A 57,671-nucleotide genomic window follows, 5' to 3' on the forward strand; every position below is an offset into this window, starting at 1 on the left:
CGCTGAGCATAATGCAGACATCTAACTTGGTAGAACTGACGTCTAAACCGACAAAACATTTCATGTGGAAGGTCTCCTTTCTGTTAGATTTGGAAGTTTCCTTGACTACTGTAAGGTTCCCCAGAAGTCCTTCATTCGACAGCCTCGCATAATAGAATTCTCATCACCTATTCACAAGCCGCCTACTCTCTACTAAGAGCAGAAGTGAAGAGGTGGAAACAGCTAGTGGGTTGGAGGTAAAATGAAGGGCTGGGTAACAGACTTTGTAATGAAGACTGAGCAACAAGGAGGATAAGAAACAACCATGAGTCCTTTCCATAACTCTATTGTTCTGGGAAACATTGCAATAGTCAAGCATTTATACAATTATTGTTCAAACTGGGTTTTAATAACCCTCTAAACTTATATTACGAGGAGGATCTTTAGATGAAGAATCGTGGAGACAAATTGCAAAACTTAATGGTGAAAAAACGTGATGGTCGATCGGTTCCTTTTGACTTTCAAAAGTTAACTCTAAGCCTCGAACGGAGTAATCATGACTTAGAGGACGCTCTATCTCAGAAGGATTTAACGAAAGTCCAGCAAGCTTTGGAAGAGCAGATATCACAGTTGAAGTTGGATTTTATTTCTGTAGGAGAGCTTCGACAATTGGTAGTAGAATTGCTCTTAAGGGAAAAACAAGAAGAACTTCTTGCTCTTTACCAAGCTTATGCTGAGAAAAAAGAGCAGGAGCGTTTAGCAGCCCTAGATATCAATCAGGCGATTCAGAAACTCTTAGTAAAAGATAGTCGTTTGGTGAATGAGAATGCCAACAAAGATGCGGATGTTTTTAATACTCAACGGGATTTGACTGCGGGGATTGTCGGAAAAGCAATTGGACTCAAGCTCTTACCCTCACATGTGGCAAATGCCCACCAAAAAGGGGACATCCATTTTCATGACTTGGATTATAACCCTTATACACCTATGACCAATTGTTGTTTAATTGATTTTGAAGGAATGTTGGCACAAGGGTTTAAAATTGGAAATGCAGAAGTTGAGAGTCCGAAATCGATTCAAACGGCGACGGCACAAATTTCCCAAATCATTGCCAATGTTTCTTCTAGTCAATATGGTGGCTGTTCTGCTGATCGGATAGATCAAATTCTGGCCCCCTATGCGGAACTGAATTATCAGAAGCATCTGAAAGAAGCCGAGGAATGGGTCAAAGAAGGAAAGGCAGAGGCTTATGCCCTGAAAAAAACGAAAAAGGACATTTACGATGCCATGCAGTCCCTGGAATATGAAATCAATACCCTCTTTACTTCTAATGGCCAGACTCCTTTTACCTCGCTTGGATTTGGCTTGGGGACATCTTGGTTTGAGCGAGAAATTCAAAAAGCTATTTTGCACATTCGCATACAAGGTTTGGGACGTGAGGGCCGCACCGCTATTTTTCCGAAGTTAATTTTTACCTTAAAGAGAGGCTTGAATCTTGAGCCAGGAAGCCCCAACTATGATATCAAAGAGTTGGCTCTTGAATGTGCTACAAAGCGTATGTATCCCGACATCCTCTCCTACGATAAGATTGTGGACCTAACCGGTTCCTTCAAAGTTCCTATGGGATGTCGGTCCTTTCTCCAAGGTTGGAAAGATGAACAGGGGAGAGAAGTGAATGCTGGACGGATGAACTTGGGAGTTGTGACTGTTAATCTTCCGAGAATTGCTTTAGAGACCCGAGGAGACAAGGAAGCCTTCTGGAAGCTCTTCGATGAGCGAATGGAACTTGCTAAAGATGCCCTCATTTATCGGATAGAGAGGGTTAAAGAGGCGAAGCCGGCAAATGCTCCCATCCTTTATCAATATGGTGCTTTCGGTCAACGCTTAAGACCAGAAGACTCGGTAGATCAGGTCTTTCGAAATCGTCGTGCTACTGTCTCTCTTGGCTATATTGGCCTCTACGAAGTAGCTAGTGTCTTTTATGGTGGGAACTGGGAAGGGAATGAGGAAGCCAAAACGTTCACACTGGACATTATTCGAAAGATGAAGTCATTGACCGAAACCTGGTCAGACGAGTTCGGTTATCATTTTTCAGTTTATTCAACCCCATCTGAAAGCTTAACCGATCGCTTTTGCCGTTTGGATACTGAAAAATTCGGTCTCATTGAGAATGTGACCGATAAAGAATACTACACCAATAGTTTCCATTACGATGTGCGAAAGAACCCAACTCCCTTTGAAAAATTAGAGTTTGAAAAAGATTATCCAGCAGCTGGGGCGACAGGCGGTTTCATTCATTATTGTGAATATCCCGTTCTTCAACAAAATCCTAAAGCACTAGAAGTTGTTTGGGATTACGCCTATGATCGTGTTGGGTATTTGGGAACCAATACCCCCATTGACCGGTGTTATGCCTGTGGTTTTGCTGGGGATTTTGAGCCAACTGAGAAGGGCTTCCGTTGTCCCGCCTGTGGGATGACCGATCCAAAAATGGTAGACGTTGTGAAGCGAACCTGCGGATATTTAGGGAATCCCCAGGCTAGACCAATGGTCAGAGGACGACACAAGGAAATAGCGGCCCGGGTGAAGCATATGAACAGCTCCAGTCTGTAAGAGGGGGAATCATATGAACAATCCAAAACCTCAGGAGTGGAAAAGTGAGGAACTTAGTCAAGGTCGTATCATGGATTACAAGGCTTTTAATTTTGTAGATGGAGAAGGTGTTCGCTGTTCCCTTTATGTGAGTGGCTGTCTCTTCCATTGTCCAGGTTGCTACAATGTAGCAACCTGGTCTTTCTCCGCTGGAGTTCCTTATACCCAGGAATTGGAAGAACAAATAATGCAGGACCTTTCCCAATCCTATGTTCAAGGACTAACCCTTTTAGGAGGGGAACCCTTCCTCAACACAGGAATCCTTTTACCTTTAGTCAAACGAATTCGAAAAGAACTTCCGACTAAGGATATCTGGTCTTGGACAGGCTTTACATGGGAAGAGCTAGCCCTTGAAACACCTGATAAGTTAGAACTCTTGGAGTCTATCGATATTTTAGTGGATGGCCGCTATGATGCCAGTAAACGTGATTTGACTCTCCAATTTAGAGGATCCTCAAATCAGCGAATTATTGATGTACCCAAATCGTTAAAGGCAAACACGGTTATTCTTTGGGAAAATTTGAAACAGTAAAAGAAGGCCCACGGGTAAACTGTGGGCCTTCTTTTACAAACAAAAAAAGAGGGTAACCCCCTCTAAAACTGACGGAAGACATGGGATTCGAACCCACGCACGCTGTTACACGCCTACCGCGTTTCCAACACGGCCTCTTAAGCCTCTTGAGTAATCTTCCAAATCACTGACCTAATAAGTATACCACATTTTCAAACAGGTGCAAGCTTTTTTTCAAAAAAATGCTGGATGAGATTAAAGTTTTTTCTAGCTTTTCAGATAAAAGAGTGATATACTTATCAAGTAATGTTAGGGGTCGTTACGGATTCGACAGGCATTATGAGGCATATTTTGCGACTCATCGGCAGATGTAAAAATGCCAGTTAAATATAACTGCAAAAAATAACACTTCTTACGCTCTAGCTGCTTAATAACCAGCAGGCGTGACCAAGGTTTGATTGCTTGTGTTGAACTACGGTCTTATTATTAGCAAGCTACGATGGAAGTCAGCCTAGTACTTTCATAAGAGATTGATAGGCTCGCAGTTGCTTCACTTGAGCTATGTGTGGGGGAACTGTTAAATCAAAACATAGCCTATGGTTGTAGACAAATATGTTGGCAGGTGTTTGGACGTGGGTTCGACTCCCACCGGCTCCATTATAGGTTTTTATAATTTTTAAAACTTTCTATATATTACTAGAAATCTTGATTTATCAAGGTTTTTATTTTTCTTTTCTAAAACATTCTTATTTGTTCTTGTATATTTTTGAAAAAGTCCGACCCAATTTCCGACCTAAAAACTAAAAATCTACGTAGGAAGAAAACATCTCTCCGATTTCATCTTTTGACTGCATGCTGATATGGGTAAAGTGGTTCCTATTGGTTTTCATATCAAAGTGTCCCAAAGGTGCTGGATTTGCTTTAGGGTTCAAAAGTAATTGTTCATCCTTTACTTTTAGGATATCGGAAATGAAAAGCAGGGATTTTCTTTTGTCCCTGCTTTTCATGTGTACTGTATGTTAGGAGAGATTGTTTTTCACGATGACTTTTAAGGCGTTTTCTCGGCTAGCGTTTTTAAAGGTATCATAGGCTTGGTCAAAGTCTGATAGGTTGTAGTGATGTGTTACTAGTAATTGAGGATCCATTTTCCCGGATTGAATGACTTTCAAGAGCATGTCAGTAGTGTTTGCACTTACTAAGCCAGTTGAAAGCGTAATATTTTTAATCCAGAGTTTCTCCAGTTCAAAATTGACGGGTTTGCCATGGACACCAGCATTCGCAATATGACCACCGATGGCTATAATTTTTTGACAAATATCAAATGTTTGAGGATAGCCAACACATTCGATGGCAACATCGACCCCACGTCCATCGGTTATCTCCAGAATTTGTTCTTGTATCTCTGTAATGTTACTGGATTGAATCGTAGTAGTGGCACCCATTTTCTGAGCTTGTTCTAGCCGATTGGTATCTAAGTCAATCATAATCAATTGAGCAGGTGAATAAAATTGGGCAGTGATTAGAGCAGCTAGTCCCACTGGGCCAGCACCGACAATTGCAACTGACTGTCCAGGTTTGATGTGGCCATCTAAGACTCCAATTTCAAAACCTGTTGGTAGAATGTCACTTAACATAACCAAAGCATCATCGGAAACTGTTTCTGGTGCATGGTAAAGGCTGTTATCGGCGTGAGGGATTCGAACATACTCTGCCTGTGTTCCATCAATGAGATGCCCTAGAATCCAGCCGCCATCTTCACAGTGAGCTTGAATGTTTTGTTTGCAGTAATGACATTTACCGCAAGAGGTGATACAGGAAATGAGGACTTTATCACCTACTTTAAAATTAGAGACTGCTGAACCAATTTCCTCTACAATACCGATTCCTTCATGTCCCAAAGTCGTACCTAAAGGAACTTCAGGAACATCTCCTCCGATAATATGTAAATCAGTCCCACAAATTGTAGTCTGAAGGATTTTAATAACTGCATCCGTAGCCTTTTGGACTTGTGGTACATCTTTTTCGATGAGAACGTTGTTGCCTTCTCCTTGATAAACCATTGCTTTCATAGGGAACCTCCAATTGATATTCTTAGTACCATTATATTGCAAACGCTATCATTTTTCAAAAGATATGAGGCTCTGACTTGTAATTTGTATAGTGAGCAAATATAGAAAAAGAGGCTGAGAATTCCAGCCTCTTTTGGATTAGTGGGATACGCGTTTGCGGGCAGCTTTTTTACGATTTTCTTCGATGAAAGCTGCTTTTTGTTCCTCAGGTTCAATGATGGTTTTGTGGACTGCGTAAACAGCTCCTGCAACAGCAGCTGCAGTTCCAAGGATTCCAGTCAAAAGACCTTTACCAAAATTGTTTGCCATAAGTCTATCTCCTTTTTCTGTGTTATAATATATGGTACAGAAAATGGAAGAATTTTTCAAGGAAAAAAATGAAAACCAAGTTAATTGTTATCATGGGGCCAACTGCGGTCGGAAAGTCTGCTCTGGGGATTGCGTTGGCTCAGAAATTTAATGGGGAGATTATCTCAGGGGATAGTCAACAGGTTTATCGTAGTCTGGATATCGGAACTGCCAAGGTTACTCGGGCTGAACAGGAATCGGTTCCCCATCATTTGTTGGATGTGAGAGAAGTCGATCAGGGGTATTCGGCTTTTGATTTTGTTCAAGAAGCTACAATCAAGATTGAAGAAATTGCCCAAAGAGGTGCCCTACCGATGATTGTAGGTGGGACAGGTCTCTATTTACAAAGTCTTCTGGAAGGGTACCATCTAGGAGGACAGTTGGATCAAGCGGCTCTCTTGGCCTATCGACAAGAACTTGAAGCTTTAGAAACGGAAGCTTTGTACGAGCTGGTAAATCAGAAGGGGATTTCGATTCGCGAAATCAATCGGCGTCGTGCCACCCGAGCGCTGGAGTTAGATAAGTTTGGTCAAGACTTGGTCAATCAGGAACAGGATTTTGAAGCCCTTTTGATTGCCTTGGATGATGATCGAGAGGTCCTGTACCAGCGGATTAACCAGCGGGTTGATGAAATGGTTGAGGATGGACTATTAGAGGAAGCTCGATGGCTTTATAACAACCATCCGCAAACTCAAGCAGCTCGTGGAATTGGCTACAAAGAGCTTTTTCCCTATTTTGAAGGAGAAACCAGCTTAGAATCTGCCCTTGATACTGTGAAGAAGAATACCCGTCATTTTGCCAAGCGGCAGTTGACTTGGTTTCGCAATCGCATGAAACCGAATTTCTTTCTGGTTTCGACACCAGACTTTAAAGATGAGATTCAGAAATTGGTCGAGGATTTTTTAAATGATTAATACGGAAAAAGAACAAGAACGGGTTCTCTTAATCGGTGTAGAATTACCTAAAATGGACCATTTTCTGATGTCCATGGAAGAGTTAGCTCGCCTTGCCCAAACGGCTGGTGCCAAGGTTGTACGAGAAATTGTTCAAAAACGGGAGCGAATTGATGCCAGGAGTCTGATTGGTAGTGGTAAGGTAGAAGAGATTAAGAACTGGCTTGAAGCAGAAGAAATAGATAGTGTGATTGTAAATAATCGTTTGACTCCTCGTCAAAACAGCTATCTGGAAACCCAATGGGGAGTGAAGGTCATTGACCGAATGCAGTTGATTCTAGATATTTTTGCCCTAAGAGCCAGATCTTATGAGGGCAAATTGCAGGTTCATCTGGCCCAACTTCAATACCTCTTGCCACGCTTAGTGGGACAGGGGATTATGCTCAGTCGACAGGGGGGAGGGATTGGCTCCAGAGGTCCTGGTGAAAGTCAACTCGAACTAAATCGTCGGGCTGTACGGAACCAAATTACGGATATTGAACGCCAATTAAAGGCCGTTGAAAAAAATCGGAGCCGAATTCGCCAAAAGCGTTTGAAAAGTTCGGATTTACAGATTGGTTTGATCGGTTACACCAATGCGGGCAAGTCCACCATTATGAATGTTCTTGGAGAGAGTCCCCAGTATGAGGCTGATGAGCTTTTTGCGACCTTGGATGCGACAACCAAAAAAATCCATCTTGATCAAAACTTACAGGCAACCCTGACAGATACAGTTGGTTTTATTCAGGATTTGCCAACTGAGTTAGTAGCCAGTTTTAAGTCAACATTGGAAGAAAGCAAACATGTGGACTTACTTATCCATGTTATTGATGCCAGTGATCCTTACCATGAGCAGGAAGAGGAGACTGTGCTTGCTTTGATACAGGAATTAGAGATGGATCAGATTCCACGGATTACTCTTTATAATAAGTTGGATCGAATTGACGATTTTGTACCGACCCTCAACCCTTCTAGAAGCATTTCAGCCTATTCCCCTTCCGCCAAAGAGGAACTTAAAGAAATCATTCTCAATAAATTGAAGGTTTTATGGCAGCCCTTTGAAATTCGTTTGCCGCTGTTAAAACAGTACAACTTACATGAATTAGAAGAACTAGCCTTGATTGGTAATCGTGAATATGATCAAGAGGGATTAACTGTCTCAGGTTGGATTGCGGAAAAAAATAAATGGAGATTAGAAGCCTTTTATGAATAAATGGATTGAACGTGCGATTAGTTTGGGAGGCTATACGTCTCTGGATCGCAACTATCTAGAACACGTTTTACAAGGGAAGACAGATAGCGAGATCCTAGCCTGGATTACTCCTCCCCCAAGTGTTTTGAATGCTTACTTTGCAGAGTTATATCAGAAGAAGGGTCCTAAAGAGGCTATGGATTACCTGTTAGAAATGAGTCGGGCCTTTGACCTCTTTCAAAAAGAGCCTACATTTGTGGAAACAAAGCCGTTTATTCGTTTGAATTTGTCTGGTAAGGCCTACGGATTGGCTCTGCTTGATGAAAGTGGTCTGGGACAGGTATTCCCTCAAATGGAAGCAGCTGTAACACCTGCATTGCTTTGGGAAATTGCGACTATTTTTCCAAACCACCTAGTTGGACATGTTGAAGGTCGTATCATCTTACGTCCACAGGTGACACTGGATATTATGAGTGAAGAGGCCTTGACGCCATTAACAGATCGGTTGATACTAAATGATGGCAGTCAGAAAATGGTTTCCTATAGCCAAGAAGATTTACTTGAACAATTAATGAAACAAGAAGTTGAAACTCTTCTCTGGTATGGTTCCAAGGAACGTCAGCTTACAGTAGTAATGGAGGAGAAAGAATGGAATTACAATTTTTAGGGACCAGTGCGGGTCAACCCTCAAAAGCCCGAAATGTTTCCAGTTTGGCCCTAAAACTTTTAGATGAAATCAATGAAGTTTGGCTTTTTGATTGTGGGGAAGGGACACAGAACCAGATTCTTCATACCAGCATTCGACCACGCAAGGTCAGCAAAATTTTTATTACGCACCTGCATGGCGATCACATATTCGGTCTGCCTGGTTTCTTGTCCAGTCGGGCTTTTCAAGCCAACGAAGAACAAACAGATCTGGATATCTATGGTCCGGTGGGGATTCGAAGCTATGTTTTAAATAGTCTTCGTCTTTCCGGCTCCCGTCTCCCTTATCGTATTCATTTTCATGAATTTGATGCCAAACAGCTCGGATTGATGATGGAAACAGACCAGTTTAAAGTCTATGCGGAGGCCCTTGATCACAGTATTTTCTGTGTGGGCTACCGGGTTATTCAAAAGGATTTAGAAGGAACGTTGGATGCCGAAGCTTTGAAGCAAGCAGGGGTTCCTTTCGGTCCCCTATTTGGAAAAATCAAAAAAGGGGAAGATATTACTTTGGAAGATGGTCGACTGATAAAAGCCAAGGACTATCTCTCACCACCTCGGCCTGGGAAAGTGATTACAATTCTCGGTGATACTCGCAAGACCAACGCGAGTGTCCGCCTAGGAGTCGGCGCTGATATCTTGGTTCATGAAGCTACTTACGGCAAAGGGGATGAAAAATTGGCACGCAACCATGGCCATTCCACCAATATGGACGCTGCTAAAGTCGCTAAGGAAGCCGGTGCGAAGCGCCTTTTATTGAACCACATTAGCCCACGCTTTTTGGCAAAAGACATTAGTCAAATGCGGGATGACGCTGCTAGCCTCTTTCCCAATGTCCATGTTGTCAAAGATTTAGAAGAAATTCCACTGTAGAGTAGGGGATCTAAATGATAGAAGCAAAATACGATTGGCAATTTCGGCCAAAAGTAGAAGATCAGGATTTTATCGCGGAAGCCAAAACGTTTGGTCTGGAAGAATCCGTTGCGGATCTCCTTTACCAACGTGGGGTTCAAAGCAAGGAGGCGCTTGAAGCTTTTCTAAAGCCAAATTTAGAAGATCTTGCCGATCCTTTCCTTTTTCACGATATGGAAAAAGCTGTGGCCCGAATAGAAGAGGCGATTCAGAATGGGGAAGCGATTCTGGTTTATGGGGATTACGATGCTGATGGCATGACCAGTGCTTCCATTATGAAGGAAGTTCTGGAGGAAATGGGAGCAGAGGTTGAAGTTTACCTCCCGAATCGATTTACGGATGGGTATGGTCCCAATAAGAGTGTCTATAAGTACTTCATCGAAAATCAGAAGATTTCTCTGATTATCACTGTCGATAATGGGGTGGCTGGTCACGAAGCCTTGGAGTTTGCGAATGAGGTTGGAGTAGATGTCATTGTAACGGACCACCACGCGCTGCCAGAGGTCTTGCCACCTGCCTACGCGATTATTCATCCGGAATTACCTGGAGATCCGTATCCTTTTCATCATTTGGCAGGCGTTGGAGTGGCTTTTAAACTAGCTTGTGCCCTGGTCGGGGATGTGGTGCAAGATTTCTTAGACCTAGTTGCCATCGGGACCATCGCAGATATGGTTCCCTTGGTCGGTGAAAATCGTATTCTAGTGTCTTACGGTCTGAAGATTTTGCAACAAACCCAGCGGATTGGCTTGCAGGAATTGGCTGCAGTCGCTTCGCTCAAGCTGGACGAAGCTAACGAGGAAACGGTTGGTTTTCAGATCGCTCCTCGCTTGAATGCTTTGGGACGTCTAGATGATCCAAATCCAGCCTTGGAGCTTCTAACGGGCTTTGATGATGAGGTGGCTCATGAGCTAGCCCAGATGATTGATGCCAAAAATACGGAACGCAAGGAGCTGGTACAAGCGATTTATGAAGAAGCGCGTGCGCAACTAGATCCTGAGGCCAAGGCACAAGTCCTAGTTCATGAAGGTTGGAACCCGGGAGTGTTAGGGATTGTCGCTGGTCGACTGTTGGAAGAGACGGGGCAACCTGTCATTGTTCTGAGTAGTGATGGTGAAAAGGCTAAGGGTTCTGCACGCAGTCCTGAACGCATCCATCTTTTTGAAGCTTTGGATCCACATAGAGAGTTATTTGTCGCCTTTGGGGGACATGCTGGTGCGGCAGGAATGACCTTGGAATTAGAGAAGGTACCAGCCTTAAAAGCGGTTTTGGAAGATTACATTGCCAACCTTGGCTTGGATCCAAAGGATAAACCTGCCTATCAAGTGGATGAAACCTTAGATTTACAGCATTTAAGTCTAAAAACGCTGGAGCAATTTCAGCAACTAGCTCCATTTGGAATGGAGAATCGGCAACCCGTTTTTTATATTTCTGATTTTCAAGTGGAAGCTAGCAAAAGCATGGGGCAAGGAAATGCCCATCTTAAACTAAAGATTTCCCAAGGGGAGTCTGCCTTTGAGGTTGTTGGTTTTGGCTATGGAAACTTGGCCTTAGAGTTCTCACAGGCTAAAAAGCTCCAACTTCTAGTAACCTTGGCTGTAAATCAGTGGAATGGACAGACTAGCCTTCAGCTCATGATGGTGGATGCCAGGATTAACGGTCTCCAACTCTACAATATTCGTTCAGCAAAATTGCCACTCCCTGATTCTGTTCCGGTTCTGGAGTTTACGGAGGATTTTCCAGCTAATGTTCCGCAAGCAAGGGCTTATGTCTTAGACCAACTTCCGGAAATAGTGGAGCCCTTAGCACGGTTTATCCAAGAACGGCAACCACAGGTTTTTTATTTCAAAAACACCATCAAGGAAGCTTATTATCTTACGGGTGTTGGAACGAGGGACCAATTTGCCTTGCTGTATAAAACGATCAAGCAGTTTCCAGAATTTGATGTTCGTTACAAATTAAATGAACTGGCGACTTATTTGAAAATCCAACGTCCCCTCCTCATTAAGATGTTGCAAATTTTCCAAGAATTGGAATTTGTGACCATTGAAGATGGGATTCTGAAGGAAAATCCGAATGCTGCCAGACGATCCATCGAGGAGAGTCAGATTTATCAGAATTTGAAAGAGTTGGCTCATTTCCAAGAAAAAATGGCTTTGGATTCAGTAGAAGATATCTATGATTATTTGCTTCATTTTCCGCTGGAGACTCTTTAAGCCTGGATTTATTTGTGACTGACTTCTAGCTATTCTACTTGAAGTATGGTAGAATGGTTTGTAAAACATTTTGATAGAAAGTCGATTATGAACTTAAAAGATTATATTGCTACAATTGAAAATTATCCGCAGGAAGGGGTAACCTTCCGTGACATCAGTCCTTTGATGGCGAATGGAAATGCTTATTCTTACGCCGTCCGGGAAATTGTTCAATACGCGACTGATAAGAAGATTGATATGATTGTAGGACCTGAAGCTCGTGGATTTATTGTGGGCTGTCCAGTTGCCTATGAACTTGGAATTGGTTTTGCACCTGTCCGTAAGCCTGGAAAACTTCCACGCGAAGTGATTTCTGCAGATTATGAAAAGGAATATGGACTTGACACTCTTACCATGCATGCAGACTCCATTAAACCAGGTCAACGTGTTCTCATTGTAGATGATTTATTGGCAACAGGTGGGACTGTTAAAGCGACCATCGAGATGATTGAGCGTTTAGGTGGTATTGTTGCAGGCTGTGCATTCCTAATCGAATTGGATGACTTGAATGGTCGCGAAGCCATTGGTGATTACGACTATAAAGTTCTCATGCATTATTAATGTTGATCTTCTTGAAGGAAACTTCAAGAAGATTTTTTTCGTCCGCATCGAAAAAATGTATAATAGAGAGTATGGAATAGGAATGTATTCTCATACTTAACGAATTTCAAAATCAGAATACCCGCGGAATTTCAAAAAAATGACGAGGACAGCTGATGATGATAGTTCAACAGGTCTGGGAGACCTGTTGAATTTCGTCAATTAAGAGAGTGAAACAGAACGATTTTTACACATAACATCGTCCGTTACAAGTCTTTGTTACAAGTTGTAAGCTGAAACGGTTTCTCCCCAAACCGACCTCGCTCTTTTATTGTTAGGCTCGGGTTCAAACAGTCTCTTCCCAGACTGTTTGAATCCCACCCTCGCTCTAAAGGCATGTTGAATGCCTTTAGAGTTTCTAAATGAAATGAACGAAGTTCATGTCAATGTTGATTCGGTTATTTTCGGAGGTCAAAGAGTCAGGAATTGACTCTTTGAGTATCTGGATAAGAGAACAGGAACTGTTCTCTCAATAAAAGTGAACGAAAGTACCAATCAACCACTGCGTCAAAGTGAATTCACTAACAAAAATAGGATGGTTGAGACTTTTGTTCCAACCTCAATCAATAAGTTCATCAAAGAGGTTGACAAAGTCAGGTTTTGAAATTCAATGAGTATCAGTAGTAAAAAATCTAGTAAAGGAGCATTATGGCTTATTACCAAATATACCAGACGGGACAGTTAGTCCTGCCGGCCTTTCTCTTTGAACAATTAGGAAACTTATTTGGGTCTGCGGAGGAATTTCTGGTGTGGCAGTTGGCCTATGTAGAAAATGTGACCAAAGGGGCCAGTATTTCTATCGATGAATTGGTTAAGCGTTCGGGTTTGGAGAGGGAAACGATACGAGGGTGTTTGAATAGTTTGATTCAATCGGGTTCTCTTCGCTTCCAAGAGACCAGCAACCAGGAAGGAAAAGGAGGTCTCTATTATGATGCAACGCCTCTGTTTGAACGACTGGATCAAATGGCGGCTGATTTAGAAAAAGGACAAGAACCTCAAAGTGAAGCACAGGAGTTTAAAGATCTCTTGACCTTCATACAGGAATCTTACGGTCGCTTATTAAATCCTATTGAAATTGAAGACCTTCAGAAATGGGCACGAGATTTTTCGGTTGTGTTAATCAAAGAAGCTGTTCGAGAATCAGTCTTGAATGGAAAGACCAGTTGGCGTTATTGGCAAACAATTCTCCGCAATTGGGTGAATGAAGGAATTCAAACAGTGGAACAGGTGAATCGACGTCGTGAAGAATGGAATTTACAGAAAACACGTAAAATCTCAGCTAGCGAGGAATTTAAAAACAACGTAAATTTGTGGAGGTTAGGGGAATGATTGGACGGGTTAAATTAAAGCGTATCCTAGATATCATTGCGGACATGTTTCCAAATGCTCGTGGGGAATTGGAGTATGAGACGCCCTTTCAACTGTTGATTGCGGTCATTTTATCAGCTCAAGCAACCGATAAATCCGTTAATAAAATCACACCCGGTTTGTGGGCCAAGTACCCAGAAATTGAAGACTTAGCCAAGGCCCCCTTACCGGAGGTAGAAGAGACCATTCGTCATATCGGTCTTTACAAATCCAAAGCCAAAAATATTATTCGAACAGCGCAGGAAATCTTAGAACGGTTTGATGGCCAAGTCCCCAAAACTCATAAAGAATTAGAATCCTTACCGGGGGTTGGGCGAAAGACGGCCAATGTCGTTCTGGGGGAAATTTATCACATTCCAGCTATTGCGGTCGATACCCATGTCAGTCGGATTGCTAAGCGGCTGAATATCTCGGCCCAGGATGCCAGCGTCGAGCAGATTGAACAAGATCTCATGGCTAAAATCCCTAAAAAAGATTGGATTGCGACCCATCACCGTTTGATTTTCTTTGGTCGTTACCATTGTACTGCCCGAAAACCTAAATGTGAGACCTGCCCTGTCCAGTCTCTCTGTTATTATTATAAAAATTTGGAGGAATAAATGTCCTTATCGAAACGTTTAGACCTTGTGTCTAGTTTTGTTAGTTCTGGAGCAAAAATTTTAGATGTGGGGAGTGACCACGCCTATTTGCCCATTGCCTTGATCAAAAGGGGGAAAATCTCCGCTGCCATTGCAGGCGAAGTCGTGGAAGGCCCTTACCAGTCGGCTTGTCAAAATGTTCAAAAGGAAGGCTTGAGTCAGCAGATCCAGGTTCGACTAGCGTCAGGCTTAGATGCCATGAATGCAGAGGATGAAATTGAGGAGATTGTTATTGCCGGAATGGGAGGGAGACTGATATCTACCATTTTGGATCAAGGTCAAGCCAAGTTGCAGGGAATCCAGTCTCTTATTCTTCAACCCAATAACCGAGAAAATGAATTAAGAATCTGGTTAGAAAAGCATGGCTATCACATTACAGCCGAAGAGATTTTGGAAGAAGCTGGAAAAATTTATGAGATTCTAGTAGCAAAGCCGGGGAAGATGGCATTGAGTTGGAAAGATCAAACCTTTGGTCCCTATCTCTTAAAAAATAGATCAGAAGTGTTTTATAAAAAATGGTTGAAAGAGGCTGAAAAAATTGAAGGACTTCTGGTTAAAATTCCTGACGAGCATGAAGAAGAGAAATTGGAATTAGCTCAAAAATTAGCAGCAATAAACGAGGTGTTAGATGAAAGTTAGAGATGTACTTAAACGTTATGAGGCCTTTTGTCCGCCAGAATTGTCACTGGAAGGTGACCAGGTTGGATTGCAGATTGGTTCGTTAGATAAGGATGTGAAACGGGTGATGGTCACCTTGGATATTCGTGAGCAAACTGTCCAAGAAGCCATTGCCAACCAAGTGGATCTGCTGATTGTCAAACACGCGCCTATTTTTCGTCCCATTAAGAACTTGGTTTATGATCAGGGGATGAATGGGATTTATGTGGATTTAATTAAGGCAGATATTGCAGTCTATGTGTCCCATACCAATATTGATGTTGTCGAAGGAGGGTTGAATGACTGGTTCTGTGACTTGCTTGGAATTACGCATGTAGAACCTCTGCATGAAACTCTTCCTGGCCAGGGTATTGGACGGATCGGGGATATTGAGTCGATGGAATTTCAAGATTTGGCTCTCAAGGTCAAAGAAACTTTCCATTTGGACAGTGTCCGTTTAGTTGAATACCCAGGTTACATAGATACTCCTGTTACCCGTGTGGCCATCTGTGGAGGAAGCGGTCAATCTTTTGCCAAGGATGCTTTGGAAAAAGGGGCAGATGTTTTGATAACGGGAGATATCTATTACCATAATGCTCAAGACTTCTTATCTCAAGGTTTACGGGCTATCGATCCTGGTCACTATATCGAAATCCTTTTTGTACACGGCGTTTCAGCACTCTTTGAGCGTTGGTCCCAGGAGGAAGGATGGGAATTGGACATTCTTGGAAGTCGGGTTTCCACCAACCCTTTTTACCATCTCTAGGAGGTAATTTATGGAATGGTTAGCCCAACAACCTGTAGTCTGGTTAGCTTTTGGAGCAGGTCTCTTTACCTGGTTTTGTACGGCCCTTGGTGCCTCTGTTGTTTTCTTTTTTAAAGATGTTAATCGTAAGGCCTTAGATACAACTATGGGATTTGCCGCTGGGGTCATGATTGCCGCTTCTTTTTGGTCTCTTTTATCACCAGCTTTGGAATTTGCGGAGCCGACTTATGGCAAACTGAGTTGGTTACCCGTAGCGATTGGATTTTTAGCGGGTGGTTTCTTTCTCCGGTTAGTGGATATGATTATTCCCCATATTCATCTGAGTCAAAAAGAAGTCGAAGGGTTGCAGCCTAAGAAGCGTTTATCCCGGACAGCCCTACTTTTTTCAGCCATCACCATTCATAATTTTCCTGAAGGATTAGCCGTTGGTGTTGCCTTTGGAGCCATTCAAGATGGAAATACAGCGGCTCTAGTCTCAGCCATTGGTCTAGCTCTAGGGATTGGCCTGCAAAATATTCCCGAAGGTGCTGCCCTCGCAGTCCCTATTCGGACAGAAGGACGTTCCCGTTTGTCGGCTTTTGTTTGGGGAGCTAATTCTGCTATCGTAGAACCGATTGGAGCCCTTCTGGGAGCTATAGCTGTTTTAGCTATGACCTCCCTGCTTCCCTATGCTCTTTCTTTTGCAGCGGGTGCCATGATCTTTGTCGTCGTCGAAGAGTTAATCCCTGATTCTCAAAATAACGGCCATACAGACCAAGCAACCTTAGGACTCATGATTGGTTTTGTTTTAATGATGATTTTAGATGTGGCTTTAGGCTAAAAGAAAAAGGAGGCTAAGATGAAAAAAATTGGTTTCCTACTGTGCCTAATTGTCATTGGCATCAGTCTTATTTGGGCAGGGGGAACCCAAGCACCAGAGCTAGATAACCAGGTCCAGGAAGAAAAAGCTGCCATTACTCTTCCCAAAACCAATTATCGAATGGAGGAACGGGATATCCGGGATGGAGCGCGTAAGTTAAAGGGACGCCTCTATATTCCGGACAGTAAGTCAAAAGTTCCCTTAGTTATTTTTGCCCATGGTTTCAATGGTTCTTATCGACAAGGGCGCGTTTATGCCGAATTGCTGGCAGCTCGTGGTTACGCTGTCTATACCTTTGACTTTGTGCATGGTGGCCCCAAAAGTCAAAGCAGTAGCAATGCCAAGGAGTTAACGGTGACTAGTCAAGTTGAGGACCTGAAGAGTGTACTAGATGCCAGTGAAAATTGGTCGGAAATCATACCGGATCAAACTAGCATCCTTGGTATTAGCCAAGGCGGTCTGATTGCCAGTCTGGTTGCTAGTCAGGAACCCAAGCGTATCCAGAGTTTACTTCTGATGTATCCAGCCTTTATTATTAGTGAGTTACCGCATCAGGTCTATGATTCTTTTGAGGAAATTCCAGAGGACACAAAGATTTTTGATCAGTTTTCGATAGAGATTAGCCCCAATTATCTTTTAGATGTTTGGTCCGTCAACATTTATCAGGAGTTGGCCAAGTACCCTGGTCCGGTTTTAATTCTCCACGGGAATCAGGATGAGATTGTCCCATTTTCCTATAGCGAAAAAGCTCGCCCTTATCTGAAAAATGGTCAAGTTCAGATTATTGATGGGGCAGGTCATGATTTTTCAGGAGACTATTTCCCGACTGTCAGCTATCCGATTCTTAAATTCTTGCAAGACAATCAAACAGAGTAAGAAAAACCACTTTAATTTTCTGTAAACTATTGTCAAAGCTTTTAAAGTCCTATATAATAAGGCACATATTTAGAAAAAGGAGATGTTTATGGTAAAAAAAGGTGCCTTAACGGGGCTTCTTTTGTTCGGGATCTTCTTCGGAGCTGGTAACTTGATTTTCCCACCGGCTCTTGGAGTCTTGTCTGGACAAAATTTTTGGCCCGCAATTTTTGGTTTTGTTGTCTCGGGAGTTGGTTTAGCTGTGCTGACGCTGATTATTGGAACTCTAAATCCCAAGGGTTATGTTTATGAAATTTCCAAGAAAATTTCACCAGTCTTCGCGACGATTTATTTGGTAGCCCTATATCTGGCAATTGGTCCTTTCTTCGCGATTCCACGGACTGCGACGACAGCTTTCAGTGTTGGAATTGAGCCTTTATTAAATGGGTTTAATCCAAGTCTAGCACTCTTTATTTTCACAGTCCTGTACTTTGGAGCTGCTTACCTGATTGCTTTGAATCCTTCCAAAATTTTAGACTCAGTTGGTCGTATTTTGACACCGATTTTTGCCCTTTCCATTGTTCTCTTGATTGTTCTTGGGCTGGCTAACTTTAGCCAAGCACCTCAAGCAGCGGTTGATGGCTACGCAAGCGCAGCATTTGGAACTGGTTTCCTGGAGGGTTATAACACACTTGATGCTTTGGCTTCTGTAGCCTTCAGTGTAATCGCCGTACAAACCTTGAAACAATTAGGATTTTCTAGTAAAAAAGAATATATCTCAACAATCTGGATTGTTGGTTTGGTTGTAGCCTTGGCCTTCAGTGGTCTCTATATCGGACTTGCAAGGTTGGGGAATTCCTTCCCTGTTCCAGCAGATGTAGTGGCCAATGCCGAAGTGAATAAAGGAGTTTATGTTCTAACGAATGCAACTCAACAAGTCTTTGGTTCTGTAGGTCAGCTTTTCTTGGCCTTCATGATCACTATGACCTGCTTCACAACAACAGTTGGTTTGATTGTGGCTACGGGTGAATTCTTTAATTCTCGCTTCCCACAATATTCTTATAAAACTTTTGCAACTGCCTTTACCTTCATTGGTTTTGCGATTGCAAACCTAGGCTTGAACACCATCATTACTTTCTCACTACCTGTATTGATGATTCTTTACCCAATTACCATCGCTCTTGTCTTGATTGTCATTGTAAACAAATTCCTACCCCTTTCAAAACGTGGGATGCAAGTGACAGTTGGCTTGGTGACCTTGGTATCCGTAGCGGAGGTTCTTGGGTCTAGTCTAGGTATTACAGTTTTAAGTAATCTCGTAAGTAGTCTGCCATTCGCAGCGGCTTCAATGGCTTGGACAACACCTGCTCTTGCTGGTTTGCTCCTAGCTTTACTGCTTCCAGATAAGCAAGAAGCGGAAGTTTTTGACATGGAAAACCTTTAAATTTAGTTGATCACGGTAAGTATTTGTTTACCGTGATTTTTTTTGCTATTCTTGAAGGAGGTTTGGACGGGAAGGAGTTTTTTGAATGAAATTTTTACACACAGCTGATTGGCATATTGGTCGCAAACTTCATGGCTATTCCTTGTTAGAGGAGCAGTGGTCCGTTTTTCGCAAGCTCAAAAATATGGCTCTGAGTGAAAAGGTCGATGCTATTTTCTTGGCGGGGGATCTGTTTGATGTGTCTACGCCACCTGTATCTGCAACCAAGGCTTTGGATCAAATGCTCTATGAATTGAATGTGGAATTAGGCCTCCCTCTCTTTATTGTTTCCGGCAATCATGACGGTGCCAATCGTCTTCAATTTGGAACTCGTTGGATGAAACAAGGCCAACTGTATCTGGCCACCCAAATTGAACAAGCCTTAGAACCCATTGATTTTGGGGACTTTCAAATTTTTCTCCTTCCTTTTTTTCACCCTAGTGATGCCCGTCGTTTTTATGGGATTTCTGAGGAGAATAAAAGCCAAATGGAGACCATCCGTCAGGCTATGGAACGACTGGTTAAGGACATGGAGGCGCTGATCAAGCCGGATAAAAACCCAATTCTCATTAGTCATTTTTATGTTGCTGGTAAAGGAAACGAGGACTATCAGCTAATCAGTGAAGGGAAGTCTGAGATTGGGGGGCTCAACCATCTACCAACTAGTCTTTTTTCCAATTTTAGCTATGTCGCTCTAGGGCACTTGCATTCCCACCTCTCCAGTCCAAGTGAGAAGATTCGTTACTCGGGTTCCTTGCTGAAATTTGCAGTTGATGAACATTGGCAAGAAAAAGGAGTGCTGATTTTAGATTGGCAGCCTGAAGAGCTGGAGGTTACGTTTAAAGCTCTTCCAAGTTCCAAGGACATCCGTCTGATTCGTGGAACGTATGAGGATATCACCGCAAAAAACTTTGTGGCCAAGATTCAGGCTGAAGGGCCTGCCTACTACAGTATTCGACTTACTGAAAAACCTCAAGGAATTCGCAATTTAAGGGATTCCTTGGCAGTCTATTATCCAGATATTCTGGATATTCGCATCGAGGAAGAAGCGAAGAAAGCCAGAAATAAGTTCTGGATTCAGGAACGTTTAGAATCTCCCATGGAGATCATCCATCAATTTTTTCAGGAACAGACGGGGCATGAATTAAGTCAGCAACAAGTAGACTGGATTGAAGCCAGTCTTTTAGAAACGAAGGAGGAAGTATGAAGCCGATTCGCCTAGAAGCCAAAAATATTGGCCCTCACGCCCAGCTAGATCTAGACTTCCGTGATTATGCGGATAGCCTCTTTCTAATCTCAGGTGATACGGGGTCTGGGAAAACAACCATCTTTGATTTGTTGGTCACAGCACTTTACTACAACAATGCCCAATTTAAGATTGGAGATAAGCGCTTTATCGATTTGCGGAGTGAATTTGCGTCCTTTTCTCCCAAAGAACCATCGAGTGTCCTTTTGGAGTTCAGCCATCGAAATCGGGTCTACCGTGTGGAGAGATCTTGGACTCCCAAACGAGTTACTTGGGACTCCGAAAGGCCGTTTAATAGTCTTTTTCGGGACCAACATCTTTTCTCTGAGGTTCAAGATGGCCACTTGGTCGGACCTAGTTACACCAAGCTTGCGGAGGTGACCCAAGCTATTGAGGACCTACTGCACTTGAACAAGGATCAGTTTCAGCGTATTTTACTCTTACCTCAGCATAATTTCAAGCGCTTTTTATTAGCCAATTCCAAGGAGAAGGAGGAAATTCTCCAAACTCTTTTTGATGTCGATTCCTATCACCTTTTAATTGAAACTTTAAAAGAAAAACGGAAACAAGACCGCCAGAAAATTGAAGCCAGAGACTTGGAAATGGTCGTACTTGCCCGCAGCGTGGTGGGAGAAGAGGCAGCCCTTTTGGGACCAGATCAAATCCAGGAGGCAATGGCAAAGGCCCTTCAATCTTTTGACCAAGAAAAAAATGTTCAAGGTCAAAGGATCGAGACCTTGGAGGCGCAGGTTCAGGAAGTATCTGCAGAACTTAGGGCTTGGGAGAGCCGACTAGAATGGGAGCAGAATCTCAAGGAGCAGCAAATTCTGCAACGAGATTTATTGGCTTCCTATCCAACTTATGATGAGGATAAGAAGGAACTGACTCTCTTGGATCAATTGGAAGAGGGGCAGATTCTCTTAGACCGGCAGGAGCAATTGGATAAGCAAAAAGGAGTCTTGGCAAGAACCCAGGAGCAACTAGAGCAGGAAAAGTTGAATTTAGAGACTTTAAGCAAAGAATTTAGGGCAGAAGTAACGCGACTTGATCAGGTAGATGAAGAAGAACTTCGTCAGCAACTAATAGATCTGGAAAAGAAGCATCAGAAACTCCTAGAAGCTCGGCAACAAACCCAGCGGATCGCAAATAAGCAAACTGAACTTGCAAATCTTCAAGCAGACCAGAAAGAATACCAAGAGTTGCTTGAGCAGAATCAGGAAGGATTATCTCAGATTGACAGGAACCTACAAGAATTGAATCAGGAGTCTGCTTCTTGGTCTCAGCTAATGGGCTATCAGCAGCTGTACCATCAGCTTCGTCAACAAAATCAGAAACTGGAAGATAGAAAACAGGAATGGGCAAGTTTGAATGTGCAGTTGGAAAAGATTCAAACCCAAATTTCAGATTTAACAAGATCCAATCAAGAGCAAGATCTCGAAGCTCTTCAGAAACAAAGACTGACTGTGGCTTTGAATATGGTCCGCTCGCAAGTTCACGTCGGTGACGAGTGTCCAGTTTGCCAGAATAGAATCAGTGTGCTCCCTGTGGATCGGGAGACGGAGAGTGACGAAGACTTCCTGCAATTAGAAATTGCCTCTCACGAGAAACAGCTTGAACTGTCTCATTTGCAAGAATCTCGGGCTAGTTTGGAGAGCAACCTGACAATAGTGATGGATGAGGTAAAAACGGAGGAAGTAGCTTATCGGTCTCAGTTCGAACAATTGACCTCTCAGTTAGAACTCGAAGCATCTAGTTTAGAAGAGCTGGCGCAAGCCCTTGAAAATTACCAAGAAACCCTCGAGATTCAGGCAAAAAGGGCAGAAGAATTAAGAGAAGAAAGAGAGGGTGCATTGTCACTTCAAAATACCTATTCGCTTAAACTTCAAGAGCTTGGACTGGGCATGGACCAGGCCCGCCATCAATTGCAGGAATGGGAACAATCCTTAGGTGAGCTGAAGGAACAAGTTGAAAGTCAGAGTCTTGAAGCACTTGAAGAGAAGCTCGAAAAGCAAAAACGAGCATTGAAAAACCTTCAATTAGGCAAGAAAAATCTTTCGCGCTTAGAACTGCAATTAACAGCTCAGAGACAGGCCTATGAAACCAAACAGGAACAACTTGTTGAACAGGTCCGTGCTTACGAAGAGACTCGTTCTCAGAATAAAAAGGCAATGAAACAATTACAGGCAGAGGTCTTACCGGTTGCCGATTGGACTGAATTTCTGGAAATCCTTCAGGGAATATCTAAACGGAGTGATTTACGGCGGCGATTGACACAATTTGAGGCTCAATTGCAAGAGGTGCGAATGGAGCTAACGCGATTGGAGGCAAACGAACCTGACGCTGTTCAACTCGAGAATCCTCAGAAAAGGCAAGCTTTGCTTGCACAATTAGAGTCTGAACTAGAATTGAAGTGTGAAACACTTGTTCTGCTGCAGAGCCGTATTGATCATGCCCTAGAGATTGAAAAACAACTGGAGAATTTGAATCAGAATCAAGTTGAAAGCAATCTACTCTTTAGCCAGTTGGATCAATTGGTGCAAGTTCTTAGTGGTCAGACAGAGAGTCGTTTAGACATTAAAGCTTATGTCTTGCAGCATTATTTTAAGCAGATTGTGGAAGTTGCAAATGACCGTTACTATCATGATTTTTCCCAAGGACGCTACCAATTTGTTCTCAAAAACCAAAAATCCTCTGGTCGAAGTCTCGCGGGATTGGATTTAGATGTTCTGGACCAAGAAGTGGGTCAGTTAAGACCTGTTTCCACACTTTCGGGCGGGGAAAGCTTTCTCGCAAGTATGGCTCTTGCCTTAGCTACGTCTGATGTGATTCAAGAAAGTAAGGGCGGAATAGAACTAGAAGCCCTCTTTATTGATGAAGGCTTTGGAAGTCTAGATCAGGAGACTCTTTTGGTTGCCTTGGATGTTTTGGAGAGCCTAGGTCGTAACGGTCGCATGATTGGTTTGATCTCACACGTAGAAATTATGAAACAGGGAATTTCCAAACAGATACTTTTAGAGAAGCGAGGTTCTGGCCGCAGTTCTGTTCAGCAAGTTTCCTTATAATCTCTGAAATTTTTCACGATTTTTTTCAATAGTAGAAGCGCAAAGATTTGAAAACGCTGTCAGATTGTGGTATACTGATATCGAAAAAAATTAAAGGTAGGACTCGAACTATGAGTAAAATTGTTGTCATTGGTGCTAACCACGCTGGTACAGCTTGTATTAACACAATGTTGGATAACTTCGGTGATGAGAACGAAGTAGTTGTTTTTGATCAAAACTCCAATATTTCCTTCCTCGGTTGTGGAATGGCACTTTGGATTGGAAAACAAATCGACGGTCCAGAAGGTCTTTTCTATTCTGATAAGGAAACTCTTGAAGCTAAAGGGGCTCGCATCTACATGGAATCTCCAGTTCTTTCTGTAGACTATGATAAGAAAGAAGTAACGGCCCTTGTTGATGGCAAAGAGCACGTTGAATCATATGAGAAATTGATTTTTGCAACTGGTTCCCAACCAATTATTCCACCAATTAAAGGAGTAGAATTGGTCGAAGGAACTCGCGAGTTCAAAGCAACCCTTGAAAACCTTCAATTTGTAAAACTGTACCAAAACTCTGCAGAAGTAATTGAACGTCTTGAAAACAAAGATATTAAACGAGTTGCTGTTGTTGGTGCAGGTTATATCGGTGTTGAGTTGGCAGAAGCCTTCGAACGTGTTGGTAAAGAAGTTGTCTTGATTGATATTGCTGAAACTTCCTTGAATGGTTACTATGACCGCGAACTATCAGATATGATGAATAAGAACTTGGAAGATCATGGAATTCGTTTGGCTTATGGCCAAAAAGTTCAAGCAGTTGAAGGAGATGGCAAAGTTGAGCGCATCGTAACCGATAAAGAAACCTTCGATGTTGACATGGTTGTCTTGGCTGTTGGTTTCCGACCAAATACAGAACTTGGAGCAGGCAAAATCGAACTTTACCAAAACGGTGCCTTCCTTGTTGATAAGAAACAAGAAACAAGCATTCCGGGTGTGTACGCAATTGGTGACTGTGCAACCATCTATGACAACTCTCTTGGTAAACCAAGCTACATCGCCCTTGCTTCAAATGCAGTTCGCTCTGGTATCGTAGGTGCCTTTAACGCAACTGGTCATGAACTTGAAGGAATTGGTGTTCAAGGTTCAAACGGTATCTCTATCTACGATCTTAAGATGGTTTCAACTGGTTTGACTCTTGAAAAAGCTAAAGCAGCTGGTTTCGATGCTGTTGAAACAGGTTTCAACGATCTTCAAAAACCTGAATTCATTAAACACAACAACTATGAAGTGGCGATCAAGATTGTTTACGATCGTACAACTCGTCAAATTCTTGGGGCACAAATGGCTTCGAAAGAAGATATGTCTATGGGAATTCACATGTTCTCTTTGGCTATCCAAGAGCATGTAACCATTGATAAGTTGGCCTTGACGGATATCTTCTTCTTGCCACACTTTAACAAGCCATACAACTACATCACAATGGCTGCATTGACTGCCGAATAAAAGAGATATTGAAAAAGACTTGGGATTTTCTCAAGTCTTTTCATCTGTTTTAGAAATTTTCAAAAACGAACTTTCTGCTGATGTGGATTCAATATCGTTGACAATTTTCGGACAATTCTGTATAATATTTCCAGAAAGGTCGGTTTTAATACTCAAAACAGTTCGAAATATGAAACGAATTTTAATTCAGGAATTGGATTGAAATTTATAGATGATGAAGCAAGCATCGCTTGCCATCAATCCGATGAAGACAGGACTTAGGGTTCGGCGAAGAGGATTCACACATTCAGATTTTGAAATGTAATGAGTATGAATACCTGTCTATGCTTAGTATTGACAGGTAAATAATGTTAGAGGTGCCGTCATGTTAAACGAGTTTCCCATTTTTGATTATGAAGATATTCAATTAATTCCCAATAAGTGTATTATTTCAAGCCGTTCTCAAGCGGATACAGAGGTGACATTTGGGAAGCATACATTTAAGCTACCGGTTGTACCAGCCAATATGCAAACCATTGTAGACGAGGAACTGGCTGAGAAGCTAGCACGTGAGGGGTATTTTTACATCATGCATCGCTTTGATGAAGCAGCCCGTATTCCTTTTATTAAAAAAATGAAAGAGCAAGGTCTGATTTCCTCGATTTCTGTGGGGGTAAAAGACTATGAGTATGACTTTGTGAGTCAGCTCAAAGAAAATGTCCCAGACTATATCACCATTGACATTGCCCATGGGCATGCGGACAGTGTTATCAAAATGATTCAGCATATCAAAAGAGAACTACCTGAGACTTTTGTCATTGCTGGAAATGTTGGGACACCAGAAGCTGTGCGTGAGTTGGAGAATGCAGGTGCAGATGCAACGAAAGTGGGAATTGGCCCTGGTAAGGTTTGTATCACAAAAGTCAAAACTGGATTTGGTACAGGTGGCTGGCAATTGGCAGCACTCCGGTGGTGTGCTAAAGCAGCTCGTAAACCGATTATTGCGGATGGTGGAATTCGTACCCATGGTGATATTGCTAAGTCTATTCGTTTTGGTGCCAGCATGGTGATGATTGGATCACTCTTTGCAGGCCATACCGAGAGTCCTGGTAAATTGATTGAGGAAAATGGACAAGCCTTCAAAGAGTACTATGGCTCTGCCTCTCAATTCCAAAAAGGGGATTATAAAAACGTTGAAGGGAAGAAAATCCTGTTACCAGCGAAAGGTTCCATTTTTTCAACCCTCAAAGAAATGCAGGAAGATCTTCAAAGTTCGATCTCTTATGCAGGTGGACGAGACCTCGAAAGTCTCCGAAAAGTAGATTATGTGATTGTGAAAAATTCCATCTGGAATGGAGATAGTTTGTAAGAAACATCCAGGTCTTGAATTGGCCTGGATTTTCCTTTATAGAGGTTAGCGTTTTTGGTATACTAGTGATGACCTTATACTCAAATACTCTTTTAGTTTATCTTTTATTACTGTGTTAGATCGTCTTGCTGTACTTCAGTACTGTCTGCGACTTGCTGCCTTGTACTAAAAGCAAACTAAAAGACTATATTACTGTGTTAGCTGGTCTTGCTGCACTTAGTTAAAATTTTCTTCGAACATTTTAACAGAAATCTCAAAATCTCTGAGGGAAATTTTGAGCTGTCTATTATTCGCTGCCTTGTACTAAAAGCAAACGAATAGACTTTAACAGTTGAAAATCTGACTGTCTGAATCCTTTTCACCAAACCTCGTGTTTTGTATGCCTTATTGATGGTAAGCTATCCTTGCTTTAGAACCGATCCATTTTAAGCCACTTCCTGGATTAAAATGTGTTTCAGATTTTAACTTGTTCCGAGTAGTCGAAAAATTTTGAATGGAGGTGAATCATGCATCAAACCTATTCTAACTCTGAAAAAGTGAAAGTCTTTTTTCAAATCTTTTTACCCATTTTGGTTTACCAAGTCGCGAATTTTTCAGCCTCCTTTATTGATACGATGATGACAGGGCAGTATGGTACCTTGGATTTGGCTGGGGTTGCGATGGCGACGAGTATTTGGCATCCGATGTTTACCTTAGTTACTGGGGTGCTGTCGGCTATTGTTCCCATTATCGGCTATCATCTAGGCCAAGGGCAAAAGGGGAAGGTTGCTAGAGATGTTTGGCAGTTTATTTATCTGTCCCTTTGTTTAGCAGCCTTTCTTTTTCTGATTATTGGATTTGGTGCCCCCCTTTTGTTAGAGAGTTTAGGCTTGCAAACAGAAGTTTTGCGGGTGGGAAAAGATTATCTGCACTTTATGCTTTTGGGGATTTTACCCCTCTTGCTTTTTAGTGTATTCCGCTCTTTTTTTGATGCCTTGGGACTAACAAAATTGTCCATGTATCTGATGTTGCTTCTCCTCCCTTTTAATGCCTTCTTTAACTATTTGTTAATTTATGGCGTTGGTCCCGTCCCTGAATTGGGAGGAGCAGGAGCGGGGTTGGGGACTTCTATGGCTTACTGGGCTTTATTATTAGTCATTCTAGGTGTCATGTATTGGCATCCTGAGATGAAAGGCTATCGTATTTTTAAACCACAAGGTCTGTATCTTCCAGGTTTTATCGAAGGTTGGAAACTTGGTTTGCCAATTGGTGGAGCTGTTTTTGCAGAGTCTGCTATTTTTGCTGCGGTTGGATTTTTTATGGCTCGCTTTTCTTCAGAAGTGATTGCCAGTCATCAGGCAGCTATGAATTTTTCGAATATGATGTATGCCTTTCCTTTGTGTGTTTCCATGACTATGGCCATTATCATTTCTTATGAAAAAGGCGCAGAACGATCAGAAGATGTTCTAGCTTATAGTCGCATTGGTCGACTCATGGCGATTCTGTTCGCAGCAGCCACTCTGATTTTCCTATACGTTTTCCGGAATCAGGTAGCTGCGCTCTATGGGAAAGAACCTGAGTTTATCAGGCTGACCAGCCATTTCCTGATTTATGCCCTATTCTTCCAATTTGCTGATGCCTTGGTATCACCAATTCAGGGAATTTTGCGGGGCTATAAGGATACGACCTATCCTTTTGTTATTGGAATTATTAGCTATTGGATTATCGCCCTTCCTTTGGGTTACCTCTTAGATATTCTTGCTGGTTTCGGACCATATGGTTATTGGATTGGACTTAATATAGGCTTATGGGCTTGTGCACTCCTCTTACAATGGCGAATGGTGTCTGTTCAAAAACAGGATAGGCTGCTCTCTCAAGAGTAAGAAAAAAACGACAGTTTAAAGCTGTCGTTTTTGTAATGGATTTGATCCTCATTAGGATTTGGTTTTCATTTTTCCTTGAGGATAATACGTTCCTTCAGGGAGGTCTCGAATAAAGACATGGATGGCTTCCTTTGGAGCCCCTGTGTGTTTCATAACAGATTCGGTTACCTCCGCAGCAAGAGCTTGTTTTTGCTCAAGAGAGCGTCCTTCAAAGAGTTCAATTTTTACAAATGGCATAACGATTCCTCCTCGTAATCCATTGTACCATATTGTAACGTGGGAAAAGACTGTAAGTTTGGTCTGATTTCGTGTATAATAGGTAAGAAATAATTTTTTAGAAAGTTGAATGATGGCGCAGCTTTATTTTAAGTATGGGACAATGAATTCGGGGAAGACCATTGAAATTCTCAAAGTAGCCCATAATTATGAAGAACAGGGGAAGCGAGTTCTCATTATGACTTCAGCTGTAGATACACGAGATGGAGTTGGAATGGTCTCGAGTCGCATTGGGATGCGGCGGGAAGCCTTGGCAATTGATGATGATTTTGATGTCTTTGGATTTATTCAGGAGGAGCAAAAGCAAGAGGAGCTTTATTGTGTTCTCATTGATGAAGCTCAATTTTTAAAACGGCATCATGTTTTTGCCCTGGCCAGGGTAGTAGATGAATTAGACATTCCGGTTATGGCCTTTGGTTTGAAAAATGATTTCCGAAATGAGTTGTTTGAAGGATCTAAATACCTTTTACTTTTCGCAGACAAGATTGAAGAGATTAAAACGATCTGTCACTATTGTTCCAAAAAAGCAACAATGGTCCTTCGGATGCAGGATGGATCCCCCATGTATGACGGAGAACAAATTCAAATTGGTGGGAACGAAACCTATGTCTCGGTATGTAGAAAGCACTATTTTAATCCGGAATTAGAAGGAGTTAGCTAAGCATGAATATTTATGATCAATTGCAGGCGGTAGAGGATCGCTACGAGGAATTGGGGGAACTTTTAAGTGATCCGCAAGTCGTTAGTGACACCAAGCGTTTCATGGAACTTTCCCGTGAAGAAGCCTCGACACGCGAAACAGTTGCCGCCTATCGGGAATACAAACGGATTTTGCAATCCATTACGGATGCTGAAGAAATGATTAAAGATGCAGCGGGTGATGCTGAATTGGAAGAAATGGCTAAAATGGAGCTTAAGGAATCCAAGCAGGCTAAGGAAGAATATGAAGAGAAGTTAAAAATCTTGTTGCTTCCAAAAGATCCGAATGATGATAAAAACATTATCTTGGAAATCCGTGGTGCGGCAGGTGGAGACGAAGCGGCACTCTTTGCAGGCGATCTCCTGACCATGTATCAGAAATACGCAGAGACTCAAGGATGGCGTTTTGAAGTTATGGAAACGTCCATGAATGGCGTCGGTGGTTTCAAAGAAGTTGTGGCTATGGTATCTGGTCAGTCTGTCTATTCTAAACTCAAATATGAATCTGGAGCCCATCGGGTTCAACGGGTTCCTGTGACGGAAAGTCAAGGACGAGTTCATACTTCGACGGCAACCGTGCTTGTGATGCCAGAGGTTGAAGAGGTCGAATACGATATTGATCCAAAAGATTTGCGGATTGATATTTACCATGCGTCTGGAGCCGGTGGTCAGAACGTCAACAAAGTTGCGACGGCTGTTCGGATTGTACACTTGCCAACCAATATTAAAGTGGAAATGCAAGAAGAGCGGACTCAGCAGAAAAACCGGGATAAAGCGATGAAAATTATTCGTGCCCGCGTTGCGGACCATTTTGCTCAAATTGCGCAAGAAGAGCAGGATGCAGAGCGTAAGTCTACCATTGGTACAGGTGACCGTTCGGAACGGATTCGTACCTATAACTTCCCGCAGAATCGAGTGACAGACCATCGTATTGGTCTAACCCTCCAAAAGCTAGACAGCATTTTATCTGGTAGATTGGATGAAGTGGTGGACGCCCTTGTTTTGTATGACCAAACTCAGAAGTTAGAGGCCTTAAACAATTAGATGAGATATAGCCAACGATTCCAAGAATTTCACGACCAACTTTCCCATGTTGGTGAGGAGCCAGAAGCCTTTGACCTTATGGTTCGGAAACTGTTTGACTTGACCTTTACGGATTTTGTTTTCTTTTTGCAAAAAGAAGAAGAAGCTGAGGTGCTTACCCAGTTGAGGTCTTATCATAAGCGCTTGATGGACCATGAACCGGTCCAGTATATACTTGGTTCAACGGACTTTTGTGGCTATGAATTTCTCGTAGATGAGCGGGTCCTAATCCCTAGACCTGAAACGGAAGAATTGGTTGACTTGATTTTAGATGAAAATCCGGATCACGGTCTAAATGTCATAGATATCGGAACGGGTAGTGGAGCCATCGCCTTATCCTTAGCAAAGAATCGACCAACATGGAATGTATGGGCAACGGATATTTCAAAGGAAGCTCTGGAAGTAACAAGGTTGAACCGGCAAAGACTCGAATTGGAAAAACAGGTAAACTTGGTAGAAAGCAATCTTTTGGAACAAGTGACAGGATCTTTTGATATCCTAGTTTCGAATCCTCCTTATATCGCTTGGGAAGATCAAGCTGAGGTTGGTCAAAATGTTCTTCACTCGGAACCACATTTAGCCCTTTTTGCGGATGAAGGTGGCTTGGCCCTATACAGAAAATTGGCTGCAGAATCAGGTGCTTATTTACAACCAAATGGAAAAATTTATCTGGAGATTGGCTATAAACAAGGGGAAGCTGTGCGGCATCTCTTTCAAGAAGCTTTTCCCCAAGCGCGTGTACGAGTCCTCGCAGATCAATTTGGACAGGATCGGATGGTGGTAGTTGATGGAAATCTTAAAGGATGAGTTGGAAGCAGGACGAGCTGTCATTCTTCCAACCGAGACCGTTTATGGGCTTTTTGCAAAGGCTTTGAATCAAGAGGCTGTGGATTTGGTTTACGCTCTTAAGCAAAGACCAAGGGATAAAGCCCTGAATCTCAATATTGCAACTATCGATCCAGTAAAACTCTATGCAAGGGAGATTCCCCCTTATTTTGAGGAATTGGCAAAACATTTTTGGCCTGGGCCACTGACTATCTTGCTCAAGGCTAGTGATGCTGTGCCATTTTGGATTAATTCGGGCTTACCCAGTGTTGGCTTTCGGATGCCAGCTCATCCCATAACCTTAGAACTGATCCAAGAAGAAGGCCCCTTGATTGGCCCCTCCGCGAATTTGAGTGGTCAAGAGAGTGGTCAGGTGTTTAAGCAGATTCAAGAGGAGATCCCCGTTCCAGGTTTTGCAGATGATCCTTTTCTGACAGGAGTGGATTCCACTATTCTTGATTTATCTCAAGAGCAGGCCTGTATCTTACGACAAGGTGTGATTACTAAGGAAGACTTGAAAGCAGTTGTTCCCCAGCTAGAATTTAAAGAGGTGGAAAAATGATTTTTGAAAATAATGATTACCGGAACTATGACCCAGAACTCTGGGCAGCTATGGATGCGGAAGCAAAGCGTCAAGAAGACAATATTGAATTGATTGCCTCTGAAAATGTTGTTTCGAAAGCTGTGATGGCCGCTCAAGGATCCCTTTTAACGAATAAATATGCCGAGGGCTATCCAGGTCGCCGCTATTACGGTGGGACCGAAGCCGTGGATGTGGTTGAGAATTTAGCGATTGAACGGGCTAAAGAAATCTTTGGAGCTGGTTATGCCAATGTACAGCCTCATTCTGGTTCCCAAGCCAATGCCGCAGCTTACATGGCTTTAGTGCAGCCAGGAGATACCATTCTTGGAATGGATTTATCTGCTGGTGGCCATTTGACCCATGGTTCTCCGGTTAGCTTTTCAGGGAAAACCTACCATTTTGTTGCCTATAATGTGGATCCAGTAACAGAATTGCTTTCCTATGATGAGTTAGAAGCGTTGGCCAAAGAACACCAGCCAAAACTGATTGTAGCAGGAGCTTCAGCCTACTCACGGATTCTTGATTTTGAACGACTGCGTCAAATTGCGGATGCAGTGGATGCCTATCTCATGGTGGACATGGCTCATATTGCAGGATTGGTAGCAGCTGGTCTCCATCCCAATCCGATGCCGTTTGCTCATGTTGTAACTTCTACAACACATAAAACCCTTCGTGGTCCTCGTGGCGGTCTCATCTTGACCAATGATGAAGAGCTGGCTAAGAAAATCAATTCAGCTATTTTCCCTGGGATTCAAGGTGGACCTTTGGAGCATGTCATTGCGGCTAAGGCTGTTGCTTTTAAAGAAGTTCTAGATCCTGCGTTTAAAGAATACATGCAGCAAGTTTTGAAGAATACGCAAGCCATGGTGGAAGTCTTTCTTCAAGATGAGGATTTCCGTGTCATTTCAGGGGGATCTGATAATCACCTTTTCCTGGTAGATGTCACAAAAGTTGTGGAGAATGGAAAAGTTGCTCAGCAACTCTTGGATGATGTTCATATTACCTTGAATAAGAATTCCATTCCTTATGAGCAGTTATCCCCATTTAAAACATCCGGTATTCGAATTGGTACGCCAGCTATTACAGCTCGTGGATTCAAGGAAGAAGAAGCACGGAAAGTTGCCCACTTAATCCTTAAAACTCTTAAAGCAAACGGAAATCCAGAAGAATTAGAAGAAGTAAAAGCAGGGGTGGCTGAATTAACAAGCGCCTTCCCACTATACAAGGACTAGTATGGATATTTACATTAAAGAAGCGATTATTCATCAATTTTCTCCTCAAAGTTTAGACCTTCAATTTTCCCAAGAATCCCTAGAATTGTCTCCCCGTATTGATGAATATCTTAGGAAAAAAATTGAAAAAGTTTACTCAGATGATGCTAAAAAAGGTGCTTTCGAATCTGAAAACACCTTTTTCAGTCACATCCAAGATGATTTGAGGGAAAGCTCTATTGCCATTAGCCAGCTCTGGTTAGAAGCCTTTAAGGAGGCTGAAAATCAGAAAATGAATGACTTAGTGTTTGTCAATTTTGATAAAGAAGGACAAAATCACTTTGCCTTTTTGCGTCTAGTGCTTAGAGATTCTCTAACCGATTTGGGGCAAGAAGAGAATCGGATCCAGCTAACCCAAAACCACCTTCCGGGATTTGGAGCTAGTCCAGATGAGGGCTTAGTTGTCAATCGGGTGACTGGCCAGTACTTTTTGCTGGAAAAACGAATCAAAGCTCAGGGGAGTTTCCTTCACTATTTTTCAGAAAAATTATTAGAAGTTGAGTTGGCTCCATCACCTAAAAAATCCATTCAAACCATGGAAAAAGCTGCGCAAAAAATTGCGGAGAGTTTTCAGGCAGATGATTTTCAGTTCCAGTCAAAACTAAAGTCATCCCTGCATAAAAACTTGGAGGCAAAACAGGAATTACGGCCAGAAGACATTGCGAATGATTTATTTGAGGATAATTTAACCGCGCGTCTAACTTTTATTGACCAGATGAAGGAAGAAGTTCCGGAAGCCATTCAATTCCAAGAAATTGATAGCCAGCGACAACTTAAACGATTGGAAAACCAAAAGCTTTCCCTATCAAATGGAATTCAGTTAATTGTGCCCAATCCGGTTTATGAAGATGCTGAATCAGTAGAGTTTATCATGAATGAGGATGGAACCTATTCGATTCTTATCAAAAATGTGGATGCGATTGAGAGTCTCTAATGATCAAACGAATATTTAGTTTCTTATTGATTTTGCTTGTATTTTTAGGAATGTGGAAAGGCTGGCAAACGGCACAGACGGTTGCCCATGTACGTTCTTACCAGCCGCTAGTTGAAGAGGCTTTGAGGAAAGAAAATTCGACCTTGGATTCTGATCTGGTTCTTGCCGTTATTTACACTGAAACCAAGGGGCAGGGGCAAGATGTTATGCAGGCCAGTGAGAGCCTGACTGGCCAGGTTGACTCACTGGCAACCCCCCAAGAAAGTATTGAACATGGGGTAAAAACTCTAAATAGCTATTACCTACATGGTCAAGAATTGGGAGTTGATGAGTGGACCTCTGTGCAGGCTTATAATTTTGGGAAAGCCTATATCGATTATGTGGCTAAGAATGGACAGAAAACGAGTCTCGAATTAGCCCAGACTTACTCACGGGATGTAGTTGCTCCTAGTCTTGGAAATATGAGTGGCGAGACCTACGCTTACTGGACCCCAATTTCCATCTTTCATGGACATGAACTCTACCGAAATGGTGGAAATTACTTTTATGCCAATCAAGTTCGTTTGAATCTGGATTTGATTCGCTTTTTTGAGCGCTTTGGCTAGCTTGATTTCCCCATTTTTAGCTAGCTTTTGATAAAATAAAAACAGGAGAGTAAGGGAGTGGAACTGTGACCAGAAGAATAAAGGCAATTTGGGCTCAAGACCAGAAGGGACTGATTGGGCAGGATGGACATCTCCCCTGGCGAATTCCAGAAGAATTGGCTCATTTTAAAGCGACTACAATGGGTCAAGCTATGCTCATGGGCCGTGTAACCTTTGAAGGTATGGGCAAGCGCGTGTTACCAGGACGGAAAAGTCTCATTTTGACGAGAGATCCGAATTATCAGGTGGATCATCCGGATGTTCTGGTCCTTCAATCTGTGGAAGAGGTTTTGAATTGGTACCAACATCAAGAGCTAGAGCTTTATGTCATCGGTGGCCGTGAGATTTTCTGTGCCTTTAAAGAGAATCTGGATGAGCTGATTTGTTCTGAAATTCAGGGGGTCTTTGAAGGAGATGTTTATTTCCCTGCAGAATTTCCTTGGAAGTCCTTTGAGCTGGTTGAGCAGATTGAGCAGGAAACGGCTACTTTTCCCTTCACCATCTATAAATACAGGAGGATCACATAAAGGATGGAACGCAATCTATTCGGCCTTTTTACGGCCTTGCTTGGAGTTATTTGTGTTTTGTGTGCCTTGCAATCTTTTCAAAAACGGCGCTATGGCTTAACTGCATTTTTTATGTTGAATGCCTTCACCAATTTAGTGAACACGATTCACGCCATTTATAATACCTTATTTTAATCTAGGAGTTAGATTTACATATGTCGAAATCGAGATCAAATGAAGTCATGATTTATTGTTCGTTTTGTGGTAAGAATCAAGATGAAGTTAAGAAAATCATTGCTGGAAATAATGCATTCATCTGTAATGAATGTGTCGAATTAGCTCAGGAAATTATTCGAGAAGAGTTAGCCGAGGAAGTGTTGGCCGACCTTTCTGAAGTGCCAAAACCACAAGAGCTGTTAGCTATTTTGAACCATTATGTTATCGGACAAGATCGGGCCAAGCGCGCTCTAGCAGTTGCTGTTTATAACCATTACAAACGGATCAATTTCCACGATAATCGGGATGATGATACGGATGTTGAGCTGCAAAAATCCAATATCCTCATGATTGGTCCAACAGGATCCGGAAAGACTTTCCTGGCTCAAACTTTGGCAAAAAGCTTGAATGTTCCTTTTGCCATCGCTGATGCGACTGCCTTGACTGAAGCTGGATACGTCGGAGAAGACGTCGAAAACATTCTGCTAAAATTACTCCAAGCAGCTGATTTCAATATTGAACGTGCTGAGCGGGGAATCATTTATGTGGATGAGATTGATAAAATTGCTAAGAAGAGCGAGAATGTCTCTATTACCCGTGATGTATCCGGAGAAGGCGTTCAACAAGCCCTTCTCAAAATTATTGAGGGAACTGTTGCAAGTGTACCACCTCAAGGTGGACGAAAACACCCACAACAGGAAATGATTCAAGTGGACACCAAGAATATTCTCTTTATCGTTGGAGGTGCCTTTGACGGTATTGAAGAGATTGTTAAACAACGTCTAGGAGAAAAGATTATTGGCTTTGGTCACAACAACAAGGCAATTGATGAAAATGGTTCTTATATGCAAGAAATCGTTTCAGAGGATATTCAAAAATTCGGTATTATTCCAGAATTGATTGGACGTTTGCCTGTCTTTGCGGCTTTAGAGCCACTTGAAGTGCAAGATTTGGTCCGTATTCTTAAGGAGCCAAGAAATGCCTTGGTTAAACAGTACCAGACACTTCTCTCTTATGATGATGTTGACTTGGAATTTGAAGATGGAGCCTTGGAAGAAATTGCCCGTTTAGCCATTGACCGTAAGACAGGAGCTCGTGGACTTCGCTCTATCATTGAAGAAACCATGATGGATGTTATGTTTGAAGTTCCAAGTGAAGAGAATGTCAAGACGGTACGGATTACCAAAGAAGCTGTTCTTGGCTTGGAAAAACCAATTCTGGAAACAGCTTAACAAAGGAAGCAGGGAGGGGAGAGTGGGACAGAACAGTTTTCTACAAAAACTGTTCGATACAAGTCTTTTTTTCAAGTTGTAAGCTGAAACGGTTTCTCCCCAAACCGTTTCACTCCCACCTTCGCACTGTTGATTAGGTTGTTTTCAGAGGTCAAAGAGTCAGGAATTGACTCTTTGAGTTTCTGGATAGGAGAACATGAAATGTTCTCTCAATAAAGAGATCGAAAACACCGATCAACCACTGCGTCAAAATATTTTTATAGTCTTTTAGTTTACTTTTAGTACAAGGCAGCGAGTCGTAGACAGTACTGAAGTACGGCAAGACGTGCTAACACAGTAATAAAAGATAAACTAAAAGAGTATACTAACTAAAATAGGAAGGTTGAGACTTTGGTCACAACCTCTTTTTTAAGGAGAAGTTAATGGAACTAAATACCCACAATGCGGATCTTTTATTGAGTGCCACCAATAAGAGTCACTATCCTCAGGATGACATCCCTGAAATTGCTATGGCTGGTCGCTCCAATGTTGGAAAATCCAGTTTTATTAATGGGATACTCAATCGTAAAAATCTAGCTCGAACCTCTAGCAAACCTGGAAAAACTCAGTTATTAAATTTCTTCAATATCGACGATCAGTTGCGTTTTGTAGATGTCCCTGGTTATGGATATGCCAAGGTTTCGAAGAAGGAGCGGGAAAAATGGGGAAAAATGATTGAAGAGTACCTAACAAGTCGCGATAATCTGCGAGCCGTTGTTAGCCTTGTTGATTTTAGGCATGCTCCTTCACAAGATGATGTCCAAATGTATGATTTCCTTAAGTATTATGAAATTCCGGTTATTTTAGTGGCTACCAAGGTTGACAAAATTCCTAAAAGCCGCTGGAATAAACATGAAAAGATGATTAAAGATAAACTAGACTTTGATTCAAATGATGATTTTGTTCTTTTTTCATCTGAAACAAAGTATGGCATTGATCAGGCCTGGGATGCCATTCTAGCAAAAATTTAGAATCATTTGTGATCAGGTGGGGTGCAGTGCCCTACCTTTTTATACGCTTTGAAAATCAAATTTAACCGTTGTCAGGTCAGACAGTCTAGTAGATTGTCTGAGATTCTAGTTGAAAAAACGAAGTTTTTGCCAACTTTGCCGTACTTATTTGAAACTTTCTTCGAAAGTTTTATAGTCTTTTAGTTTACTTTTAGTACAAGGCAGCGAGTCGTAGACAGTACTGAAGTACGGCAAGGCGAGCTAACACAGTAATAAAAGATAAACTAAAAGAGTATATCTTTAAGCTCAAAACATCCCCCAGAGAATTCGAGTTGTCTGCGGCTCATTTGCTAGTTTAATTTTTGATTTTCATTGAGTATTAGATGTCTTGAAATTACTGGTCTATTTTTCAATGGGGTCAATTTTTAGACGAAAAGATGGTATAATGAAAGGTGACTAAAACAAAGGATGAGAAGATGATAAGTAAAGAGATGATTCAACGAGAACTTGAGGGAGTCGATATTCGCTTTGATTATCCCTTAAAGGAATTTACCTATACAAAAGTAGGTGGACCTGTCGATTATCTGGTGTTTCCGCGTAATAAGTATGAATTGTTGCGGATTGTGAAATTAGCTAATCGAGAAGAGATACCTTGGATGGTGTTAGGGAACTCTAGTAACATCATTATTCGCGATGGTGGAGTTCGTGGTTTTGTGATTATGTTTAACCATCTGAATCATATTACGGTGGATGGATACATGATTGAAGCGGAAGCTGGAGCCAATTTGATTCAGACAACGCATGTTGCCCTGCACCATAGCCTGTCAGGTTTTGAATTTGCTTGTGGGATTCCAGGAAGCGTTGGTGGAGCGGTTTTCATGAATGCGGGAGCCTATGGCGGTGAAATTGGTCATGTTTTAGAGTCTTGTACGATTTTGACCAAAGAAGGAGAACTGAAAACATTAGAAAATCGGGATATGCGCTTTGGGTACCGCCATTCAGCTATTCAAGGGACTGGAGATATTGTGATCTCAGCTAAGTTTTCTCTGAAGCCTGGGGACCATCAGTTGATTGAACAGGAAATGAAGCGGTTGACACATTTAAGGGAATTGAAACAACCCTTGGAATACCCAAGTTGTGGTTCTGTTTTTAAACGTCCTCCTGGATATTTTGCGGGTCAATTAATCTCAGAGGCTAATTTGAAGGGACATCGAATCGGTGGTGTGGAAGTATCGACCAAGCATGCTGGCTTTATGGTGAATCGGTATGATGGGACGGCTGCGGATTATGAGCAACTGATTCAGGATGTTATTGAACGGGTAGAAAAGCATGCAGGTGTACGTTTAGAGCCTGAAGTTAGAATTATTGGAGACTACGAGTGAAACAACCAATTATTGAATTTCGGCATGTATCCAAAGTCTATGAGGATACTGGAACCCAGGTCTTAAAAGATATTAATTTTGAACTGGAAGAGGGGAAATTTTACACTCTTCTTGGAGCATCTGGTTCTGGAAAATCAACGATTTTGAATATGATTGCCGGACTCTTAGATCCCTCATCAGGAGACATTTTTTTGGATGGCCATCGTTTGAATGATGTTCCCATTAATCAGCGGGACGTTCATACGGTATTTCAGTCTTACGCCTTATTCCCACATATGAATGTGTTTGACAATGTGGCTTTTCCTCTTAAAGTTCGCAAGGTGGGGAAGGAAGAAATCGCTACACGTGTTAGCCAGGTTTTAAAAATGGTGCAGTTGTCTGGCTATGAAAAACGGTCAATTCGAAAATTGTCCGGTGGGCAGCGACAGCGGGTAGCCATTGCACGCGCCATTATCAATCAACCTCGAGTTGTTTTGTTGGACGAACCACTATCAGCCCTTGATTTAAAACTGAGAACTGACATGCAGTACGAGCTGCGTGAATTGCAACAGCGTTTGGGGATTACCTTTGTGTTTGTAACCCATGATCAGGAAGAAGCTTTGGCCATGAGTGACTGGATTTTTGTGATGAATGAAGGTGAGATTGTTCAGTCTGGGACACCCGTAGATATCTATGATGAGCCTATCAACCATTTTGTTGCTAGTTTTATTGGCGAATCCAATATTCTTCCAGGTACGATGATTGAAGATTACCTGGTTGAGTTTAATGGACAACGATTTGAAGCGGTTGATGGAGGAATGCGTCCTCGTGAATCCGTTGAAGTTGTTATCCGACCTGAAGATTTGCGAATTACCTTACCAGAAGAAGGAAAATTACAGGTTACAGTAGATACTCAATTGTTCCGGGGAGTTCATTATGAAATTATTGCCTATGATGAGCGTGGGAATGAGTGGATGATTCATTCAACTCGAAAAGCCATCGTAGGGGAAGTAATCGGATTGGATTTTGAACCCGAAGATATTCATATCATGCGTTTAAACGAAACTGAAGAAGAGTTTGATGCCCGTATTGAAGAGTACGTTGATATGGATGAACAAGAGGCCGGTCTAATCCAAGCGATTGAGGAGGAGCGAGATGAAGACAAGAATCACTAATCTCTTTTCCATCCCCTATATTCTGTGGATTTTGCTCTTTGTATTAGCTCCCTTAGCCTTGATTGTCTTTCAATCTTTCTTTACAATAGATGGTTCTTTTTCGCTGGATAATTTCAGAACATTTTTTCAAGCTGATAATGCTACCTATCTGAGGATGGGCTTTAACTCCATTTTGTATGCGAGTTTGATTACCTTATTAACGCTAGCCATCAGCTATCCCATGGCTTATTTTTTAACCCAGCTTAAGCACAAGGAGCTTTGGTTATTACTGATTATTCTTCCAACTTGGATCAATCTTCTCTTAAAAGCCTATGCCTTTCTAGGGATTTTTAGCCAAGATGGTGCGGTTAATCAATTTTTAACCTTTGTAGGGCTTGGTCCGCAGCAGCTGCTCTTTACGGACTTTTCTTTTTTGATGGTCAGTTCCTACATCGAATTGCCTTTTATGATTTTACCGATTTTTCATGCTTTGGATGAATTGGATAAGGCTGTTATCAATGCTTCCTATGACCTTGGTGGCAGTCGCTGGCAAACCTTTTGGTGGGTGATTTTCCCCATGTCTATGAAGGGCGTTCGCTCGGGTGTTCAAGCGGTCTTTATTCCTAGCCTTAGCCTTTTTATGCTGACTCGTTTGATTGGAGGAAACCGTGTTATTACCCTAGGGACTGCCATTGAGCAGCATTTCCTTATCACTGAAAACTGGGGGATGGGATCGACCATCGGAGTTGTTCTGATTTTGGCTATGTTACTGACGATGTGGTTGACGAGAGAGAGGACAGACGCATGAAAAAATTAGCAAATTTCTATCTTTTTCTTGTATTTGCCCTCCTGTATCTTCCTATTTTCTATCTCATTCTATATGCTTTCAATAAGGGTGGAGATATGAATGCCTTTACTGGGTTCACTTGGGAGCATTTTCGGACCTTGTTCTCCGATCAACGCTTAATCCTCATTTTAGCTCAGACCTTTTTCTTAGCCTTTTTGTCATCTAGTATTGCGACGACAATCGGTACTTTTGGGGCGATCCTTCTGCATCGAATGAAAAAGCCATTACAAGGTAGCCTCCTTGGATTTAACAATATCTTAATGGTGGCTCCGGATGTAATGACAGGTGCTAGTTTCTTGATTTTGTTTACGTTGATTGGATTTCAACTGGGGTTTATCTCTGTTCTCCTTAGTCACATAGCCTTTTCCATTCCCATTGTTGTCTTGATGGTTTTGCCACGCTTGCAAGAAATGAATGATGATATGATTAACGCTGCTTATGATTTGGGGGCATCGGAAGGACAAGTATTACGGGAAATTCTTTTTCCCTATCTAACTCCAGCTATTATTGCAGCTTATTTCATGGCCTTCACTTATTCTTTAGATGACTTTGCGGTCACCTTTTTTGTCACAGGAAATGGCTTTACGACATTGGCTGTTGAAATCTATTCTCGAGCTAGACGAGGTGTTTCCCTAGAGATTAACGCTCTATCCACTTTGGTCTTTCTTTTCAGTATCTTACTGGTCATTGGTTTTTATTTTATTTCTAGGCAAAAGGAGGAGGGGCAATGAAGCAGCTAATCAGCTTTTTAGCAGGAATCGGCTTAATCCTTCTAACCCTAGGAATGATGATTCTGCAACTTCAACCCAAAGATAGCCAAGATCAAAAACGGCCTTTGGTGATTTACAATTGGGGCGATTACATTGACCCAGAGCTCATTGAACAATTCACAGCAGAAACGGGAATCCGTGTTCAGTATGAGACCTTTGATTCCAACGAAGCTATGTATACCAAGGTCAAACAAGGAGGAACAACCTATGACATCGCCATTCCAAGTGAGTACATGATTCAGAAAATGTCTCAGGAAGGATTACTGGAGAAATTAGATCACAGTAAGATTGAGGGACTTGAACACATTGACCCATCTTTCCTGGATCAGAGCTTTGACCCTCAAAATACTTATTCTATTCCATATTTTTGGGGAACTCTTGGTATTGTTTACAATGACCAACTGATTAAGGATGTGCCTCAGCATTGGACTGATTTATGGAAACCTGAGTACAGGAATCAAATTATGTTAATTGATGGTGCGCGTGAGGTTATGGGCTTAAGTCTCAATTCTCTTGGGTTTTCGATTAATAGTCAAAAAATGTCTGAGTTGGAACAGGCGACAGAACATCTCTATCGCTTAACACCAAATATTAAGGCTATTGTGGCAGATGAGATGAAAACGTATATGATTCAGAACAATGCGGGCCTAGGGGTAACTTTTTCTGGGGAGGCTCGTCAAATGTTAGATGCAAACGAGCATCTCCATTACGTTGTCCCTCCTGAGGGATCGAATCTCTGGTTTGATAATATCGTCATTCCGCATACTGTCAAGAACCGTGAGGCTGCTTACGCATTTATCAACTTTATGCTACGGCCAGATGTAGCCCTTCAGAATGCCGAATATATCGGCTATTCAACCCCTAACCTAACGGCACAGGCTGAGTTACCTGATGAACTGCGATTAGACCAATCCTTTTATCCATCAGAAGAAGCCAAACAAAATCTGGAGGTCTATCAAAACCTAGGACCTAAATGGTTGGGAATCTACAATGATCTCTTTCTACAATTTAAAATGTATCCAAAATGAGTTTTGAAATTCTCATCATGTTAGGGGGAGTCTTGACTGGATTTTTAAAAGATAAGCTGAAACGCCTCAAGAAGACGGATTGTGTCCTTCTTCTTGAGGCGTTTTCGAATAGAAAGGTAAGAGATGTCAAAAAACGACCATACTAGGTATGATCGTTCTGATGATTAGTTACGAACTGCTGACGCAAATTCTTCTTTAGCAAATGCTTCCTCAATGATAGCTTTCAATTGTTTAGCAGATGCTTGCATTTGTTGCAATTCACGGTCGTTCAATGGGATGTTGACTGGACGAACAATACCATGTGCACCAACGATAGCAGGTTGACCGATGAAGACGTCATCAATTCCATATTGACCATCTTGGTAAGTTGAAAGTGGAAGTACTGCATTTTCATCATCCAAGATAGCCTTAGTAATACGAGCTAGGGCAACCGCGATACCGTAGAAGGTAGCCCCTTTTTTCTCGATGATAGAGTAAGCTGCATCACGAACAGATACAAAGAGATCAACAAGACCTTGCTCATCGATGTCACGGTTATCTTGCAACCATTGTTCCAATTTCACACCGGCAACGTTAGCGTGTGACCAAACAGCAAACTCAGAATCTCCGTGCTCACCCATGATGTAGGCATGGACAGAACGAGCATCGATACCGATTTTTTCAGCTAGTGCTTGACGGAAACGAGCAGAGTCCAAAGAAGTACCTGAACCGATTACGCGCTCTTTAGGGAAACCTGAGAATTTCCAAGTTGAATAAGTAAGGATATCTACTGGGTTAGCAGCAACCAAGAAAATACCGTTAAATCCTGAGTCAACGATTTGAGTAACAACTTCTTTGTTGATACGCAAGTTTTTCTCAACCAAGTCCAAACGAGTTTCACCTGGTTTTTGTGGAGCACCAGCAGTCAAAACAACAAGGTCAGCATCGTGTGCATCTGCATAATCAGCGGCGTAGATTTTTTTAGGTGAAGTGAAGGCCAAAGCGTGGCTCAAGTCTTCTGCATCCCCTTGAGTTTTTTCTTTAAAGATATCTACAATACCCAATTCTTGTGCAATTCCTTGTGTTACAAGTGCGAATGCGTATGAAGAACCTACGGCTCCGTCACCAACAAGGATAACCTTTTTGTGTTGTTTAGTAGCAGTCATGATCTAAACATCTCCTTTTCTTTTTAAAGAGAGTTGCCTCTCTCACAATGTTCATTCTACCACCTAAAATGCTTTTTGTCGATAGGGTGACAAAATGTAAACGCTTTAGACTATAATTTTTTGTGAAATTTGAGCATATAAATTGGAAGCGGATTCAGTTGGTGGTATAATACTATTGGTTAGCCAAGTTGGAATGGTTAACAGGATAAATACTCATTCAAACCAAGGAGGATTTGCTATGGTTTTCAAAACTAGTAATGCAGAAGGACCTGTTGATTTTATTAATACCTATGACTTAGAGCCAATGGCTCAAAAGGTTATTCCGAAAGCAGCTTTTGGCTATATTGCCAGCGGTGCTGAGGATACCTTTACTTTAAGGGAAAACATCCGTGCATTCAACCATAAACTAATTGTTCCACAAACTTTGATGAACGTTGAGAATCCTTCAACTGAAGTGGAAATCTATGGAGATAAGTTGACTTCTCCAATTATCATGGCGCCTGTTGCAGCTCATAAATTGGCTAACGAGCAAGGTGAAGTTGCAACCGCTAAAGGTGTGCATGAATTTGGTTCTCTCTTTACAACCAGTTCTTACTCAACAACAGACTTGCCAGAAATTACACAAGCCTTGAATGGTAGTCCTCACTGGTTCCAATTCTACTTTAGCAAAGATGATGGCATTAACCGTCACATCATGGATCGAGTGAAAGCCGAAGGGTATAAAGCCATTGTCTTGACGGCCGATGCGACTGTTGGTGGAAACCGTGAAGTAGACAAGCGAAATGGCTTTGTTTTCCCAGTGGGCATGCCAATCGTTGAGGAGTATTTACCAGATGGAGCTGGTAAAACAATGGATTTTGTTTATGAGTCTGCTAAACAAAAACTATCTCCAAGAGATGTAGAGTTTATTGCGGAATATTCAGGCCTACCTGTTTATGTAAAAGGCCCACAATGTAAAGAGGATGTAGAACGTTCTCTAGGTGCAGGTGCATCTGGTATTTGGGTAACCAACCACGGTGGTCGACAAATTGACGGTGGTCCAGCTTCCTTTGATTCTCTACAAGAAGTGGCAGAAGCAGTTGATAGACGTGTGCCAATTGTCTTCGACTCTGGTGTACGTCGTGGTCAACACGTGTTTAAGGCTTTAGCTTCAGGTGCTGATCTAGTAGCAATTGGCCGTCCAGTTATCTATGGACTTAGTCTAGGAGGAAGCGTTGGGGTTCGTCAAGTCTTTGAGCATATCAATAACGAATTAAAAACAGTTATGCAGTTAGCAGGTGCTCAAACTATTGAAGATGTGAAAAACACAAAACTTCGCCACAATCCATACAACCCAAGTTTCCCAGTGGATTCCCGTGATTTGAAATTGTATTAACATTTAGTTCGTAGTTCCACCTCCGCACAGTTGATTAGGTTACTTTCGGAGGTCAAAGAGTCAGGAATTGACCCTTTTGAGTATCTGGATAAGAGAACATGAAATGTTCTCTCAATTAAGGTGAACGAAAACACCAATCGACCACTGCGTCCTAGTGATTTTACTAACTAAAATAGAAAGGTTGAGACTTTTTGTCTCAACCTCTTTTTCTTGCTTCAAACAACGACACATGGATAAATTTATGTTAAAACTCCTTCTTTCAAGCAAACAACCTCTTCCTTTTATTTTTAAGTTTAGAAAGCTGAAGCCAAAGCACCACGTGCTTTTTTAGCTTTTTTTTGGTATAATTATAAGTACTATTGTGTAGAGAAAGGCATTGGAAATGCAGGATAAACACCTTGTAGATGTAAATTTAACAAAAGAAATGAAGTCGAGTTTTATTGACTATGCCATGAGTGTTATCGTGTCTCGAGCTTTACCCGATGTTCGAGACGGTTTGAAACCTGTTCATCGCCGTATTCTTTACGGAATGTATGATTTGGGAGTAAGCCCGGACAAGCCTCATAAGAAGTCCGCTCGTATTACAGGGGATGTTATGGGTAAATACCATCCACACGGGGACTCTTCGATTTATGAGGCTATGGTACGGATGGCTCAGTGGTGGTCCTACCGCCATATGCTAGTCGATGGACACGGAAATTTTGGTTCCATGGATGGTGATGGAGCGGCGGCTCAGCGGTACACCGAAGCTCGAATGAGTAAAATTGCTCTAGAGTTACTACGGGATATCAATAAGGATACGGTTGACTTTGTGCCCAATTATGATGGAAGTGAAATGGAGCCAGCCATCCTACCATCTCGTTTTCCAAATCTCTTGGTAAATGGTGCAACGGGTATCGCGGTTGGGATGGCTACGAACATTCCTCCTCACAATCTGGGTGAGTCGATTGACGCGGTTAAGTTGCTCATGGATCATCCAGAGGCAACCACACGGGAATTGATGGAGGTATTACCTGGTCCTGATTTTCCGACTGGCGCCCTTGTAATGGGACGCTCAGGGATTCACCGTGCCTATGAAACGGGTAAAGGCTCCATTGTTCTTCGATCTCGAACTGAAATTGAAGAAACTAAGTCTGGCCGGGAACGGATTGTGGTTACCGAGTTCCCCTACATGGTTAATAAGTCTAAAGTTCAAGAGCATATTGTAAAACTTGTCCAAGAGAAGAGAATTGACGGCATTACTGCTGTTCGAGATGAGTCCAACCGAGAAGGCGTTCGTTTTGTCATTGAGATTCGGAGAGATGCTTCTGCGACCGTCATCTTGAATAATCTATTTAAGCTGACCCAAATGCAGACCAATTTTTCCTTTAATATGCTTGCGATTCACAATGGTGTGCCAAAAATTCTCTCTCTTCGTGAGATTCTCGGTGCTTACATTGAGCATCAGACTGATGTTGTGGTTCGCCGTACTCGTTTTGAGAAAGAAAAAGCAGAAGCGAGAGCCCACATTTTAGAAGGTCTCTTAATCGCGCTAGACCATATTGATGAAGTCATTCAAATCATCCGAAACAGCGAGACAGATGCCCAAGCTCAAGCTGAGTTAATGGAACGTTTCCAATTATCTGAGCGGCAAAGTCAAGCCATCTTGGATATGCGTCTCCGTCGGTTGACAGGACTGGAACGAGATAAGATTCAATCTGAATACGACCAACTCTTGGAATTGATTGCAGATTTGGCGGATATCCTCGCTAAACCAGAACGTGTGAAACAGATTATTCAAGAAGAGTTGGATGAGATCAAACAGAAGTACGCAGATCCTCGTCGAACAGAATTAATGGTGGGAGAAATCCTTAGCCTTGAAGATGAAGATTTAATCGAAGAAAGTGATGTCTTGATTACCCTTTCAAATAAGGGCTACATCAAGCGTTTGGACCAGTCTGAATTTACTGCTCAAAAACGTGGCGGACGTGGTGTCCAAGGTACCGGCGTCAAAGATGACGATTTTGTTAGTCAGTTGGTATCCACGAGCACACACGATTATCTCCTATTCTTTACCAATCGAGGTCGTGTGTATCGGTTGAAGGGCTATGAAATTCCTGAATATGGTCGGACTGCGAAAGGCTTGCCAATTATCAACCTCCTGAAATTAGACGAAGGCGAAAGCATCCAAACCTTGATGAATGTGACCAAAGAGCAGGAGGACAGCGGATTCTTCTTCTTTACCACCAAGTCTGGTGTGGTGAAACGGGTTCCGATTTCAGCCTTCCAAAACATTCGTCAAAATGGATTGTTGGCCTTGAAACTTCGAGATGAGGATGAATTGATTAATGTCCTTCTCACAGATGGCGAGTCCGAAATTCTAATTGGTACACGCTATGGCTACGCGGTACGTTTTAAGGAAAACAGCTTGCGTCCGCTCAGTCGGGTGGCAGCCGGTGTTAAAGGGGTTAGTCTCCGCGACCAAGATCAGGTTGTAGGTGCCTGCATTGTAACGGATGAAGATGACCTTGTGGTGATCACAGAATTAGGTTATGGGAAACGGACAACCGCTAAAGAATTCCCAACTAAAAATCGTGGCGGTAAAGGAATGATCTTGGCTAAAATTACTGAGAAAAATGGTCCTCTTGTTGGTCTTAAAACAGTCAATGAAGACCACGATTTAATGGTTATGACGGATAAAGGAGTTGTGATTCGGACCCATGTTGCAGATATTAGCCGTTTTGGTCGGGCCGCTCAAGGTGTCAAGATCATGCGTTTGACAGATAACTCTCGAATCGTAACCTTTACAAATATAGATGCAGAAATGAAAGAAGATATAAAAGATGGCGAAGAATAAAAAGAAAACGAGAAATTGGCCACGTTACCTGCTTGCAGGAATCCTCTTTATTGTGGCACTTGGATTAATTTTTAATAGTTCCATTCGGAATATGATTATGGTCTACCATACCAACCAATACCAAGTCGCTAAAGTTTCCAAAGAAAAAATTGAGGAAAACAAGGAAGCAGAAGCTAATTTTGATTTCCAAAGTGTTGAAGCTCTCTCAACAGAGCGGGTTCTAGAGGCTCAAATGAACCAGCAAGACTTACCGGTTATTGGGGGAATTGCCATTCCAGAATTGAATTTGAACCTCCCTATTTTCAAAGGTTTGGCTAACGAAGTTCTCTACTACGGTGCCGGTACCATGAAAGAAAATCAAGTGATGGGGAAAGGGAATTACTCTCTAGCTAGTCACCATGTCTTTGGGATTACTGGAGCAAATCAAATGCTTTTCTCACCCTTGGAGCATGCTCAAAACGGAATGAAAATCTATTTGACAGATAAAGACAAGGTATATACTTATACCGTTAAGAGTGTTGAGACCGTTACTCCAGACCGTATTGATGTGATTCAAGATACTGAAGGGGTCAATGAATTGACTTTGGTTACTTGTGAAGATGCGGCAGCAACCTATCGGACCATTGTTAAGGCTGATTTAACAGATGAATCTGACTTTAACAGCACAGATTCCGAAGTTCTGAAAGCCTTTGAAAGTCAATACAATCAAATGCAATTGTAATCGTCCAAGGTTTGGGACAGTTTGTTCCAGACCTTTTTCTAATAGGAAGGAATAGAACCGTGAGTTCAGATTATCAAAGTAAGATTATCGAACGACGTCGTAAAGAACGACGAAATCTAGGAATCCTCTTCGGTATATTGGCACTTTTATTGACTCTCTTTTTCAGTCTAGACTTTTTGGAAAAAGGAAAAAATAGCTTTATCGCACCGTTTCTTTCTTTTTTTCAACCAAAAGAAAAGGCTCAACCTCGCTATGGAAAGGGAGATCAGGTTCTCTACCGAATAGAGGATGAGGAGATTATCGGGCGTGTCCTAAAGAGCTCTGAGACGAAGGAAGGAGGCTTTGTCTATGAGATAGAACTAGAACTAGGAGTTCATCGCGATCAGATTCCTGAGGACCAATTGGAGGGCTATGCGACTCTTTACCAATTGGGAGATCAGGCGGATTTAGCTCCATCTTCGAATCTCGAGGGGAGCGGAGAAATTACAAAAATTAATCGTGTAGGGAATCAAATTGTCTACGAGGCATCCGTTGAAAATCTTGGTAGGGTTTATGATATCAAGGAAGATGAATTGAAGACGACACTGATGGTTGATTTAAAAACGGAGAATAGTCGCGAAGAGAACAATGTTATTTTCCGACAGGCTCTTGAAAAAGCAAGCGACAATGCCTTTACGATTTTAGATTTCCCAGAAGGGGAGTTCCAAATGGGGGTGGATGATCCGCCCAAGGATTACTTTACCTTGCCCTCAAATGTGCAGCTACGAGGGAATGAGACAACACTGGTCGTTGATGGTGGCATGTTCTGGTTTGGATTTGCGACTGGTCCTGGGGGAACAGAAGGTCTCAGTAATTTTATTATGGAAAATCTTCATATTCGTGCCAAGGATCTTGAAAATGGCAATCAATTTATGTTGATGGCCAATCATGGGTACAATTGGCGGGTTCGCAACAACGAATTTACCATGGTCCACAAAATGAGTAGCCATATTTTTGACCTGGGTGGTGTTCAATATGCGGAGTTTACTGGTAACACCTTTTCTGGCTATGCCCCTAATTTGACAAATTTGAGCAATTTACCGGAAGATGGAGATTATCACAAAATCTATGCTGAAGCGATTCAGGTCGATGCTAGCAACAATAGTGGTGTTTGGGATGGTTACTATTTACGGAATACCGATCCTAACTATGCGGCCAATAACGTGGAGACAGTTTTGTCTAGTGGGATTACCATTCGTAATAATTCCTTCCTACCCTATAAAGACAATGCTGGAAAGATTATCGCCTATGGAGCAACTGTCGGGCAACACTCTTCCAAAGTCGGTTATGTGACAGTAGCCGATAACCTCTTCCAATCAACTCTTTCAACCCGATTTGGGCCAATAGGAGATGACAAATGGGTACTAAGACCCGTCCATTTTCCTTTAGACTCTTCGACCGTAACTGAATACGGAAATAAAATTGAATCTTAATGGAAAAGCAAAGACCAGATGGAGCACCATCTGGTCTTTTTCGAATATATAATTGGAGGTGAAAAGTGATGTACCATATTAAAAAAACGCAACCGTCACTCCTACCAAGAGAAAGACTCTTAGAGGAAGGGGCAGAGCAATTGAGCAATCAGGAACTCTTAGCTATTTTATTACGAACAGGTTTAAAAGGTCGTTCCTCTTTAGAAGTAGCGCAAATTTTACTCAAGCATATTCAAAGTCTAGCAGAATTGCGTTACTTGACCCTCAGTGAACTTCAGGAGATTCCTGGTGTTGGACGTGTGAAAGCCATTGAACTTAAAGCTATGGTAGAGCTTGGAAAACGAATTGATCAGGCCAAACTGAAAAAAGAAAAGAGCATTTTATCTAGTCGGCAACTAGGTCAACGTTTGGTCAAGGAAATTGGTCCATTACGCCAAGAACACTTGCTGGCGATTTATTTGGATACACAAAATCAAATCTTAGAAGAACGAACTATTTTTATTGGATCTGTTAGCCGTAGTTTGGCGGAACCTCGAGAGATTCTTCACTATGCCGTTAAGCATATGGCAACTTCCTTAATCATTGTTCACAATCATCCTTCTGGTTCTCTTAAACCTAGCCCTAATGATGATCGAGTCACTAAAATTGTATCTGAAGCCGCTGCCACCTTAGGCATCCACTTACTAGATCATTTAATTGTAACCCAAGATTCCTATTTCTCTTATCGGGAAGAAGATAGACTTGCAAGAATTCTTGAGGTTGAATGATGATCAAGAAAAGCCAGATCGAAATGATATGTGCAATCAAAACGACCTGGCTTATTTATTGATTTTATTTAAAATAGTTGAAACTGTTTCAGATTCATCTATTGATTATCCTCACGATTCATAAAGTAGAGAAGGGTTTGAAGTTCGCTTGTTAAATCCACATATTGAACAACCACATCTTTGGGAACAGAAAGATTAACAGGAGAAAAACTTAGTATTCCTTTAATCCCTGTCTCAACCAATTGGTTAGTAACTTCCTGAGCTTTCACACTTGGAACTGTTAGGATAGCTGTTCTGACTTCAGAATCTACTATTTTTTCTTGCAGTTGCGAGATCGGGTAAATGGGAATACCATCGTCAGTAACTGTCCCAACAGCCTCATGTTCATCCCGATCAAAGGCCATGACAATTTTCATTTTATTGCGTTCTTCGAAACGATAGTGGAGAAGGGCTTTACCCATATTTCCAACACCGACTAAGGCCACATAGGTTATGTTATTGTCATTTAAGAGGTCTGCAAAGAAGGTCATTAGTTTTTTGACATCATAGCCAAAACCACGTCTCCCTAATTCTCCAAAGTAAGAAAAATCGCGACGAACTGTAGCAGCGTCAATTCCGATGGCTTCAGCAATCTGTTTGGAACTCGCTTTTTCGATTTTTTCAGCATTGAAACGCTTAAAAATTCGATAGTAAAGAGATAAGCGCTTGGCAGTTGCACGTGGGATTGGTTGATTTCTCACTTCCATAATCCGTATCCCTTCCTTTCTCCTGAGTTTGTGAATTAATTATATTATAAGGCAAATAATGCTAAAAATCAATGAATCCACTTACAAAAATAGGAGAAGAAAAGGCTGGGCTTTAAATCCCAACCTTTAGTGCGACAATTATTTATAATTGCGAGATTCCAAACCTTCTTCTTCAAGGAAGAGACGGAATGGTACAAGCTCTTCAGCTTCGTATTTCTCTTTGTAAGCTGCAATTTCTTCAGCAGAGTAAGCTTTTGGATCCAAACGAAGTTCTGGTGCTTCAACTGGGATTGGACGATCTTGAGTGATACGAGCATCAATCACAACAGTCTTACCAGCTTTATTCAATTCAACAGCTTCTTTCATAACAGCATCGATTTCTTCGATACGGTCAACACGGAAACCAACAGCTCCTTGAGCTTCAGCAATCATCTTGTAGTCTGGGTTTGTGAAGTCTACACCAAACAAGTGTTTGTTTGTATCTTCGTATTTGTTCTTAATGAAGGCATACTCAGCGTTAGAGAAGACAACGTTGATAACTGGAAGGTTATATTGAACGTTGGTAATAACGTCTGGGTAGCACATACCGAAGGCACCATCACCCATGATGTTCCAAACTTGGCGATCTGGATTGTCTTTCTTAGCAGCAATACCACCAGGAAGAGCGATACCCATTGTTGCAAAGAGTGGAGAAGTGCGCCACATGTTCTTAGGAGTCATGTGTAGGTGACGAGTAGAAGTTTGAGTTGAGTTACCTACGTCGATAGAGTAGATTGCATCTTGGTCAGCATATTTGTTGATGGCATTGTAAACTTGGTACAATTGAAGTTCGCCTTCAGTTTTGCCTTCCAATTTGTTCATGTAATCACGCCAGTTTTGGTTGTTTTTCACAACAGCTCTCCACCATGGAGTTGATTCAACTGGGTTAACCTTATCAAGGATAGCTTGAGCAGCTTCTTTTACATCACCAAGAATGGATGCATCCAATGCATGACGTTTACCAAGTTTGTATGGATCGATATCAACTTGGATGAAGTTCTCGATATTTTTGAAAGTATTGTAAACTTCTGAGAATGGGAAGTTGCTTCCTAAGAAGAGGACTGTATCAGCTTCGAAGATTACTTCGTTGGCAGACTTCCAACCTACACGGTAAGCAGAACCAGTCAATCCTTCGTAATCCCATTCAAAGGCTTCGAAGTTTTTACCAGTTGTTACGATAGGAGCTTTGATTTTACGAGAAAGTTCAGTGATTACATCACCGGCACCAACACCACCAAATCCAGCGTAGATAACGGGGCGTTTAGCATTGTTAAGGATTTCAACCGCTTTATCGATCTCAGTTTGGTTCAAAGCTGGAGCAACGAAAGTACGGTCGTAAGTTCCTGATCCATAGTAAGAATCTGCATCGATTTCCTCGAAACCAAAGTTAACAGGGATCTCAACAACAGCAGGCCCTTTTTTAGCGATAGCTGCACGGCAAGCTTCGTCAATTACTTTTGGCAATTGAGCTGCATAGGCAACGCGTTTGTTGTAAACTGCTACGCCATTGTACATCGGGTTTTGATTCAACTCTTGGAAGGCATCCATGTTCAATTCGTTAACTGGACGAGATCCAAGGATCGCCAACATTGGAGTTGCATCCATTGCGGCATCGTAGATACCGTTAATCAAGTGAGTTGCACCAGGTCCACCTGAACCCACACAGACACCGATTGATCCACCGAATTTAGCTTGCATGAGTGCTGCAAGAGCTCCAGTTTCTTCATGGCGAACTTGCAAGAAGTTGATATCTTTATCTTCTGCAAGAGCATCCATCAAAGAACTCAAGGTACCAGAAGGAATACCGTAGATTGTATCTACACCCCAAGTCTTCAATACATTAAGCATAGCAGCAGATGCAGTGATTTTAGTCATAGTGACAAATCTCCTTTGAAATAAAAATCATAAACTAATTAATGGAAACGCTTAACTAGTATTACAAACAAATTATACCACAGTTCGTTCACCAAGAAAAACAATCTGCTCATAATTTGAGAATTATTCTAAAAAAAATTAAACAAGGTCAAATTTTTTCATAAAACTTTCGATTTCAATGGTGATTACAACTGGAATCTAAGCAAAAACCAGTTCCGCTTAGAACTGGTTTTATCTATTATTCTTTTGGAAAAGTATCTGCTGTTATAAAGAGATACACATCTCCAAGTGTTCCTTGAAATCCAAGATCTTGGCCGTTTAGTGTAAAAGAAGTGACTTTCAAGTAATCTGGGATAGCCAAGCAGCCTGAAAATTGACGGGTTAAGTCACTGTATTTTTCAAAAGTTAGACTGCGGTCCACTTTATAAGAGTCCGTGTAATGAAGTTCATACATAATGATTCGTCTCCTTTTTTTCTCTTGTGTTAATTGTAACACAAAAAATTAAAACTGGGATCGAAAGTGCTCAAACCTCTTCTTTAGAGAAGACCTTCCGGTCAACCAAGCTATCCATCAGAAAGAAAAATTTTTCTCGATAAACCGGGCTAACGTTGTCTTGAAAAATATTGACTTGATGAAGACCAGAAGCGTCTGTAATCGTTAAACGGAAGGCCGACAGATCTTCTTTTACGGCAATTTTTACAAGGAATCCTTGTCCACTATTGGGAACTTCCTCTAGGAGACGTTGCAATTCGTAATTTCCCACTTTGTTCTGTGTGAAGGTTGTATCACGTAAGGTGTATTTTTTGATCCCTTGATCAATGTGGTAACGATAAGGGGAATTTGGTAAATGAACACTAGTTGAAAAGGCCATCATGATCCTCCAATTATTTTCTTGAGTGTTTGGCTAAAGGCCAGAATCTCTTCCAAGCTGGTCTCATCCGAAAGACTAACTCGGATGGTATGATGAATGCGATCCGTTTGGTCTGGATAATAGGCAGCAATAACATGACTAGGCTCCAAGGTTCCCGCGGTACAGGCAGATCCGCCAGACACTGCAATTCCAGCCAAGTCTAGTTGTAGAAGTAAACTATCTTTTCCGACTTGTGGAACCATGAGACTAAGGACATGGGGCAGCTGGAGACCAGTCTCATTGAGGGAAACCGATTCAGGTAAATGGGTTAAAAGAGCGGTTCTTAATTCTTGGATCTGTTCTTCTTTTTGCTCCCAATTTTCCAAGCCTTCATCTAGGGCGGTAGCCATAGCGACAATGGCTGGAAGGTTTTCAGTTCCAGCGCGGTGTTTATTCTCTTGCGTTCCTCCAAGGATCAAGCCTTTTAGCTTGGGCATACTGGTGTAGAGGAAACCGACCCCTTTAGGCCCATGAAACTTGTGGGCGGAGGCAGTCAGGAAGTCTATCCCAAGTTCTTGGGGATGGATGGGCCTTTTTCCCATCAGTTGAACGGCATCTACGTGAAAGGCGGCCTGATGTTCTTGAAGGATGCGTCCAATTTGGGCAATTGGAAGAAGAGAGCCGGTCTCGTTATTCGCAGCCATCATGGAGACTAAAAGAGTATCCTCACGTAAGACGGATTGGAAATCTTCAACAAGAAAGTTCCCCCCTCTTGGTTGGAGGTAGGTAACTTCAAAGCCATGCTCTGTTTCAAGCTTGTGAAAGACCTCTAACACAGAATGGTGTTCAATAGCAGTGGTAATGAGGTGCTTGCCTTGCTCTTGATGATTCAAAGCATAGGACAGGATGGCTAGATTATTAGCTTCTGTTCCACCAGAGGTGAAGATAATCTGGTCTGTTGGAACCTCTAGGTGGTGAGCAATCAATTCACGCGCCTGGCGTAAATATTTGCGAGCATCCCGACCCAAGCCATGAGTGCTGGAGGGGTTGCCATAATGTTCTTGCATGATTTCCACCATAGTCGTCATAGCTTTGGGGCTGATCTTGGTGGTGGCAGCATTGTCTAAATAAATCATTTTGCTTCCTCTTTATGGAAATCAAAGAGGGGACTGACAGGTTTACGTTCTTGAATTCGGATAATCGCATCCCCCATTAACTTGCTGGCAGATAGGCGCAAGGTGTTGTCTGGGATAGCTTGCTTGGTGGCAACAGAATCGGTCACGACAATTTCTTTAATGTTCGCTTGGTTCAAGAGTTCAGTAGCTTGCCCAGCGAATAAACCGTGGCTAGCTGCTGCGTAGATTTCAGTAGCTCCCTCATTTGTTAGGATTTTAGCAGCTTCGGAGAACGTTTTACCAGTATTTAGAATATCATCAATCATGATGACACGTTTTCCAGCAACATCACCGATGACATAACCTTCCTCACGATCCGCATCATCTTGAGCATAGTCAATAATAGCGATTGGTAAGTCCAAGAGTTCCGCTAGTTGGCGTGCTCGTTTGACGCCAGAGTTTTTAGGGCTGACAACAACTACATCTTCCTGGCACAAGTCTTTATCAAAATAGTGTTGGGCAAAGAGTGGAATGGTGAAAAGATTATCGACAGGGATGTTGAAGAAGCCTTGTACCTGCACCGCATGCAGATCCAAGGTCAAAAGTCGAGTAACACCCGCTTTCACCAACATGTTGGCTACTAGCTTTGCTGTGATTGGTTCGCGTGGAGCGGCAGTACGGTCTTGGCGCGCATAACCGAAGTAGGGCATTACAACGTTAATGGAGTTGGCACTAGCCCGTTTGCAGGCATCGATCATGATTAGTAATTCCATTAAATGGTTGTTTACGGGATAGCTGGTAGATTGAATGATGTAAATATCAAAACCACGAACACTTTCCTCGATATTGATCTGAATCTCACCATCCGAGAATTGACGGGAGGAGAGTTTTCCGAGTGGGACTCCTGTTTCTTTAGAAATACGTTCTGCAATTTCTGGATTAGAATTTAGTGAAAAGATTTTCATTTGCTGTTTGTCGGTTTGTGTCGCAATCATGGATGGGATGAACTCCTTTTGTTATTTCTTTCTATTTTATCAAATTTTATCGAAAGATACAGCCCTCTATAGTTTTGCGGAAAAGCGGGCAACTTTTGTTGGAGTCTTGCGTTGTTCAATATTTTGCTCCTTCAAAAAGTTTTCAAAATCTTCACGTCCTTGAGCAGGATTGGTAACCTCTAGCTCCAATTCATAATCAACCTGGTCGAAGTAGCTACTCTTGTCAATGGCTAAAAGTCCGATAGGCAGTTGGATCTCTACTCTTTCTGTGTGTAGGCTTCCCAGAATCCGCAGTTCCTCAAGGTTGATTCGCTCTTCTTGAATCAAGTCTAAAATAGGACCTTCTGGAAGATGCAGCTGGTCTGGGAACTGAGGCCAGATATTACTTGGAAGTTCTTGATTGTATTCCATATTCCCAATAGCTTGAGGAATCTTTAGGGTTAGTTCCCCGCCTTCCTCAAACGTTCGCACGCGCAAGGACATGCCGTGTTCTCTCAAGGTCCAATTTGGACTATCAATGTAGTAGTTGGTCTGATGGACAGGAGTTACTTCCGTAAAGAGGGAACGAAGCTGGTCATATTCTGTTTTTTTCAGTAAATTTTTGAATTCAATTTCTAGGTGTTGCATTTTTATGTCTCACTTTCATCCTATTCATGGAAAGGTTTTCAAGAATGTGTTAAAATAAGATTGTGTCTATTGTATTAAAAAAGACTAGGAAGTACAAGGAAAGGGGCGAAAATGGAACCAAATTGGGAAGATTTACTAGACCCATACATTCAAGCCGTGGGAGAATTGAAAATCAAGCTAAGGGGAATTCGCAAGCAATACCGGAAGCAAAATCTTCATTCTCCCATTGAGTTTGTGACCGGTCGGGTGAAGCCTATTGAAAGCATTAAAGAGAAAATGGTGATAAGGGCTATCTCTATGGAACGCCTGGAGCAAGACATGCAAGACATTGCTGGTTTGCGAATCATGGTGCAGTTTGTGGACGATGTTTACGAAATTTTAGAGGTTTTACGCCGCCGCAAAGACATGCGGATTATTCAGGAAAGAGATTACATTAATCACCGTAAGTCCAGTGGCTATCGTTCCTATCATGTGGTCATTGAGTACCCCGTTGATACCATCCATGGTTCCCGAACTATTTTGGCGGAAATTCAAATCCGAACCTTAGCCATGAATTTCTGGGCAACCATTGAGCATTCCCTTAATTACAAATACAAGGGGAATTTCCCAGAGGAGATTAAAAATCGTTTGGAAAGAGCGGCTCGGATGGCCTATCAATTAGATGAAGAAATGGGGCAAATACGGGATGATATTCAGGATGCTCAAGCGCTTTTTGACCCTATGCATCGCAAGTTATATGACGGAGTAGGTAATAGTGATGACACTGATGAAGAATACCGTTAGACGAATCGCGATTGTAGCTAACCAACGGCCGCGTAGCCAGGAGATTTTTCATGAACTCAGTCAAAAACTCCGCCCCTACAAGCAGTTTGAGCTAAGCCGCAAGAACCCGGATATTGTCATTTCTATCGGTGG

General features: G+C 42.1%; 54 protein-coding genes, 1 tRNA gene and 1 other RNA gene (1 of these 56 running past the window's edge). 44 read left to right on the forward strand and 12 right to left on the reverse strand.

What is annotated here, in order from left to right:
• The first annotated feature begins 426 nt into the window (after positions 1-426).
• Both nrdD and nrdG read left to right on the forward strand, forming a co-directional pair.
• Complete coding sequence (gene nrdD, locus JEQ21_RS02225) at positions 427-2,592, forward strand: anaerobic ribonucleoside-triphosphate reductase (protein ID WP_199363788.1); 2,166 nt, start codon at positions 427-429, stop codon at positions 2,590-2,592.
• Between the two features lie 13 nt (positions 2,593-2,605).
• Positions 2,606-3,163, forward strand: coding sequence for an anaerobic ribonucleoside-triphosphate reductase activating protein (gene nrdG / locus JEQ21_RS02230; protein WP_199363789.1), 558 nt, complete (start codon positions 2,606-2,608; stop codon positions 3,161-3,163).
• 72 nt (positions 3,164-3,235) lie between these two features.
• Here the strand turns inward: nrdG and JEQ21_RS02235 are convergent.
• Positions 3,236-3,323, reverse strand: a tRNA-Ser gene (locus JEQ21_RS02235).
• 131 nt (positions 3,324-3,454) lie between these two features.
• Between JEQ21_RS02235 and ssrA the strand changes: the two genes are divergently transcribed.
• Positions 3,455-3,802, forward strand: a transfer-messenger RNA (tmRNA) gene (gene ssrA / locus JEQ21_RS02240).
• A 359-nt stretch (positions 3,803-4,161) separates the two neighbouring features.
• Here the strand turns inward: ssrA and JEQ21_RS02245 are convergent.
• Together JEQ21_RS02245 and JEQ21_RS02250 are read right to left on the reverse strand one after the other, a co-directional pair.
• Positions 4,162-5,211 (reverse strand): zinc-dependent alcohol dehydrogenase family protein, encoded by a 1,050-nt coding sequence (locus JEQ21_RS02245; protein WP_199363790.1) that lies wholly within the window; start codon positions 5,209-5,211, stop codon positions 4,162-4,164.
• 138 nt (positions 5,212-5,349) lie between these two features.
• Positions 5,350-5,520 carry a DUF3042 family protein gene (locus JEQ21_RS02250; protein ID WP_196090836.1) on the reverse strand — a complete coding sequence of 57 codons (171 nt, stop codon included), beginning with the start codon at positions 5,518-5,520 and terminating at the stop codon, positions 5,350-5,352.
• Between the two features lie 68 nt (positions 5,521-5,588).
• Here JEQ21_RS02250 and miaA point away from each other — a divergent pair, with 68 nt between their 5' ends.
• The 18 genes from miaA to JEQ21_RS02340 all read left to right on the forward strand — a co-directional run bounded on the left by miaA (position 5,589) and on the right by JEQ21_RS02340 (position 27,774).
• Positions 5,589-6,473 carry a tRNA (adenosine(37)-N6)-dimethylallyltransferase MiaA gene (gene miaA, locus JEQ21_RS02255; protein ID WP_199363791.1) on the forward strand — a complete coding sequence of 295 codons (885 nt, stop codon included), beginning with the start codon at positions 5,589-5,591 and terminating at the stop codon, positions 6,471-6,473.
• Positions 6,466-7,704 (forward strand): GTPase HflX, encoded by a 1,239-nt coding sequence (hflX, locus tag JEQ21_RS02260; protein ID WP_199363792.1) that lies wholly within the window; start codon positions 6,466-6,468, stop codon positions 7,702-7,704. Before miaA ends, hflX begins: the two co-directional genes overlap by 8 nt.
• The gene (locus JEQ21_RS02265) at positions 7,697-8,350 is read left to right on the forward strand and encodes a cystathionine beta-lyase (protein WP_199363793.1); all 654 of its coding nucleotides are present in this window, start codon (positions 7,697-7,699) and stop codon (positions 8,348-8,350) included. Before hflX ends, JEQ21_RS02265 begins: the two co-directional genes overlap by 8 nt.
• Positions 8,332-9,261, forward strand: a complete 930-nt coding sequence (gene rnz / locus JEQ21_RS02270) for a ribonuclease Z (RefSeq protein WP_196090840.1) — start codon at positions 8,332-8,334, stop codon at positions 9,259-9,261. The genes JEQ21_RS02265 and rnz overlap by 19 nt, the downstream gene beginning before the upstream one ends.
• A 14-nt stretch (positions 9,262-9,275) precedes the next feature.
• Entirely contained in the window at positions 9,276-11,513 is a 2,238-nt protein-coding gene (gene recJ, locus JEQ21_RS02275) for a single-stranded-DNA-specific exonuclease RecJ (protein WP_199363794.1), read from the forward strand.
• Positions 11,514-11,600: 87 nt separating this feature from the next.
• The gene (locus JEQ21_RS02280) at positions 11,601-12,113 is read left to right on the forward strand and encodes an adenine phosphoribosyltransferase (protein WP_196090842.1); all 513 of its coding nucleotides are present in this window, start codon (positions 11,601-11,603) and stop codon (positions 12,111-12,113) included.
• Positions 12,114-12,800: 687 nt separating this feature from the next.
• Positions 12,801-13,481: a DnaD domain-containing protein gene (locus JEQ21_RS02285; RefSeq protein WP_199363795.1), complete on the forward strand. Its 681-nt coding sequence runs from the start codon at positions 12,801-12,803 to the stop codon at positions 13,479-13,481.
• A complete protein-coding gene (gene nth / locus JEQ21_RS02290; RefSeq protein WP_196966657.1) occupies positions 13,478-14,119 on the forward strand; it encodes an endonuclease III in 642 nt (213 codons plus the stop codon). The genes JEQ21_RS02285 and nth overlap by 4 nt, the downstream gene beginning before the upstream one ends.
• A complete protein-coding gene (locus tag JEQ21_RS02295; RefSeq protein WP_199363796.1) occupies positions 14,120-14,797 on the forward strand; it encodes a tRNA (adenine(22)-N(1))-methyltransferase in 678 nt (225 codons plus the stop codon). It abuts the gene before it with no gap.
• Positions 14,787-15,581: a Nif3-like dinuclear metal center hexameric protein gene (locus JEQ21_RS02300; protein ID WP_196090846.1), complete on the forward strand. Its 795-nt coding sequence runs from the start codon at positions 14,787-14,789 to the stop codon at positions 15,579-15,581. The genes JEQ21_RS02295 and JEQ21_RS02300 overlap by 11 nt, the downstream gene beginning before the upstream one ends.
• 10 nt (positions 15,582-15,591) lie before the next feature.
• On the forward strand, positions 15,592-16,401 hold the full coding sequence (locus tag JEQ21_RS02305) for a ZIP family metal transporter (protein ID WP_199363797.1): 810 nt from the start codon (positions 15,592-15,594) through the stop codon (positions 16,399-16,401).
• Between the two features lie 18 nt (positions 16,402-16,419).
• A complete protein-coding gene (locus JEQ21_RS02310) occupies positions 16,420-17,316 on the forward strand; it encodes an alpha/beta hydrolase family protein (RefSeq protein ID WP_199363798.1) in 897 nt (298 codons plus the stop codon).
• Positions 17,317-17,404: 88 nt separating this feature from the next.
• Positions 17,405-18,739: a branched-chain amino acid transport system II carrier protein gene (brnQ, locus tag JEQ21_RS02315; protein WP_199363799.1), complete on the forward strand. Its 1,335-nt coding sequence runs from the start codon at positions 17,405-17,407 to the stop codon at positions 18,737-18,739.
• Between the two features lie 85 nt (positions 18,740-18,824).
• Positions 18,825-19,985 carry an exonuclease SbcCD subunit D gene (locus JEQ21_RS02320; RefSeq protein ID WP_199363800.1) on the forward strand — a complete coding sequence of 387 codons (1,161 nt, stop codon included), beginning with the start codon at positions 18,825-18,827 and terminating at the stop codon, positions 19,983-19,985.
• Complete coding sequence (locus tag JEQ21_RS02325; protein ID WP_199363801.1) at positions 19,982-23,086, forward strand: SbcC/MukB-like Walker B domain-containing protein; 3,105 nt, start codon at positions 19,982-19,984, stop codon at positions 23,084-23,086. Before JEQ21_RS02320 ends, JEQ21_RS02325 begins: the two co-directional genes overlap by 4 nt.
• A gap of 110 nt (positions 23,087-23,196) precedes the next feature.
• Positions 23,197-24,564, forward strand: a complete 1,368-nt coding sequence (gene nox, locus JEQ21_RS02330) for a H2O-forming NADH oxidase (protein ID WP_196966664.1) — start codon at positions 23,197-23,199, stop codon at positions 24,562-24,564.
• Positions 24,565-24,928: 364 nt separating this feature from the next.
• Positions 24,929-25,912, forward strand: coding sequence for a GMP reductase (guaC, locus tag JEQ21_RS02335; RefSeq protein WP_196090853.1), 984 nt, complete (start codon positions 24,929-24,931; stop codon positions 25,910-25,912).
• A gap of 506 nt (positions 25,913-26,418) precedes the next feature.
• Positions 26,419-27,774, forward strand: a complete 1,356-nt coding sequence (locus JEQ21_RS02340; protein ID WP_199363802.1) for an MATE family efflux transporter — start codon at positions 26,419-26,421, stop codon at positions 27,772-27,774.
• A gap of 51 nt (positions 27,775-27,825) precedes the next feature.
• Here the strand turns inward: JEQ21_RS02340 and JEQ21_RS02345 are convergent, their stop codons facing one another.
• The gene (locus JEQ21_RS02345; RefSeq protein WP_199363803.1) at positions 27,826-28,011 is read right to left on the reverse strand and encodes a 4-oxalocrotonate tautomerase; all 186 of its coding nucleotides are present in this window, start codon (positions 28,009-28,011) and stop codon (positions 27,826-27,828) included.
• Positions 28,012-28,123: 112 nt separating this feature from the next.
• Between JEQ21_RS02345 and JEQ21_RS02350 the strand changes: the two genes are divergently transcribed.
• From JEQ21_RS02350 to JEQ21_RS02425, 16 genes are all read left to right on the forward strand, one after another.
• A complete protein-coding gene (locus JEQ21_RS02350) occupies positions 28,124-28,711 on the forward strand; it encodes a thymidine kinase (RefSeq protein ID WP_196090873.1) in 588 nt (195 codons plus the stop codon).
• A gap of 2 nt (positions 28,712-28,713) precedes the next feature.
• Positions 28,714-29,793: a peptide chain release factor 1 gene (gene prfA, locus JEQ21_RS02355; protein WP_199363804.1), complete on the forward strand. Its 1,080-nt coding sequence runs from the start codon at positions 28,714-28,716 to the stop codon at positions 29,791-29,793.
• Positions 29,794-30,639: a peptide chain release factor N(5)-glutamine methyltransferase gene (gene prmC / locus JEQ21_RS02360; RefSeq protein WP_199363805.1), complete on the forward strand. Its 846-nt coding sequence runs from the start codon at positions 29,794-29,796 to the stop codon at positions 30,637-30,639.
• Positions 30,620-31,219 carry an L-threonylcarbamoyladenylate synthase gene (locus tag JEQ21_RS02365; protein WP_199363806.1) on the forward strand — a complete coding sequence of 200 codons (600 nt, stop codon included), beginning with the start codon at positions 30,620-30,622 and terminating at the stop codon, positions 31,217-31,219. The genes prmC and JEQ21_RS02365 overlap by 20 nt, the downstream gene beginning before the upstream one ends.
• Positions 31,216-32,472, forward strand: a complete 1,257-nt coding sequence (gene glyA, locus JEQ21_RS02370; protein WP_199363807.1) for a serine hydroxymethyltransferase — start codon at positions 31,216-31,218, stop codon at positions 32,470-32,472. The genes JEQ21_RS02365 and glyA overlap by 4 nt, the downstream gene beginning before the upstream one ends.
• 1 nt (position 32,473) lies before the next feature.
• Positions 32,474-33,445 (forward strand): nucleoid-associated protein, encoded by a 972-nt coding sequence (locus tag JEQ21_RS02375; RefSeq protein WP_196090860.1) that lies wholly within the window; start codon positions 32,474-32,476, stop codon positions 33,443-33,445.
• Entirely contained in the window at positions 33,445-34,050 is a 606-nt protein-coding gene (locus JEQ21_RS02380; RefSeq protein ID WP_199363808.1) for a lysozyme family protein, read from the forward strand. The genes JEQ21_RS02375 and JEQ21_RS02380 overlap by 1 nt, the downstream gene beginning before the upstream one ends.
• Positions 34,051-34,115: 65 nt before the next feature.
• The gene (locus JEQ21_RS02385; RefSeq protein ID WP_199363809.1) at positions 34,116-34,616 is read left to right on the forward strand and encodes a dihydrofolate reductase; all 501 of its coding nucleotides are present in this window, start codon (positions 34,116-34,118) and stop codon (positions 34,614-34,616) included.
• A gap of 3 nt (positions 34,617-34,619) precedes the next feature.
• Complete coding sequence (locus JEQ21_RS02390; RefSeq protein WP_196090863.1) at positions 34,620-34,790, forward strand: hypothetical protein; 171 nt, start codon at positions 34,620-34,622, stop codon at positions 34,788-34,790.
• A 20-nt stretch (positions 34,791-34,810) separates the two neighbouring features.
• Complete coding sequence (gene clpX, locus JEQ21_RS02395; RefSeq protein WP_199363810.1) at positions 34,811-36,043, forward strand: ATP-dependent Clp protease ATP-binding subunit ClpX; 1,233 nt, start codon at positions 34,811-34,813, stop codon at positions 36,041-36,043.
• Positions 36,044-36,465: 422 nt separating this feature from the next.
• The gene (gene yihA, locus JEQ21_RS02400; protein ID WP_199363811.1) at positions 36,466-37,053 is read left to right on the forward strand and encodes a ribosome biogenesis GTP-binding protein YihA/YsxC; all 588 of its coding nucleotides are present in this window, start codon (positions 36,466-36,468) and stop codon (positions 37,051-37,053) included.
• A gap of 455 nt (positions 37,054-37,508) precedes the next feature.
• On the forward strand, positions 37,509-38,414 hold the full coding sequence (gene murB, locus JEQ21_RS02405) for a UDP-N-acetylmuramate dehydrogenase (RefSeq protein WP_199363812.1): 906 nt from the start codon (positions 37,509-37,511) through the stop codon (positions 38,412-38,414).
• Positions 38,411-39,568, forward strand: a complete 1,158-nt coding sequence (locus JEQ21_RS02410) for an ABC transporter ATP-binding protein (RefSeq protein WP_199363813.1) — start codon at positions 38,411-38,413, stop codon at positions 39,566-39,568. The genes murB and JEQ21_RS02410 overlap by 4 nt, the downstream gene beginning before the upstream one ends.
• The gene (locus tag JEQ21_RS02415) at positions 39,549-40,355 is read left to right on the forward strand and encodes an ABC transporter permease (protein WP_199363814.1); all 807 of its coding nucleotides are present in this window, start codon (positions 39,549-39,551) and stop codon (positions 40,353-40,355) included. The genes JEQ21_RS02410 and JEQ21_RS02415 overlap by 20 nt, the downstream gene beginning before the upstream one ends.
• Positions 40,352-41,125 carry an ABC transporter permease gene (locus JEQ21_RS02420; RefSeq protein WP_199363815.1) on the forward strand — a complete coding sequence of 258 codons (774 nt, stop codon included), beginning with the start codon at positions 40,352-40,354 and terminating at the stop codon, positions 41,123-41,125. Before JEQ21_RS02415 ends, JEQ21_RS02420 begins: the two co-directional genes overlap by 4 nt.
• Complete coding sequence (locus JEQ21_RS02425) at positions 41,122-42,192, forward strand: ABC transporter substrate-binding protein (RefSeq protein WP_199363816.1); 1,071 nt, start codon at positions 41,122-41,124, stop codon at positions 42,190-42,192. Before JEQ21_RS02420 ends, JEQ21_RS02425 begins: the two co-directional genes overlap by 4 nt.
• 164 nt (positions 42,193-42,356) lie before the next feature.
• Here the strand turns inward: JEQ21_RS02425 and JEQ21_RS02430 are convergent, their stop codons facing one another.
• Complete coding sequence (locus tag JEQ21_RS02430) at positions 42,357-43,337, reverse strand: L-lactate dehydrogenase (protein ID WP_199363817.1); 981 nt, start codon at positions 43,335-43,337, stop codon at positions 42,357-42,359.
• Positions 43,338-43,575: 238 nt separating this feature from the next.
• Here JEQ21_RS02430 and lctO point away from each other — a divergent pair, with 238 nt between their 5' ends.
• From lctO to radC, 5 genes are all read left to right on the forward strand, one after another.
• A complete protein-coding gene (gene lctO / locus JEQ21_RS02435) occupies positions 43,576-44,712 on the forward strand; it encodes an L-lactate oxidase (protein WP_199363818.1) in 1,137 nt (378 codons plus the stop codon).
• 382 nt (positions 44,713-45,094) lie between these two features.
• Entirely contained in the window at positions 45,095-47,548 is a 2,454-nt protein-coding gene (gene gyrA / locus JEQ21_RS02440; protein WP_199363819.1) for a DNA gyrase subunit A, read from the forward strand.
• Positions 47,535-48,269: a class A sortase gene (locus JEQ21_RS02445; protein ID WP_196967156.1), complete on the forward strand. Its 735-nt coding sequence runs from the start codon at positions 47,535-47,537 to the stop codon at positions 48,267-48,269. The genes gyrA and JEQ21_RS02445 overlap by 14 nt, the downstream gene beginning before the upstream one ends.
• A gap of 59 nt (positions 48,270-48,328) precedes the next feature.
• On the forward strand, positions 48,329-49,741 hold the full coding sequence (locus tag JEQ21_RS02450; protein ID WP_199363820.1) for an HlyD family secretion protein: 1,413 nt from the start codon (positions 48,329-48,331) through the stop codon (positions 49,739-49,741).
• A 68-nt stretch (positions 49,742-49,809) separates the two neighbouring features.
• Positions 49,810-50,508 (forward strand): RadC family protein, encoded by a 699-nt coding sequence (gene radC / locus JEQ21_RS02455; protein WP_199363821.1) that lies wholly within the window; start codon positions 49,810-49,812, stop codon positions 50,506-50,508.
• 98 nt (positions 50,509-50,606) lie between these two features.
• Here the strand turns inward: radC and JEQ21_RS02460 are convergent, their stop codons facing one another.
• The 7 genes from JEQ21_RS02460 to JEQ21_RS02490 form a co-directional block, all read right to left on the reverse strand.
• Positions 50,607-51,254: a redox-sensing transcriptional repressor Rex gene (locus JEQ21_RS02460; protein WP_196092191.1), complete on the reverse strand. Its 648-nt coding sequence runs from the start codon at positions 51,252-51,254 to the stop codon at positions 50,607-50,609.
• A 138-nt stretch (positions 51,255-51,392) separates the two neighbouring features.
• Positions 51,393-53,168, reverse strand: a complete 1,776-nt coding sequence (gene spxB, locus JEQ21_RS02465; protein ID WP_199363822.1) for a pyruvate oxidase — start codon at positions 53,166-53,168, stop codon at positions 51,393-51,395.
• Between the two features lie 238 nt (positions 53,169-53,406).
• The gene (locus JEQ21_RS02470) at positions 53,407-53,622 is read right to left on the reverse strand and encodes a DUF4649 family protein (protein ID WP_196092199.1); all 216 of its coding nucleotides are present in this window, start codon (positions 53,620-53,622) and stop codon (positions 53,407-53,409) included.
• A 70-nt stretch (positions 53,623-53,692) separates the two neighbouring features.
• Positions 53,693-54,040 carry a DUF1831 domain-containing protein gene (locus JEQ21_RS02475; protein WP_199363823.1) on the reverse strand — a complete coding sequence of 116 codons (348 nt, stop codon included), beginning with the start codon at positions 54,038-54,040 and terminating at the stop codon, positions 53,693-53,695.
• Positions 54,040-55,155, reverse strand: coding sequence for a cysteine desulfurase family protein (locus tag JEQ21_RS02480; protein WP_199363824.1), 1,116 nt, complete (start codon positions 55,153-55,155; stop codon positions 54,040-54,042). The genes JEQ21_RS02475 and JEQ21_RS02480 overlap by 1 nt, the downstream gene beginning before the upstream one ends.
• Complete coding sequence (locus tag JEQ21_RS02485; RefSeq protein WP_199363825.1) at positions 55,152-56,129, reverse strand: ribose-phosphate diphosphokinase; 978 nt, start codon at positions 56,127-56,129, stop codon at positions 55,152-55,154. Before JEQ21_RS02485 ends, JEQ21_RS02480 begins: the two co-directional genes overlap by 4 nt.
• Positions 56,130-56,195: 66 nt before the next feature.
• Positions 56,196-56,756, reverse strand: a complete 561-nt coding sequence (locus JEQ21_RS02490; RefSeq protein WP_199363826.1) for a CYTH domain-containing protein — start codon at positions 56,754-56,756, stop codon at positions 56,196-56,198.
• Between the two features lie 111 nt (positions 56,757-56,867).
• Here JEQ21_RS02490 and JEQ21_RS02495 point away from each other — a divergent pair, with 111 nt between their 5' ends.
• A complete protein-coding gene (locus tag JEQ21_RS02495; protein WP_196092196.1) occupies positions 56,868-57,539 on the forward strand; it encodes a GTP pyrophosphokinase in 672 nt (223 codons plus the stop codon).
• Positions 57,523-57,671: the start of an NAD kinase gene (locus JEQ21_RS02500; protein ID WP_196092201.1), read on the forward strand. 676 nt of this gene lie beyond the right edge of the window; only the first 149 of its 825 coding nucleotides appear in the window; the start codon lies at positions 57,523-57,525; its stop codon lies off the right edge, out of view. Before JEQ21_RS02495 ends, JEQ21_RS02500 begins: the two co-directional genes overlap by 17 nt.

It is taken from the genome of Streptococcus sp. 121, from assembly GCF_016458205.1.
GTDB lineage: Bacteria > Bacillota > Bacilli > Lactobacillales > Streptococcaceae > Streptococcus.

Coding starts and splice junctions, on each gene's coding strand:
- brnQ (WP_199363799.1), top strand. CDS start 17,405: ATGGTAAAAAAAGGTGCCTTAACGGGGCTTCTTTTGTTCGGGATCTTC.
- JEQ21_RS02475 (WP_199363823.1), bottom strand. CDS start 54,040: ATGGCCTTTTCAACTAGTGTTCATTTACCAAATTCCCCTTATCGTTAC.
- prmC (WP_199363805.1), top strand. CDS start 29,794: ATGAGATATAGCCAACGATTCCAAGAATTTCACGACCAACTTTCCCAT.
- nox (WP_196966664.1), top strand. CDS start 23,197: ATGAGTAAAATTGTTGTCATTGGTGCTAACCACGCTGGTACAGCTTGT.
- JEQ21_RS02485 (WP_199363825.1), bottom strand. CDS start 56,129: ATGATTGCGACACAAACCGACAAACAGCAAATGAAAATCTTTTCACTA.
- JEQ21_RS02250 (WP_196090836.1), bottom strand. CDS start 5,520: ATGGCAAACAATTTTGGTAAAGGTCTTTTGACTGGAATCCTTGGAACT.
- guaC (WP_196090853.1), top strand. CDS start 24,929: ATGTTAAACGAGTTTCCCATTTTTGATTATGAAGATATTCAATTAATT.
- nth (WP_196966657.1), top strand. CDS start 13,478: ATGATTGGACGGGTTAAATTAAAGCGTATCCTAGATATCATTGCGGAC.
- JEQ21_RS02375 (WP_196090860.1), top strand. CDS start 32,474: ATGGATATTTACATTAAAGAAGCGATTATTCATCAATTTTCTCCTCAA.
- JEQ21_RS02325 (WP_199363801.1), top strand. CDS start 19,982: ATGAAGCCGATTCGCCTAGAAGCCAAAAATATTGGCCCTCACGCCCAG.
- JEQ21_RS02445 (WP_196967156.1), top strand. CDS start 47,535: ATGGCGAAGAATAAAAAGAAAACGAGAAATTGGCCACGTTACCTGCTT.
- JEQ21_RS02280 (WP_196090842.1), top strand. CDS start 11,601: ATGAACTTAAAAGATTATATTGCTACAATTGAAAATTATCCGCAGGAA.
- JEQ21_RS02300 (WP_196090846.1), top strand. CDS start 14,787: ATGAAAGTTAGAGATGTACTTAAACGTTATGAGGCCTTTTGTCCGCCA.
- spxB (WP_199363822.1), bottom strand. CDS start 53,168: ATGACTAAAATCACTGCATCTGCTGCTATGCTTAATGTATTGAAGACT.
- JEQ21_RS02390 (WP_196090863.1), top strand. CDS start 34,620: ATGGAACGCAATCTATTCGGCCTTTTTACGGCCTTGCTTGGAGTTATT.
- JEQ21_RS02345 (WP_199363803.1), bottom strand. CDS start 28,011: ATGCCATTTGTAAAAATTGAACTCTTTGAAGGACGCTCTCTTGAGCAA.
- JEQ21_RS02420 (WP_199363815.1), top strand. CDS start 40,352: ATGAAAAAATTAGCAAATTTCTATCTTTTTCTTGTATTTGCCCTCCTG.
- JEQ21_RS02310 (WP_199363798.1), top strand. CDS start 16,420: ATGAAAAAAATTGGTTTCCTACTGTGCCTAATTGTCATTGGCATCAGT.
- JEQ21_RS02480 (WP_199363824.1), bottom strand. CDS start 55,155: ATGATTTATTTAGACAATGCTGCCACCACCAAGATCAGCCCCAAAGCT.
- murB (WP_199363812.1), top strand. CDS start 37,509: ATGATAAGTAAAGAGATGATTCAACGAGAACTTGAGGGAGTCGATATT.
- JEQ21_RS02350 (WP_196090873.1), top strand. CDS start 28,124: ATGGCGCAGCTTTATTTTAAGTATGGGACAATGAATTCGGGGAAGACC.
- JEQ21_RS02380 (WP_199363808.1), top strand. CDS start 33,445: ATGATCAAACGAATATTTAGTTTCTTATTGATTTTGCTTGTATTTTTA.
- glyA (WP_199363807.1), top strand. CDS start 31,216: ATGATTTTTGAAAATAATGATTACCGGAACTATGACCCAGAACTCTGG.
- JEQ21_RS02295 (WP_199363796.1), top strand. CDS start 14,120: ATGTCCTTATCGAAACGTTTAGACCTTGTGTCTAGTTTTGTTAGTTCT.
- JEQ21_RS02340 (WP_199363802.1), top strand. CDS start 26,419: ATGCATCAAACCTATTCTAACTCTGAAAAAGTGAAAGTCTTTTTTCAA.
- JEQ21_RS02425 (WP_199363816.1), top strand. CDS start 41,122: ATGAAGCAGCTAATCAGCTTTTTAGCAGGAATCGGCTTAATCCTTCTA.
- JEQ21_RS02490 (WP_199363826.1), bottom strand. CDS start 56,756: ATGCAACACCTAGAAATTGAATTCAAAAATTTACTGAAAAAAACAGAA.
- lctO (WP_199363818.1), top strand. CDS start 43,576: ATGGTTTTCAAAACTAGTAATGCAGAAGGACCTGTTGATTTTATTAAT.
- clpX (WP_199363810.1), top strand. CDS start 34,811: ATGTCGAAATCGAGATCAAATGAAGTCATGATTTATTGTTCGTTTTGT.
- JEQ21_RS02265 (WP_199363793.1), top strand. CDS start 7,697: ATGAATAAATGGATTGAACGTGCGATTAGTTTGGGAGGCTATACGTCT.
- JEQ21_RS02460 (WP_196092191.1), bottom strand. CDS start 51,254: ATGGAAGTGAGAAATCAACCAATCCCACGTGCAACTGCCAAGCGCTTA.
- JEQ21_RS02285 (WP_199363795.1), top strand. CDS start 12,801: ATGGCTTATTACCAAATATACCAGACGGGACAGTTAGTCCTGCCGGCC.
- JEQ21_RS02430 (WP_199363817.1), bottom strand. CDS start 43,337: ATGACTGCTACTAAACAACACAAAAAGGTTATCCTTGTTGGTGACGGA.
- JEQ21_RS02320 (WP_199363800.1), top strand. CDS start 18,825: ATGAAATTTTTACACACAGCTGATTGGCATATTGGTCGCAAACTTCAT.
- JEQ21_RS02305 (WP_199363797.1), top strand. CDS start 15,592: ATGGAATGGTTAGCCCAACAACCTGTAGTCTGGTTAGCTTTTGGAGCA.
- nrdG (WP_199363789.1), top strand. CDS start 2,606: ATGAACAATCCAAAACCTCAGGAGTGGAAAAGTGAGGAACTTAGTCAA.
- JEQ21_RS02415 (WP_199363814.1), top strand. CDS start 39,549: ATGAAGACAAGAATCACTAATCTCTTTTCCATCCCCTATATTCTGTGG.
- nrdD (WP_199363788.1), top strand. CDS start 427: ATGAAGAATCGTGGAGACAAATTGCAAAACTTAATGGTGAAAAAACGT.
- miaA (WP_199363791.1), top strand. CDS start 5,589: ATGAAAACCAAGTTAATTGTTATCATGGGGCCAACTGCGGTCGGAAAG.
- JEQ21_RS02495 (WP_196092196.1), top strand. CDS start 56,868: ATGGAACCAAATTGGGAAGATTTACTAGACCCATACATTCAAGCCGTG.
- radC (WP_199363821.1), top strand. CDS start 49,810: ATGTACCATATTAAAAAAACGCAACCGTCACTCCTACCAAGAGAAAGA.
- recJ (WP_199363794.1), top strand. CDS start 9,276: ATGATAGAAGCAAAATACGATTGGCAATTTCGGCCAAAAGTAGAAGAT.
- hflX (WP_199363792.1), top strand. CDS start 6,466: ATGATTAATACGGAAAAAGAACAAGAACGGGTTCTCTTAATCGGTGTA.
- rnz (WP_196090840.1), top strand. CDS start 8,332: ATGGAATTACAATTTTTAGGGACCAGTGCGGGTCAACCCTCAAAAGCC.
- JEQ21_RS02470 (WP_196092199.1), bottom strand. CDS start 53,622: ATGTATGAACTTCATTACACGGACTCTTATAAAGTGGACCGCAGTCTA.
- prfA (WP_199363804.1), top strand. CDS start 28,714: ATGAATATTTATGATCAATTGCAGGCGGTAGAGGATCGCTACGAGGAA.
- gyrA (WP_199363819.1), top strand. CDS start 45,095: ATGCAGGATAAACACCTTGTAGATGTAAATTTAACAAAAGAAATGAAG.
- JEQ21_RS02245 (WP_199363790.1), bottom strand. CDS start 5,211: ATGAAAGCAATGGTTTATCAAGGAGAAGGCAACAACGTTCTCATCGAA.
- yihA (WP_199363811.1), top strand. CDS start 36,466: ATGGAACTAAATACCCACAATGCGGATCTTTTATTGAGTGCCACCAAT.
- JEQ21_RS02365 (WP_199363806.1), top strand. CDS start 30,620: ATGGAAATCTTAAAGGATGAGTTGGAAGCAGGACGAGCTGTCATTCTT.